Source organism: Bacillus sp. DNRA2, assembly GCF_012843265.1.
GTDB lineage: Bacteria > Bacillota > Bacilli > Bacillales > Cytobacillaceae > Bacillus_BU.
On record NZ_JABAIT010000022.1, the window covers coordinates 1 to 57,671 of the forward strand.

General features: G+C 37.9%; 62 protein-coding genes. 38 read left to right on the forward strand and 24 right to left on the reverse strand.

Annotation, left to right across the window (positions count from 1 at the left end):
- Positions 1-194 precede the first annotated feature (194 nt).
- From HHO41_RS16910 to HHO41_RS16975, 14 genes are all read left to right on the forward strand, one after another.
- Positions 195-659 (forward strand): MarR family winged helix-turn-helix transcriptional regulator, encoded by a 465-nt coding sequence (locus HHO41_RS16910; protein WP_211171203.1) that lies wholly within the window; start codon positions 195-197, stop codon positions 657-659.
- A gap of 3 nt (positions 660-662) precedes the next feature.
- Entirely contained in the window at positions 663-3,773 is a 3,111-nt protein-coding gene (locus HHO41_RS16915) for an MMPL family transporter (RefSeq protein WP_169100834.1), read from the forward strand.
- A gap of 276 nt (positions 3,774-4,049) precedes the next feature.
- A complete protein-coding gene (locus HHO41_RS16920) occupies positions 4,050-5,090 on the forward strand; it encodes a hypothetical protein (RefSeq protein ID WP_169100963.1) in 1,041 nt (346 codons plus the stop codon).
- Positions 5,077-7,245: a molybdopterin oxidoreductase family protein gene (locus HHO41_RS16925; RefSeq protein WP_169100836.1), complete on the forward strand. Its 2,169-nt coding sequence runs from the start codon at positions 5,077-5,079 to the stop codon at positions 7,243-7,245. The genes HHO41_RS16920 and HHO41_RS16925 overlap by 14 nt, the downstream gene beginning before the upstream one ends.
- On the forward strand, positions 7,246-7,806 hold the full coding sequence (locus HHO41_RS16930; RefSeq protein WP_169100839.1) for a 4Fe-4S dicluster domain-containing protein: 561 nt from the start codon (positions 7,246-7,248) through the stop codon (positions 7,804-7,806).
- Between the two features lie 12 nt (positions 7,807-7,818).
- A complete protein-coding gene (locus HHO41_RS16935; RefSeq protein WP_169100841.1) occupies positions 7,819-8,343 on the forward strand; it encodes a Rieske (2Fe-2S) protein in 525 nt (174 codons plus the stop codon).
- A complete protein-coding gene (locus tag HHO41_RS16940) occupies positions 8,333-8,524 on the forward strand; it encodes a hypothetical protein (protein ID WP_169100843.1) in 192 nt (63 codons plus the stop codon). The genes HHO41_RS16935 and HHO41_RS16940 overlap by 11 nt, the downstream gene beginning before the upstream one ends.
- Positions 8,525-8,529: 5 nt before the next feature.
- On the forward strand, positions 8,530-8,844 hold the full coding sequence (locus HHO41_RS16945; protein ID WP_169100845.1) for a hypothetical protein: 315 nt from the start codon (positions 8,530-8,532) through the stop codon (positions 8,842-8,844).
- Positions 8,831-9,103, forward strand: coding sequence for a hypothetical protein (locus HHO41_RS16950; RefSeq protein ID WP_169100847.1), 273 nt, complete (start codon positions 8,831-8,833; stop codon positions 9,101-9,103). Before HHO41_RS16945 ends, HHO41_RS16950 begins: the two co-directional genes overlap by 14 nt.
- A gap of 5 nt (positions 9,104-9,108) precedes the next feature.
- On the forward strand, positions 9,109-10,410 hold the full coding sequence (locus tag HHO41_RS16955; protein ID WP_169100849.1) for a NarK family nitrate/nitrite MFS transporter: 1,302 nt from the start codon (positions 9,109-9,111) through the stop codon (positions 10,408-10,410).
- A 29-nt stretch (positions 10,411-10,439) separates the two neighbouring features.
- Complete coding sequence (locus HHO41_RS16960; protein ID WP_169100851.1) at positions 10,440-11,108, forward strand: sensor histidine kinase; 669 nt, start codon at positions 10,440-10,442, stop codon at positions 11,106-11,108.
- A 1-nt stretch (position 11,109) separates the two neighbouring features.
- Positions 11,110-11,766, forward strand: coding sequence for a response regulator (locus tag HHO41_RS16965; protein WP_169100853.1), 657 nt, complete (start codon positions 11,110-11,112; stop codon positions 11,764-11,766).
- Between the two features lie 12 nt (positions 11,767-11,778).
- Positions 11,779-12,252: a GAF domain-containing protein gene (locus tag HHO41_RS16970; protein WP_169100855.1), complete on the forward strand. Its 474-nt coding sequence runs from the start codon at positions 11,779-11,781 to the stop codon at positions 12,250-12,252.
- A 22-nt stretch (positions 12,253-12,274) separates the two neighbouring features.
- A complete protein-coding gene (locus HHO41_RS16975; protein WP_169100857.1) occupies positions 12,275-12,913 on the forward strand; it encodes a sensor histidine kinase in 639 nt (212 codons plus the stop codon).
- A 50-nt stretch (positions 12,914-12,963) separates the two neighbouring features.
- Here HHO41_RS16975 and HHO41_RS16980 read toward each other — a convergent pair whose 3' ends face one another.
- On the reverse strand, positions 12,964-14,820 hold the full coding sequence (locus HHO41_RS16980) for an MASE3 domain-containing protein (RefSeq protein WP_169100859.1): 1,857 nt from the start codon (positions 14,818-14,820) through the stop codon (positions 12,964-12,966).
- Between the two features lie 322 nt (positions 14,821-15,142).
- On the opposite strand from HHO41_RS16980, the gene ytvI reads away from it, so the two are divergent.
- Positions 15,143-16,174 carry a sporulation integral membrane protein YtvI gene (ytvI, locus tag HHO41_RS16985; protein ID WP_169100861.1) on the forward strand — a complete coding sequence of 344 codons (1,032 nt, stop codon included), beginning with the start codon at positions 15,143-15,145 and terminating at the stop codon, positions 16,172-16,174.
- Between the two features lie 44 nt (positions 16,175-16,218).
- On the opposite strand, the gene HHO41_RS16990 is transcribed toward ytvI, so the two are convergent.
- A complete protein-coding gene (locus tag HHO41_RS16990) occupies positions 16,219-16,803 on the reverse strand; it encodes a YitT family protein (RefSeq protein ID WP_169100863.1) in 585 nt (194 codons plus the stop codon).
- 159 nt (positions 16,804-16,962) lie between these two features.
- Between HHO41_RS16990 and HHO41_RS16995 the strand changes: the two genes are divergently transcribed.
- Positions 16,963-17,523 (forward strand): FAD-dependent oxidoreductase, encoded by a 561-nt coding sequence (locus tag HHO41_RS16995; protein WP_169100965.1) that lies wholly within the window; start codon positions 16,963-16,965, stop codon positions 17,521-17,523.
- 246 nt (positions 17,524-17,769) lie between these two features.
- Here the strand turns inward: HHO41_RS16995 and HHO41_RS17000 are convergent, their stop codons facing one another.
- The 3 genes from HHO41_RS17000 to HHO41_RS17010 form a co-directional block, all read right to left on the reverse strand.
- Positions 17,770-18,768, reverse strand: coding sequence for an inorganic phosphate transporter (locus HHO41_RS17000; RefSeq protein WP_169100865.1), 999 nt, complete (start codon positions 18,766-18,768; stop codon positions 17,770-17,772).
- Between the two features lie 13 nt (positions 18,769-18,781).
- Complete coding sequence (locus tag HHO41_RS17005) at positions 18,782-19,399, reverse strand: DUF47 domain-containing protein (protein WP_169100867.1); 618 nt, start codon at positions 19,397-19,399, stop codon at positions 18,782-18,784.
- A gap of 198 nt (positions 19,400-19,597) precedes the next feature.
- Positions 19,598-20,539 (reverse strand): RluA family pseudouridine synthase, encoded by a 942-nt coding sequence (locus HHO41_RS17010; protein ID WP_169100869.1) that lies wholly within the window; start codon positions 20,537-20,539, stop codon positions 19,598-19,600.
- A 146-nt stretch (positions 20,540-20,685) separates the two neighbouring features.
- Here HHO41_RS17010 and HHO41_RS17015 point away from each other — a divergent pair, with 146 nt between their 5' ends.
- Positions 20,686-21,081 carry a YhcU family protein gene (locus HHO41_RS17015; protein ID WP_348981310.1) on the forward strand — a complete coding sequence of 132 codons (396 nt, stop codon included), beginning with the start codon at positions 20,686-20,688 and terminating at the stop codon, positions 21,079-21,081.
- Positions 21,082-21,161: 80 nt separating this feature from the next.
- On the opposite strand, the gene HHO41_RS17020 is transcribed toward HHO41_RS17015, so the two are convergent.
- Together HHO41_RS17020 and HHO41_RS17025 are read right to left on the reverse strand one after the other, a co-directional pair.
- Positions 21,162-21,632 carry a thioredoxin family protein gene (locus HHO41_RS17020; protein ID WP_169100873.1) on the reverse strand — a complete coding sequence of 157 codons (471 nt, stop codon included), beginning with the start codon at positions 21,630-21,632 and terminating at the stop codon, positions 21,162-21,164.
- 2 nt (positions 21,633-21,634) lie between these two features.
- Positions 21,635-22,072 (reverse strand): disulfide oxidoreductase, encoded by a 438-nt coding sequence (locus HHO41_RS17025; RefSeq protein ID WP_169100875.1) that lies wholly within the window; start codon positions 22,070-22,072, stop codon positions 21,635-21,637.
- A 268-nt stretch (positions 22,073-22,340) separates the two neighbouring features.
- Here HHO41_RS17025 and HHO41_RS17030 point away from each other — a divergent pair, with 268 nt between their 5' ends.
- Positions 22,341-24,086, forward strand: coding sequence for a phospho-sugar mutase (locus tag HHO41_RS17030; RefSeq protein ID WP_169100877.1), 1,746 nt, complete (start codon positions 22,341-22,343; stop codon positions 24,084-24,086).
- Between the two features lie 47 nt (positions 24,087-24,133).
- Here HHO41_RS17030 and HHO41_RS17035 read toward each other — a convergent pair whose 3' ends face one another.
- The gene (locus HHO41_RS17035) at positions 24,134-24,388 is read right to left on the reverse strand and encodes a YhdB family protein (RefSeq protein WP_169100879.1); all 255 of its coding nucleotides are present in this window, start codon (positions 24,386-24,388) and stop codon (positions 24,134-24,136) included.
- A 345-nt stretch (positions 24,389-24,733) separates the two neighbouring features.
- Between HHO41_RS17035 and HHO41_RS17040 the strand changes: the two genes are divergently transcribed.
- Together HHO41_RS17040 and HHO41_RS17045 are read left to right on the forward strand one after the other, a co-directional pair.
- Positions 24,734-25,732 carry a M14 family zinc carboxypeptidase gene (locus HHO41_RS17040; protein ID WP_169100881.1) on the forward strand — a complete coding sequence of 333 codons (999 nt, stop codon included), beginning with the start codon at positions 24,734-24,736 and terminating at the stop codon, positions 25,730-25,732.
- A 142-nt stretch (positions 25,733-25,874) separates the two neighbouring features.
- Positions 25,875-27,287, forward strand: coding sequence for a SpoVR family protein (locus tag HHO41_RS17045; protein WP_169100883.1), 1,413 nt, complete (start codon positions 25,875-25,877; stop codon positions 27,285-27,287).
- Between the two features lie 53 nt (positions 27,288-27,340).
- On the opposite strand, the gene HHO41_RS17050 is transcribed toward HHO41_RS17045, so the two are convergent.
- Positions 27,341-29,161 carry an APC family permease gene (locus HHO41_RS17050; protein WP_169100885.1) on the reverse strand — a complete coding sequence of 607 codons (1,821 nt, stop codon included), beginning with the start codon at positions 29,159-29,161 and terminating at the stop codon, positions 27,341-27,343.
- A gap of 305 nt (positions 29,162-29,466) precedes the next feature.
- On the opposite strand from HHO41_RS17050, the gene uptA reads away from it, so the two are divergent.
- Positions 29,467-30,066: an undecaprenyl phosphate transporter UptA gene (gene uptA / locus HHO41_RS17055; RefSeq protein WP_169100887.1), complete on the forward strand. Its 600-nt coding sequence runs from the start codon at positions 29,467-29,469 to the stop codon at positions 30,064-30,066.
- Positions 30,067-30,112: 46 nt separating this feature from the next.
- Here the strand turns inward: uptA and HHO41_RS17060 are convergent, their stop codons facing one another.
- The 5 genes from HHO41_RS17060 to HHO41_RS17085 form a co-directional block, all read right to left on the reverse strand.
- Complete coding sequence (locus tag HHO41_RS17060) at positions 30,113-30,658, reverse strand: ATP-binding protein (protein WP_169100889.1); 546 nt, start codon at positions 30,656-30,658, stop codon at positions 30,113-30,115.
- Between the two features lie 157 nt (positions 30,659-30,815).
- Complete coding sequence (locus tag HHO41_RS17065; protein WP_169100891.1) at positions 30,816-32,171, reverse strand: hemolysin family protein; 1,356 nt, start codon at positions 32,169-32,171, stop codon at positions 30,816-30,818.
- Between the two features lie 60 nt (positions 32,172-32,231).
- The gene (locus HHO41_RS17070; RefSeq protein ID WP_169100967.1) at positions 32,232-32,633 is read right to left on the reverse strand and encodes a MerR family transcriptional regulator; all 402 of its coding nucleotides are present in this window, start codon (positions 32,631-32,633) and stop codon (positions 32,232-32,234) included.
- 389 nt (positions 32,634-33,022) lie between these two features.
- Positions 33,023-33,571: a GNAT family N-acetyltransferase gene (locus HHO41_RS17080; protein ID WP_169100893.1), complete on the reverse strand. Its 549-nt coding sequence runs from the start codon at positions 33,569-33,571 to the stop codon at positions 33,023-33,025.
- Positions 33,572-33,595: 24 nt separating this feature from the next.
- Positions 33,596-34,738: a histidine kinase N-terminal domain-containing protein gene (locus HHO41_RS17085; RefSeq protein WP_169100895.1), complete on the reverse strand. Its 1,143-nt coding sequence runs from the start codon at positions 34,736-34,738 to the stop codon at positions 33,596-33,598.
- Between the two features lie 272 nt (positions 34,739-35,010).
- Between HHO41_RS17085 and HHO41_RS17090 the strand changes: the two genes are divergently transcribed.
- From HHO41_RS17090 to HHO41_RS17105, 4 genes are all read left to right on the forward strand, one after another.
- Positions 35,011-35,238: a FeoA family protein gene (locus HHO41_RS17090; protein WP_169100897.1), complete on the forward strand. Its 228-nt coding sequence runs from the start codon at positions 35,011-35,013 to the stop codon at positions 35,236-35,238.
- A complete protein-coding gene (gene feoB / locus HHO41_RS17095; RefSeq protein ID WP_169100899.1) occupies positions 35,239-37,230 on the forward strand; it encodes a ferrous iron transport protein B in 1,992 nt (663 codons plus the stop codon). It begins immediately after the preceding gene.
- A 54-nt stretch (positions 37,231-37,284) separates the two neighbouring features.
- On the forward strand, positions 37,285-37,446 hold the full coding sequence (locus HHO41_RS17100) for a FeoB-associated Cys-rich membrane protein (protein WP_169100901.1): 162 nt from the start codon (positions 37,285-37,287) through the stop codon (positions 37,444-37,446).
- 95 nt (positions 37,447-37,541) lie between these two features.
- Entirely contained in the window at positions 37,542-38,000 is a 459-nt protein-coding gene (locus HHO41_RS17105) for a transcriptional regulator (RefSeq protein ID WP_169100903.1), read from the forward strand.
- Between the two features lie 32 nt (positions 38,001-38,032).
- On the opposite strand, the gene HHO41_RS17110 is transcribed toward HHO41_RS17105, so the two are convergent.
- Positions 38,033-38,653, reverse strand: a complete 621-nt coding sequence (locus HHO41_RS17110; RefSeq protein WP_169100905.1) for an NAD(P)H-binding protein — start codon at positions 38,651-38,653, stop codon at positions 38,033-38,035.
- A 341-nt stretch (positions 38,654-38,994) separates the two neighbouring features.
- Entirely contained in the window at positions 38,995-39,201 is a 207-nt protein-coding gene (locus HHO41_RS17115) for an alpha/beta-type small acid-soluble spore protein (protein WP_169100908.1), read from the reverse strand.
- A 340-nt stretch (positions 39,202-39,541) separates the two neighbouring features.
- Here HHO41_RS17115 and HHO41_RS17120 point away from each other — a divergent pair, with 340 nt between their 5' ends.
- Positions 39,542-39,715, forward strand: coding sequence for a hypothetical protein (locus HHO41_RS17120; RefSeq protein WP_348981311.1), 174 nt, complete (start codon positions 39,542-39,544; stop codon positions 39,713-39,715).
- 45 nt (positions 39,716-39,760) lie between these two features.
- Here HHO41_RS17120 and HHO41_RS17125 read toward each other — a convergent pair whose 3' ends face one another.
- Positions 39,761-40,858 (reverse strand): ABC transporter ATP-binding protein, encoded by a 1,098-nt coding sequence (locus HHO41_RS17125; RefSeq protein WP_169100912.1) that lies wholly within the window; start codon positions 40,856-40,858, stop codon positions 39,761-39,763.
- 130 nt (positions 40,859-40,988) lie between these two features.
- Positions 40,989-41,201 (reverse strand): YheE family protein, encoded by a 213-nt coding sequence (locus HHO41_RS17130; RefSeq protein ID WP_169100914.1) that lies wholly within the window; start codon positions 41,199-41,201, stop codon positions 40,989-40,991.
- Between the two features lie 157 nt (positions 41,202-41,358).
- Here HHO41_RS17130 and HHO41_RS17135 point away from each other — a divergent pair, with 157 nt between their 5' ends.
- The 4 genes from HHO41_RS17135 to HHO41_RS17155 all read left to right on the forward strand — a co-directional run bounded on the left by HHO41_RS17135 (position 41,359) and on the right by HHO41_RS17155 (position 45,409).
- A complete protein-coding gene (locus HHO41_RS17135; protein WP_169100916.1) occupies positions 41,359-41,709 on the forward strand; it encodes a YlbF/YmcA family competence regulator in 351 nt (116 codons plus the stop codon).
- Positions 41,710-41,814: 105 nt separating this feature from the next.
- Complete coding sequence (locus HHO41_RS17140) at positions 41,815-42,681, forward strand: Cof-type HAD-IIB family hydrolase (protein ID WP_169100918.1); 867 nt, start codon at positions 41,815-41,817, stop codon at positions 42,679-42,681.
- A gap of 308 nt (positions 42,682-42,989) precedes the next feature.
- Positions 42,990-44,504, forward strand: coding sequence for a coproporphyrinogen III oxidase (locus HHO41_RS17150; protein ID WP_481747102.1), 1,515 nt, complete (start codon positions 42,990-42,992; stop codon positions 44,502-44,504).
- A 113-nt stretch (positions 44,505-44,617) separates the two neighbouring features.
- Positions 44,618-45,409 carry an enoyl-CoA hydratase gene (locus HHO41_RS17155; RefSeq protein WP_169100922.1) on the forward strand — a complete coding sequence of 264 codons (792 nt, stop codon included), beginning with the start codon at positions 44,618-44,620 and terminating at the stop codon, positions 45,407-45,409.
- 45 nt (positions 45,410-45,454) lie between these two features.
- Here HHO41_RS17155 and HHO41_RS17160 read toward each other — a convergent pair whose 3' ends face one another.
- Positions 45,455-45,640 carry a YhzD family protein gene (locus tag HHO41_RS17160; protein ID WP_169100924.1) on the reverse strand — a complete coding sequence of 62 codons (186 nt, stop codon included), beginning with the start codon at positions 45,638-45,640 and terminating at the stop codon, positions 45,455-45,457.
- Positions 45,641-45,784: 144 nt separating this feature from the next.
- Here HHO41_RS17160 and HHO41_RS17165 point away from each other — a divergent pair, with 144 nt between their 5' ends.
- The 5 genes from HHO41_RS17165 (at position 45,785) to HHO41_RS17185 (ending at position 52,600) form a co-directional block, all read left to right on the forward strand.
- Positions 45,785-46,684, forward strand: coding sequence for an ATP-binding cassette domain-containing protein (locus HHO41_RS17165; protein ID WP_169100926.1), 900 nt, complete (start codon positions 45,785-45,787; stop codon positions 46,682-46,684).
- Entirely contained in the window at positions 46,677-47,930 is a 1,254-nt protein-coding gene (locus HHO41_RS17170) for an ABC transporter permease (RefSeq protein ID WP_169100928.1), read from the forward strand. The genes HHO41_RS17165 and HHO41_RS17170 overlap by 8 nt, the downstream gene beginning before the upstream one ends.
- A 151-nt stretch (positions 47,931-48,081) precedes the next feature.
- Entirely contained in the window at positions 48,082-49,308 is a 1,227-nt protein-coding gene (locus HHO41_RS17175; RefSeq protein WP_169100930.1) for a metallophosphoesterase family protein, read from the forward strand.
- Positions 49,309-49,341: 33 nt separating this feature from the next.
- On the forward strand, positions 49,342-52,335 hold the full coding sequence (locus HHO41_RS17180) for an ATP-binding protein (protein WP_348981312.1): 2,994 nt from the start codon (positions 49,342-49,344) through the stop codon (positions 52,333-52,335).
- 73 nt (positions 52,336-52,408) lie between these two features.
- Entirely contained in the window at positions 52,409-52,600 is a 192-nt protein-coding gene (locus HHO41_RS17185) for a sporulation YhaL family protein (RefSeq protein ID WP_169100932.1), read from the forward strand.
- Positions 52,601-52,637: 37 nt separating this feature from the next.
- Here the strand turns inward: HHO41_RS17185 and HHO41_RS17190 are convergent, their stop codons facing one another.
- A complete protein-coding gene (locus tag HHO41_RS17190) occupies positions 52,638-53,504 on the reverse strand; it encodes a peptidylprolyl isomerase (RefSeq protein ID WP_169100934.1) in 867 nt (288 codons plus the stop codon).
- A gap of 339 nt (positions 53,505-53,843) precedes the next feature.
- Between HHO41_RS17190 and HHO41_RS17195 the strand changes: the two genes are divergently transcribed.
- Together HHO41_RS17195 and HHO41_RS17200 are read left to right on the forward strand one after the other, a co-directional pair.
- Positions 53,844-53,927, forward strand: coding sequence for a YjcZ family sporulation protein (locus HHO41_RS17195; RefSeq protein WP_064503397.1), 84 nt, complete (start codon positions 53,844-53,846; stop codon positions 53,925-53,927).
- A 59-nt stretch (positions 53,928-53,986) separates the two neighbouring features.
- A complete protein-coding gene (locus HHO41_RS17200; protein ID WP_147533113.1) occupies positions 53,987-54,082 on the forward strand; it encodes a YjcZ family sporulation protein in 96 nt (31 codons plus the stop codon).
- A 61-nt stretch (positions 54,083-54,143) separates the two neighbouring features.
- Here HHO41_RS17200 and HHO41_RS17205 read toward each other — a convergent pair whose 3' ends face one another.
- Positions 54,144-54,323, reverse strand: coding sequence for a hypothetical protein (locus HHO41_RS17205; protein WP_147533354.1), 180 nt, complete (start codon positions 54,321-54,323; stop codon positions 54,144-54,146).
- Positions 54,324-54,475: 152 nt separating this feature from the next.
- Between HHO41_RS17205 and HHO41_RS17210 the strand changes: the two genes are divergently transcribed.
- Positions 54,476-54,901: a DUF1878 family protein gene (locus tag HHO41_RS17210; RefSeq protein ID WP_248278519.1), complete on the forward strand. Its 426-nt coding sequence runs from the start codon at positions 54,476-54,478 to the stop codon at positions 54,899-54,901.
- On the opposite strand, the gene HHO41_RS17215 is transcribed toward HHO41_RS17210, so the two are convergent.
- The 3 genes from HHO41_RS17215 to serC all read right to left on the reverse strand — a co-directional run bounded on the left by HHO41_RS17215 (position 54,902) and on the right by serC (position 57,618).
- Entirely contained in the window at positions 54,902-55,534 is a 633-nt protein-coding gene (locus tag HHO41_RS17215) for an HTH-type transcriptional regulator Hpr (protein ID WP_248278520.1), read from the reverse strand.
- 275 nt (positions 55,535-55,809) lie between these two features.
- Entirely contained in the window at positions 55,810-56,337 is a 528-nt protein-coding gene (locus HHO41_RS17220) for a tryptophan transporter (protein ID WP_169100936.1), read from the reverse strand.
- 198 nt (positions 56,338-56,535) lie between these two features.
- A complete protein-coding gene (serC, locus tag HHO41_RS17225; RefSeq protein WP_169100938.1) occupies positions 56,536-57,618 on the reverse strand; it encodes a 3-phosphoserine/phosphohydroxythreonine transaminase in 1,083 nt (360 codons plus the stop codon).
- Between the last annotated feature and the right edge of the window lie 53 nt (positions 57,619-57,671).

Below are 57,671 nucleotides of genomic sequence, written 5' to 3' on the forward strand. Positions count from 1 at the left end.
TGATAAACATTGTAACATTTGGTAAGCCGTATGCCTTAATAGGGCACGTACGGTTTGATAAGGGGGAAGCCTCGAGAGAGGTTTCCCTACTTTATTATTGTCGTTGTAGGGAATACTATTGACTAAATCTAAGAATTGTCATATAGTTTAACACGTTAATAGTTCAGTTGTTTAACTAAATTTAAGGATGTGATATGGTGGATAATTCAAGAATCCAAGAACTAATCAACAGATACATTCGAGTGTCTTTTTCGGTGACAAAAAAGGCTGAATTTCTCATTAAGGATCAAATTGGATCGGACCTTACTTATGACCAGCACTATACACTTCGATATATTCGGAATAAACACTTTTGCACATCAACCGAATTGGCTGATGTCTTTGCAGTAAATAAAAGTGCTGTCACAGCTATCATTGCAAGACTTGCAGATAAAGGGCTAATCGAAAGAACACGTGATGAACGAGACCGACGTGTCGTTTATTTATCGCTAACAGATAAAGGAAATGCCCTGTTTAATGAATGTGAAAAACGTGTTCATAATCTCGTTGAAAATATCATGACGCAATTTAACGATGAGGAAGTGAATGCGTTTATTCAAACTTATGAAAAGCTTGAACAATTATTAGATGTCGCTAAAGAAAGCATACAAGGAGAATAAACGATGAGAGCGATTGTCAAGGGTAAATGGCTTGTATTATTTACGTGGATTGCGGTTGTGACAGTGCTGTTAATGACCGCACCTAATATGGCTAATCTTGTTCGCGACAAAGGTGATTTGGTTGTACCTGAGGGGTACTCCTCATCACTAGCGAACGAAATTCTTAATGAGATAAAGGATGGAAATGAATCAACTGTCGCTCTGGTTTTTCATGGGAAAGATAAGCTTACGAAGTCAGAATTGGCAGAAGCAAAAGCAGCAATTGGTTTATTGGAGAAAAATAAAACTAAACTAGGCATTACCGAAATATTGTCTCATTTCAATAACGAAGAACTTAAGGATCAGCTTGTATCTGATGATGGGACAACGATTCTTACAAGGCTAACAGTTGATATGGGCAATCGTGAAGATAAGGAGGTATCTAAAGCGCTATATGATACGCTTAAAGATACTAAATTAAAACACTATTATACTAGCAATTGGCTTGTGAATGAGGATCTAAATACGAATGCACAGGAAGGTCTAAAGAAAACAGAGGGCATCACAGTGGTTTTCATTTTAGTTGTTCTTTTGCTTGTTTTCCGTTCCTTCATCGCGCCATTTGTCCCACTAGTAACAGTTGGTTTTTCTTATTTGGCAGCGCAGTCAATTGTTGCATTTTTAGTTGATAAAGTAAATTTTCCAATTTCTTCATACACCCAAATATTTTTGGTGGCTGTGTTATTTGGAATCGGTACAGATTACACGATTTTACTTTTAAGTAGATTTAAAGAAGAGATGGCTAATCATGATAGTATTACCGATGCCATTGTTGAAACCTATCGCACTGCCGGAAAGACAGTTTACTTTAGCGGTTTTGCTGTAATGGTTGGTTTCTCGGCGATTGGTTTTTCAACATTTAAACTTTATCAATCAGCTGCAGCAGTGGCAGTTGGTGTTGCGCTTTTGTTAGTGGCGTTATCAACAATTGTGCCTTTTTTCATGGCAGTACTTGGACGCAAGCTTTTTTGGCCAGCCAAAGGACAACTTGAACATAAAGATAGTAAATTGTGGGAGATTGTCGGTAAATTTGCTTTAGCTAAGCCGGTTATTTCGTTATTAATTGTTGCCGCAGTAACCGTTCCATTTTTGATAACATATGATGGCACTCTTTCCTACAATTCGTTAACTGAGGTTGGCGACAAGGCAGATTCAATCAAGGCCTTTAATATGATTGCTGATGGGTTCGGCGAAGGCCAAGCGATGCCAACGCAAATTGTCATTAAAAATGATGAAAAAATGGATTCAAGTGAGTACATCGGATTGGCTGAAAAAATCAGTCAGGATCTGCAAAAGATTGATGGTGTGGACACGATTCGCTCGGTTACGAGACCTATGGGCGAGCCACTTGCGGATTTATTTGTTGCTAAGCAAGCAGGTACGCTCTCGGGAGGAATTTCCCAAGGAAATGATGGGATTAAGCAAATTAGTGATGGCTTGAATGAGGCGGAAACTGAGCTTACGAAGTCCCAGCCGCAATTGGAGCAGGCTACTGCAGGAATAGGAGAGCTTGTTACGGGAACATCAAAGCTTGCTGATGGTGTGGGACAGCTTCATAGCGGTCTGACTCAAATTGAGGATGGCATGAAACAGGGGTCTATGGGGACGGCTGATATTAAGAAAAGTCTCCAGGGTATTAAAACCAATGCAGAAAAACTCGCGGCAGGTAGTGAACAATTGTTAAAAGGGTATCAGGATGCAAGTGCAGGGCTGTCTTTCTTTTTAACAAAATATCAAGCTATCGAAACTAGTTTAAATGACATTTATGGTAAATTGGATACCGCAGATGAGCATTTTGCCAATCTTGAACAGAAATATCCGCAATTAAGTACAGATGAAGAAGATTATCAAGCGTTAAAGAAGGATGTTTTTTCTTCTCATGCAGATACTGCCGAATTAATGAGTAGCTTGAAGGATTTAAATACGAATTTTGCTGGGGCTATTTCGGGCGTTCAAGAAGCAAATAAGCAATTTGCTGAAGTCGTTTCTGGTCAACAGCAGTTAAATATTTATATGGGAGAGTTGATTGTTGGGATTGATCAACTACAAGCAGGACTCGTGGCTGCAGCGGATGGGCAGGGGCAAGTGATTGGGAACCTGTCACAGTTTTCAAATGGCTTAACGACTATTAATGGTGGCCAACAGCAGCTCTTGGATGGTTTTTCAGGTCTTGGCGGACAAATGACCCAATTAACCGATGGTCTTGGGCAAAGCGTGACTGGTTTAACACAAATTCATGATGGATTGAATTCCGCTAATGATTATTTAGCTAATCTAGCGAAGTCAGACCAAAGCGTGACCGGGATGTATATTCCTGATGAGGTGCTATCAAGTAAGGATTTTGCACAAGTGCTTGATACTTATATGTCCAAGGATCGTAAAGTGATGATGATGGATGTTGTCTTCAAATATAATCCTTATTCAAATGAAGCAATGGCGCAAATTAACGATATTAAAGATGCAGTAAATAAAGCAACAAAGGATACAAAGCTTGAAAATGCCAAAGTAGCCGTGGGCGGCATTACAAGCACTAATACAGATTTAAGTGCAATGTCCAATGCGGATTATTCTCGTACTGTAGTGTTAATGATGATCGGAATTGCGATTATCTTGGTCGTAATGCTCCGTTCCATTGTGATGCCGATTTATTTGATTGCTTCCTTAATCATTACTTATTACACGTCAATGGGGATTACCGAGGCGATTTATGTGAATCTATTAGGCTATGAGGGTATTAGCTGGGCAGTACCGTTCTTCGCCTTTGTTATTTTAGTGGCATTAGGTATAGATTATAGTATTTTCTTAATGGATCGCTTTAAGGAATATCGTGAATTAAGTGTAGGTGAAGCGATGCTGTTATCGATGAAGAAAATGGGAACTGTTATTATTTCTGCGGCTGTCATCCTTGGTGGTACATTTGCAGCGATGATGCCAGCTGGTGTTATGTCGCTATTGCAAATTGCCACACTTGTGTTAATTGGCTTGTTCCTTTATGCCTTAGTGATTTTGCCATTGTTTGTTCCGGTGATGGCAAAGTTGTTTGGCAAAGCTAATTGGTGGCCATTTATAAAATAAACTGTGAATATCAAATTGACTCGAAACCAGGCTATGCATTTTAGTGCATAGCCTGGTTTTTTATTTTTGTGATAAAAATCACTTGTGTCAAAAAGTTGAACAATTGGGACATAAATAAGGGAGTTTTACCCCGACTATAGGGAAGTTCCCTGATGCCTTGTGATAGTCCCTGACAAGTAAAATTAACGATATGTTACCGGTCTAATTTTACAAGGAGGACTAACAATGCAGGCAAATTTAACATCAAATACCGCAACTGAAACTAACAAGAATTCTATTAACAATGCATTTGCATCTCACTATGCTAAATCGATGTTTTTATCGATTACAGCACTAATAATTCTAGTATTTATCGGAACCAGAATGTTTACCCATATTGATCTCAACTTATATGGATACATGGTCGGAACGCTTGTATTTATTGGCGGGTTCTTCTATCGCTTCATTGCATGGGGAGAAAGACCACCAACTAAAATCATCATCAAAAAAGGACTTAAATTGCTGGCCAGAAAGTCCACTCCGAAAACGTCTGTGGAGCATTTGGCTACCTATAATTTTATCTGGAATCGGGGAATTTACCGATGGACTCAGCACGTATTGATTGGCTGGGGCTGTGTTCTTTCCTGTTTTGTAACATTCCCGCTTGTATTTGGTTGGATGTACTTCACAATGGGTGAGAACGGCTATTACACGATTGTCGCAATGGGCATGGACGTTATGACGATTAAAGCAGATGGAATTATCGGTTTTTTATCTTATAACGCATTAAATATTACGGCAATGATGGTGATTGCTGGGGTAGCGATGGCGCTTTTCCGCCGCTTAAAAAATATGCAAGCCCGTGCTGAGCAAAATTTTGTATATGATTTTTTACCGCTTTACCTTTTACTTTTTATTTCGATAACAGGCTTGCTTTTAACCGTTATGAACGTATTTTTACATGGTTGGGGTCAACCGGTAATGTCGTTAATTCACCAGTTTTCAGTGATCATTACCCTCATCTATTTACCATTTGGCAAGCTTGCTCATATCCCGTTCCGCCCAATGAGCGTCCTCGCTCGGAATTATCGTGAGCACTACGGAGAGCAAGCGATGAAGGAATGTAAGGTTTGTGGCGATAAATTTGTCTCAACTGAGCAATCACAAGACGTAATCCAAGTTTTAGGTATGAATGAAATAGAATTTAAGTCGACTGAAGGGACACATTTAGCGGAGCTTTGCTTACCTTGTCGCAGAAAATATCGAATCGCTCAATTTTCAGGGTTTCCTACCCATCAGGTAAAGGTTAAGGAGGCAAACCAAAATGCAAAGGGATAAGTTTTATAAAGAGATTGAAAATGTGATTCATCCAGGTGAAAAATTAGTCAAAACACATTGCAGTTACTGTGGGATGCAATGCGGGATGAATTTACGTGTCGATATCGCATCAAACAAGATCATCGGTGTTGAGCCACGCTATGAATGGCCGGTAAATGTTGGAAAGATGTGTCCAAAAGGTGTAACTGCTTATCAGCAAACAAATCACCAGGATCGCTTATTAAAACCGTTAATTCGTGACAATCCTGCGTTAAAAGGAACGAAAGATGGATTCCGAGAAGCTACTTGGGAAGAGGCATACGATCTTATCGCCAAGAGATTCCAAGAGTTGCAACGTGACTATGGCAAAGATTCTTTGAGTGTATACAGTGGCGTTTCAATGACGAATGAAAAATGTTACTTAACAGGAAAGTTTGCCCGAGTTGGATTACAAACAAGATACATTGATTATAATGGTCGTTTTTGTATGTCGAGTGCGGCAGGTGGATTTTTAAGAAGCTTTGGGGTAGACCGTGGTTCCACATTACCTTGGACAGACATTCATGAAACGGATTGCTTATTTATTGCTGGCAGCAATACCGCTGAGTGTCATCCAACTTCGATGTTTCGCGTTTGGGCTGTTCAGGAACGCGGGGGCTATTTAATCGTAGCTGACCCTCGAGAAACACCAATTGCCAGACGTGCTGATATTCATTTGGACTTAAAACCAGGAACTGACCTAGCATTGGCTAACGGAATTCTTAATCTGTTAATTCAAAACGGTTATGCTGATGAAGTATTTGTGAAAAATCACACAAACGGATTTGAAGAAACGAAAGAGCTGGTTAAACAATTTACCCCTGAATATACAAGTGAAATAACTGGAGTTGCACCAGAAAAAATTATCAAAGCAGCAGAAATCTATGGGAAAGCACCAAATGCTGTGGTGATGTTTGCCCGCGGTGTTGAGCAGCAACATAAAGGTGTTGATAATGTTTCTGCCTATACAAATATGGCACTTGTTACTGGGAAGATTGGTCGGCCAAAGTCAGGTGTGGCTACGTTTACGGGACAAGGGAACGGTCAAGGTGGCCGTGAACATGGTCAAAAATCAGACCTTCTTCCAGGTTATCGTAAACTCACTAATCCTAAACATGTTGAAGAAGTAGCGAAAATTTGGGGAATTGACCCAGAGGAAATGCCACAACCGGGCGTTTCCGCATACGAGATGTTTGGATTAATGGAACAGAAAACCATTCGCGGTTTGTACCTATTATGCTCTAACCCTGCAGTATCAGCACCAAATTTAAATTATGTACGGGAACAAATGAAAAATCTTGATTTCATGGTTTGTGTTGATTTCTACCTATCGGAATCAGCTGAGTTCGCTGACGTTGTTCTACCTACAACGACTTGGTCTGAAGATGAAGGGACCGTTACAAACATTGAAGGGCGGATTATTAAGATCAATAAGGCACAGGAGCCTGTTGGTGAATCAAAACCAGACTGGCAAATCCAAGTCGAGTTGTCAGAACGACTTGGCCGAGGCAAGTACTTCTCTCACTTAAAAACAGCTAAAGATGTTGCAGATGAATTCCGCTTGGCTTCAAGGGGCGGCTATGCCGATTACTATGGGGCAACCTGGGAGAAGATCGAAAAGCAGGATGGCGTATTCTGGCCTTGTAAGGATGAAAAAGATGAAGGAACACCACACATGTTCCTTGATAAAGTATTCTATCATCCAGATGGGAAGGCCAAAATTTGTGCGTTACCTTATCGTCCACCAGCAGAAGAGCCGGATGAACAATATCCAATTCGTCTAACGACTGGACGTGTTGTATATCATTATCTGTCTGGTAATCAAACACGCAGAATTCCCTTCTTAAAGGATATGTGTCCTGAGCCATATGTTGAAGTGCATCCTACACTTGCTGCACAATACGGAATTGAACACGAAGAAATCGTTCGTCTCTATACGCGCCGCGGTGAAGCATTTTATAAGGTGAAAATCACTGAAGCGATTCGTAAGGATACTGTCTTTGTACCGTACCATTTTGGTCATGAACAATCGATTAATCTTTTAACAATACCTGCACTTGATCCGATGTCAAGAATGCCAGAATTCAAAGCATGTGCAGCCCAGATTGAAAAATTAGATTTAAAGAAGGTGCAGTAAATGAAAAAGAGGCTCTATATTGAACTGGATAATTGCATCGGTTGCCGCTCATGCTTAGCCGCCTGTACACAATGTGGCGGCCATGAAGAGCGCAATCGCAACTATGTTTACGACGTTAACCCGCTTGTGAACCGGCAGACAATGCCTCTTATGTGCCTACACTGTGTAAATCCGGCATGTGCGCGCAGCTGTCCGGCTCAAGCAATTCAAATTCATGAAACTGGTGCGGTACTTTCAGCATTGGTAGAAAAATGTATTGGCTGTCAGAACTGTACAATTGCCTGTCCGTACGGTATTCCCAAATTTGATACTGAACAAAATTTAATGTACAAATGTGATCTTTGTATTGACCGTAGTAAAGATGGAATTCCGCCAATGTGTGCGAGTGTTTGTCCAACAAACACATTACAGTGGTTAACTGATGAAGAAATTGAAGCAAAGCGAGAAGCTTATAATCTTGATAACGGTAAATGGGTTACAAGTACTCCTTATTTGGAAAATGAAACGAATGTCCGTGTAAATCTTCCTGGTATTTTACAGGGAATATCAAAGTTGTTTTAGGAGGGATTACTGATGAACGATAAAAATAATAAAATCCCATTTAATGAAGATAACTATACCCACAACATTAATCGAAATAATGAACGCAAACTTGATCGGCGCGGTTTTATGAAAACTTTGGTAGGTGCAGCAGGAGTATTTGCTGTATCTTCCCTCCCTTGGGGTGCGATTGCTGCCAAAGAATTAACTGGATTATCTGAAAAGGAATATCAACATAAGAAAATAACGGATGTAAATGAGATTGCGATAGGAGATGCTGTTGATTTTAAATTTCCTGGTGAGCATGATGATGCGATTTTAATTCGCCTTTCTGAAGATAAGTACGTTGCTTACCAAAATGCGTGTACACATCTACGTTGCCCAGTTTTTTGGGTAAAAGAAGAGGGCGAAATGGTTTGTCCATGCCACCATGGGAAATTTGATGTAAACACAGGTTCTCCAACTGCAGGGCCACCTAGACGACCACTGCCTGAGATTCTAGTGAAAGTTGAGAAGGGTGCGGTATACGCAGTGAAGGTGAAACGTTATGAAGCATAATTTAGTTGGAATAGCGTTATTATGTGGAATTTTGCTCGTGAACATTATTTTTACACAATACATGGTCCATCAATTCTTTTATGAAAATTATACTAATGCGCTGCTGTTTGGGTTAGGGAATGTGCTGTTATTCCCGGTGGCATTATACGTATATAAATGGGATCAAAAACGAAAGGCGTGATGGTGATGAATAATGAAACCTATCTCGATTTTTGTTTTATAAGGGAGTCAGTTGGAAATTTTTCCATTGAAATAAATGATATGTTAAAGCAACTGTTTTCTGGTGTGAAGCTGGATTGGTACTTAGAGGAGAAAACAATCGACAATGCCGAAATGGTAGTGGTTGAAGTGAAGGGCATGAGTAATTGGCGCTCTGAGGAAGAAACACTTCAGTTCCTAGAACAGCATGGCACAACTGAGTTTTGGCAATATTTACAGGGCTATAAAATGTTCATTTATCCAGCAACAATGAGAGGATGTAACAGCTGTGGGACACATTAAGATTGAAGAACTGCGAGCTTTCGTTTCCGTCCCTGTTGAAGTGGCAATAACCGATGAGAAGGGAAGCGAGAATGCTCCATTTGTTAAGAAAATCATAAAACAAGTGAAGCTCTGTCCCGACCAAACACATATAAGGATTTATTTTGATTCGATAAAATTTTTGGCAATCCCAATTACGGCTGAAGTCACGCAAAACGAGGATGACTGGTCTGCCTATGATTTGGAGAGTGCACTGAGATATACTATAAGAAAGGTGTGAAAAAAATGAGTAAGCGAATTAGTACTTGGGATCCAGAAAATGAACAATACTGGAAATCAGAAGGAAAAAAACACGCCACAAGAAACTTATGGATTTCTGTTCCAGCATTGATGATGGCCTTTATTGTTTGGCAAATTTGGTCAGTAGTCGCTAGCAGATTGAATGATATCGGCTTTACATTTACGGAAAATCAATTGTTTACGCTAGCTGCCATCCCTGGTTTAGTTGGGGCAACCATGCGCTTTTTCTATACATTTGGCGTAGGTAAATTTGGTGGTCGAAACTGGACAGTCTTTTCAACGATTATCTTATTAATTCCAGCGATTGGTATCGGCTTGGCAGTTCAAAATCCTGATACACCATATTCAATGATGCTCCTATTAGCTGGTTTATGTGGGTTAGGAGGCGGAAGCTTCTCGTCTTCATCTGCAAACATTTCTTTCTTTTTTCCGAAAAAAGAGAAGGGTACAGCGCTTGGAATTAATGGGGGATTAGGAAACATGGGGGTATCTGTTGTTCAATTTGTTACCCCACTAATAATCACAGCTAGTACATTTTCATTTCTTGGTGATGCACAGATGTTAGCGAATGGTGACCAGGTATGGCTTCATAATGCTGCATTCATATGGGTTGTACCGATTGTGATTATTTCCTTAGCAGCTTACTTCGGAATGGATAATTTACCAGGTACAAAACAGTCTGCAAAGGAACAATTTGTGATTGTAAAGCGCAAGCATACGTGGATCATGACTTGGTTATACATTGCGACTTTTGGCTCGTTTATTGGATATTCAGCAGCTTTTCCATTGTTGCTAAAATCACAATTTCCGGAATATGCTTCATTAGCATTTTTAGGCGCATTTCTTGCTGCCGCTGCACGTCCTGTTGGCGGCTGGATTTCTGACAAAATAGGAGGGGCTAAGGTTACTGCAGTGGTTCTAGTTGTCATGACCTTTGGTGCCCTTGGGGTTATACACTTCCTGAATGAAAAGCAATTTGCCGGGTTTTTAATTTCGATATTAATATTATTCTTAGCAAGTGGAATTGGGTCTGGCTCTACTTTCCAAATGATTCCTGGATTATTTCCTGCGAAGGAAGCGGCGGCGGTTATTGGATTCTCAGCAGCATTCGCTGCGTATGGTTCATTCCTTATTCCGAAGCTGTTCGGGTGGTCAGTAAATACGACGGGATCTTATGTTACAGCTTTTTATTTCTTTATCGGTTTCTACATTATTTCAATTGGTTTGAATTGGTTTTATTATCAAAGAAATGCTGAAAAGCAGGAGGTACTTGCAAAAGTATCTTAAGTGATTGTGCTGGTTAGGAGGAGATGAAAATGGAGATTATCCCAGTAAATTCGGTATCTTCTTACATTATTAAATCACAGGAAGAAGAAATGAAACGGGTTTCCCAGGAATTGCATGAGGGAGTTGGCCAAACATTATATAGTATTTTTACTGGTTTGCAGTTCATTGAAACGAGTTTACAGGATATAGAGACAAAACGTTACGTTCATAATATGGCAGAACTTCTTGAGAAAACGATTCAGGAAATTCGTTTGTTTTCTGTTGAATTATATCCTCCTACCCTAACTAGCTTTGGTTTATTTGCTGCTATGAAACATTATGCACAGCTTTATATGACTACATTCGGGATTGAAGTTGAAGTGAATAGCTCAGGAGTAGAGAAACAGATTCCAGAGGAGCGGAATATTGCTTTATTTAGAGTTTGCCAGGAGGCAATGGCCAATATTGCCAAATATGCTGATACAGCAAAAGCAAGTATTTCTTTTACTTGGACAAGTCAATATTTATATATTACTATTACTGATTATGGTAAGGGCTTCTCTGAAACAGATGTTAAACAAGGGCATTCGTACGGTTTAGCGGCTATGAAGGAAAGAATGCAACTAATCGGTGGGACTTGCCAAATTAGCTCTTCAACCGGGTCAGGTACTATAGTAGAAATTAGCATAGCCATATCCGAGACAACGGGGAGAGAGTAAAATGATCAAAATTTTATTAGTTGATGATCACGCGGTTGTAAGAATGGGTCTAACAATGCTCCTGAATCATCATCCGGAAATGCAAGTCGTTGGTGAAGCGTCAGAGGGAAATGAAGGAATTAAAAAAGCACTTTCACTAAAACCTGATGTCGTGATTATGGATTTAAGCATGCCTCACGGTAAAGACGGGTTATCGGCAACGAAAGAGTTGATAAAGCTATTGCCAGAGGTAGCTATCTTGATTTTGACGATGCATGATGATGAAGAATATTTATTTAAAGCAATACAGGCTGGTGCCTCTGGTTGCATTTTAAAAAGTGCACCTCAAGATGAATTGATTGCTGCCATACAATCGGTAGCGGCTGGGAATGCTTACCTTCATCCTGTGGCAACGAAGAAATTAATTATTGAATATATGGAAGCTGTTAAACATGGAAATTCGACAGAAGCAATTAGCATACTGTCAGAGCGCGAGAAAGAAGTGCTCACGTTGATTGCCAAAGGCTTTTCTAATAAAGAAATCGCTGAACAATTAACAATTAGTGTTAAAACAGTTGAAACTCATAAGGGCAACTTAATGGAGAAGCTACAAATGAAGACAAGGCCTGAATTGGTCCAATATGCTTTGAAGAAGGGGTTGCTTGGTTATGGAATGTAGATGTGATGCTTCATGATGATTGGAAATGAACAAAGAGAGCAGCAATTTATTCAAGATTGTAATAACTTATTAAAGTTAATTGATTGTGATTTTGTCGGTATGGCAATTCAAAATCAAAAAGGTCCAGATATTAAATGGCATTATGCTGCTGGTAACGAAAATGAAAAGTACAAGCGGATTACGGTGCGCTACGGTAAAGGCATTGCTGGAAAGGTTTTGTTAACCGGATCATCAATGAGCATTCAGCATTTCCCGGAACAAGTCCAAGGGAGAGCGACCGACTACCCAATCATGCTCGCCGAAAAATTAATCCATTCCTACGCTGCTCCGATTTGGTGCAAGGGGACAGCAAAGGGAGTTCTTCTTGTTGGTAGAAGGCATGGTTTACCATTTGGTGATGCTGAACAGCAAATTGTCCAGCAGGTAGCTGCAAATATGGAAGGGCTATTAAACCGCGTTTTTATTTGCTACTGCGAAAGTAATTAACTGTCAGGAGGTTAGGGGAATAATGGCTGAAGATGCACTCAAGAAAGAGATACAAAAACTGGCAGCAAAGGTAATTGAAGTTCAAGAGGAAGAACGAAAACGAATCTCAAGAAACCTACATGATGACTTAGGACAGAATTTATATGGTCACTTGATTACAATTAATCTACTTCAAACAGAAATGGACCATCCGCTAATAGAACAAATCAAAGATGAAGCCACCCATTTAATCGAACAAGTTAGAGAGATAGCTTGGGAGCTTCGCCCTGCCGTACTCGATGACCTTGGTCTTGTTCCGGCGATTCGTTCTTTCATTTCTCGTTTCAAGGATTTTTATCAAATCGACATACATTTTAACTGTAAGTTGAAGCGCCGTTTACCGCTAATCATTGACCTGACGATTTATCGAATCATTCAGGAAGCATTAACGAATATTCGAAAATATGCAAATGTGAAAGAATCCTGGATTTTAATCGAAGAATTTCCCAATAAAATTCTTGTCGTGATTGAGGACCAAGGCAGTGGCTTTCACCCAGAACATGTTACAAAGGGAGTTGGCATGTTTAGCATGGAAGAAAGGACACGTGCTGTCGACGGTCATTTCCAGTTTCAATCATCCCTTGGAAAGGGTACTAAAATCATTGTGGAAATCCCCATATAAAAGTCAGTCTTTGTGCATCATTTAGATGTTAGAGGCTGACTTTTTTCTTGTTAATCTTTATAAATTGGTAGAGTAATTTTAAAGGTGGTTCCTTTGTTAATCTCACTTATCGCAGTAATTTCACCTTGATGCTGTTGGATAATCTTCTTACACATCATCAAACCCAATCCGTTACCATTCTCTTTCATCGTAAAGAAAGGCTCTCCTAATTTTTGTAGTGCTTCCTCGGGAATTCCACAACCAGTATCAGCAAATTCAATCATAATGGAATCTTGACCATTAATCTTTGCAGAAATTGCTAAGCTACCCCCATTAGGCATCGCTTCAAAGGCATTTTTCATGAGGTTGATAAAAACTTGTTTTAAATGATTCTTCTCGCAAAAAATGGTAACTGGTTCACAATCTTCATCAAGTTGGATATCTACTCCATGCAAAAGTGCCTGTGGTTGGAGTAAGGATACAACCTGATAAATAATATCTGAAATATTTTCTGGTTTATACAAAAGTGCCTGTGGCTTGGCAACAGCCATGAATTCATTGGTGATTTGTTCAATCCGATCCACTTCTTCAAGCATAAGCTTAATGTATATCTGATTCTGACTGCCCGAATCATTCCGAATCAATTGTAAAAAACCTTTTAATGTTGTTAATGGATTTCGCACTTCATGAGCAATTCCGGCAGCTAGCTCGCCGAGTACACCAAGCTTTTCGGAACTGCGAATCATTTCCTCCATATGCTTTAATTTTGAGATGTCTGTCGCAGAACCAATAATATGATTAACTTTGCCGCTAATGATGATGGGCTTTAATGTAATAAATAATGAAAATCCATTACTGTCCATTTCGAAGGTTACTTTCTGACCAGTATCCCAAGCATGATGATATTGCTCAAGAAGGATAGTAGCCTCCCCAGGAATCATTTCCATTTCCTTAATGGTTTTATTTTTTATATTTCTCGGATCCAGTCCCATTTCATGAAGTAGTTCACCGTCACATAGGACGTGGATGAAATCATCGTTATGTTTAATAATTTTATAAATAACACCTTGTTGTTCGCGAATAATTTCGTCCAATTCTTGTCTGGCCTTAATTATTCTTTCTTCTGCGAGCTTATCCTCGCTAATGGTTGAAAAATAAAAGCCCTTCATGATAAAGAAAAAACCTATGACTTTGAAGCAATGTCCTAAGATATTTTCAAAATCATAAACACTAACATACATCGTAAATATTATTTCAGAGATAAACAGGAAATAAAAAGATAACAGTATGGATAAGGCCGCTTCTTTTTTCGTTTCTTTATAGTGCTTAAAGTTTAAAAATATACCGACTAAATATAAAAATCCAACAAAATACTCCAGTCCTTTTTTAATTGGGGTTGTACCGACCCCTTCGATCACAACGTAAGGTAAATTCCCCTCATATTGGAAAATAAATAGTGCTATAAAGAAAATACCTATTCCGGAAATCAGTAAAAGGGTTGTGCGAGGATCATTTTCCATTCTTCGATCTGGTTTTATTAAAATAATCATGATGAGAATAGTTCCGATTAATCTGCTGATAAGCCAAAACCATATGGACTTACTAATTGAACCTTCACTTATAAAAAATGGCATTCCTTCAAATGTTAGGGTATGGAATAAGTCTAAAATAGCAACGGTTAAGAACACAAACGATAAATAGATTAATCTTTGTGATCTGGAAAAAGTAAAGGCTTTCCAGCCATATGTAAAAATTGCAATAGATATTGAAATGCTTACAAATTCAAGGATAATATGTAAACTCGTGTAATTTTTGGACTGATACATTGGGAGAAGGTCTTGATGAAAAAAATGAAAAAGAGCAAAAATAATTGTCCCAATTAAGGCATATGAAATTATTTTTCTTTCAAAAATTTTAAGACCTATCAATACGATCAACTCTTTCATCTATATTCAGGCAGCACAGTCAAGAGTAATTTTTGTACAAATAATGAATTTTAAATTGTTACAATTTTTATAATATATTTGTAAAACATATCGGTCAATAATATTTCTCCAAAAAGCCAATTTAATTGGAAATTGTCGAACGAAATCAGCTTAAATCGTAAATTTTCCCAATCAAAATGGGCAAACATCAGCGAAATATAGTAAAATAAAACTTATATGAATTAGGGAAAAAGTTCATTTCTTCCTGGACAACGAGAATCGAGTAACCTCTAGTGAGGGACAAATAAGGAGCGGCTTGCGATAAATGTGGAAAAAATGGATTTTCATTATCATCGTTGCAGTCATCGCTGCAATTATCTTGCCATATAGTTTACCGTTAATCTTTGCGCTTGTAACCGCCGTTTTACTTGAAGGTTTGGTCAAATGGCTCATGGACAAGTTGCGTTTAAAACGATTGCAATCAGTCATAGCGGTGTTTACAGGTTATGTACTGATGCTGATGGTAATCGGTTATAATATGATAGCCATTATCACTACTCAAACAATTGCTTTATCAGAAAAAACGCCGACCTTTGTGAAGGATTTTTACCGTACTGGAATCCGACCATTAATTAAAAAGTGGCAATTCTATTCACAAAGTCTACCTGTTGAGGTTATTTCATCAATTGAAAAAACGGTTGAAAATTCAATCACGTCATTGGATTCATTTCTGCAAAGCATATTGCAATCCACGATTAATTTTCTAACAGTCATTCCTGGATTTCTAATTGAAGTGTTAATTTATTTGGTTGCGCTATTTATGATAAGTTTAGAACTGCCAAGATTGAAAAATAAACTAGAGCATTACCTAACAGAACAAACGAAACTGAAAGTGTTCGTGGTAACATCTGAGCTAAGTAAGGCTGGAGTAGGTTTTATTAAAGCCCAGATTATCTTAAGTTTTATGACGTTTATTATGGCGTTCATTGGTTTAACAATCCTTCAAGTATCCTATACGGCATTATTGTCATTGTTAATTGTTGTAGTCGATATTTTGCCAATCTTAGGTACCGGTTCGGTATTAGTACCGTGGGCCATCGTCGCAATTCTGCAAGGTAATACATTTTTAGGAATAGGGCTTATCATTTTATTTTTTGTGATCACTATTGTCAGGAGAATTGTTGAGCCAAAGGTATATTCAAGTAGTCTCGGTATCTCGCCGTTAGCTGCTCTAATCAGCTTGTATATTGGTTTTAAGCTTTTGGGGATTGTCGGGGTGTTTTTGGGGCCAGCGATGGTAATTGTTTATGATACGTTGAAAAAGGCAAATGTTATAAAATTGAACTTTAAATTTTAATAATCCTTCGGCTACCTTCTATACTATGAGTGAAGGTAGCCTTATTAATTTGTATCAATTGGAGTAGCTGATTTCATTAATGTTAGCGTGGTCATAATGCCCACAAAAATAATTGTAATAAACGAATAGCAAAATTTTTCGAAACCAACTATTTTTAAGCCGCTAAAGATGACAATTCCATCGATGATGAAAATTAGGATTCCCACGTTTACTGTCGTGATTTTGCCGAGTAATTGCGCCAGTAAATCAGTCCCTCCTGTACTGGTTTTATATCTTAGCATCAGACCAATACCACAACCAACTAATATTCCACCGAGTACTGAACTCCAAAACATGCTGAGCTGAAAAACATCATGAAAACTATCTAATACATCGATAAAGAGGGAAGAAACAATTAATCCGAGCAGACTGTTATAGAAAAAGTTTCGATCATAATGCCAAGCCAGAAGATAAAGCGGAATACTCAAAAGAATCATGCTTAAACCGGTTGGCCACCCAAAATAATAATGAATAATTAAGCCGATTCCGATAATTCCGCCATCCAAAAGGTGATGAGGGACTAAAAAGCCATTGATACCAAGTCCGATTAATAAACTTCCAAAAAAGACTGCCATTGTTTTTTCAAACATAATCATCACCCCAACAACCTGTCCTCTATTAAAAAGTATGTATAAACGAGTAAATTAGAAGCAATAATTGAAGAGCAGATAGTTTTACAATACAAGTTGTTTATTTTATAATAATTATAATAAAATATTAATTTGAATCAGGAAAGTGGAGGAATAATGATGTACGATATCGCGATTATTGGAGCTGGTCCAGCAGGGGCAAGTGCAGCTTTATTTGCAGCAAAAGCAGGGAAAAAGACGCTATTACTTGATCATGGAAAAAGCATGACAGCTAGAGCTTGGATGGAAAATCATTACGGAGTTGAAGCAATTTCTGGTCCGGATTTACTTGAAGTCGGTAAAAAACAAGCAACTAAATTTGGTGCGGAGCTAAAACAAGAACAAGTTGTAGATGTAAAGGAAGACAATGGCAATTTAGTTATTGCAACTGAACAAGGTACATATCAAGCACAGCATGTGATTTTAGCAACAGGTGCATTAACTGACCTGGCTGAGAAAATTGGTATTACTACAAAGCCGGGAACTGAACCAAGAATTAAAACAGTTGCAGCAGTAGATCATGCTGGTAAAACTAATGTTAATGGCGTTTGGGCAGCTGGAACGATTGCTGGCGTAAGTGTGCATACGATTATTACTGCTGGCGATGGCGCGCGTGTAGCAATTAACGTTATCAGTGAAATCAATGGCGAACGCTACGTTGACCACGATGTATTAAAATAAGGATTTAATCAAGCAAAAAACAGGTTCATCAATTTGATGGAACCTGTTTTTTTATTTAGGCTGTGTTAAAGCTTAGTGTTGATTTTTCTCAAGTTGATTGGAGCGGAAGGCACGAAGACTCCTGCGGGAGTAGCTTGTATGGGAGACCCCGCAGGCGCGAACGCGCCGAGGAGGCTCCCAACTAGCCCCGCGGAAAGCGAAGTGCCTGCAGCGGAAATCAACATTCATGTTTAAAACAGCCTTTATTTAAAAGAATAAATTTAAAATAAAGTAAACTAACGCAGCACATAGTGCGGAGATTGGTAATGTGATAACCCAAGTGATAAGCATCCGCTGCGCTGTACCCCACTTAACTCCTTTTAAACGGTGCGATGCACCCACACCAAGAATAGAAGATGAGATAACATGTGTTGTACTTACAGGTAGGTGAATATAAGTTGCTCCAAAAATGATCATCGCCCCAGTTAAGTCTGCTGCAACTCCGTTAACCGGACGGATTTTCATAATCTTTCCACCAACCGTTTTGATGATTTTCCATCCACCAATAGAAGTTCCGAGGCCCATTGCGACCGCACAGGATACTTGTACCCAAAATTGAATATCATCCCCAGTTTGATATCCATTGGCAATTAGCGCCATCGTAATAATCCCCATTGCCTTTTGGGCATCATTCGTTCCGTGTGTGTACGCCTGCAAAGCTGCAGTACCAATTTGGAAGTAACGGAAGTTTCGATTGGTTTTGGTTAAGTTTAAGTTTTTAAACAGAACTTTAAAAATACTATATACAAGATAGCCTGCTGCAAATGCTAAAATTGGCGAGAAGATTAGTGCTTGAATAATTTTCAGGAAGCCGTTGTAATTCAGTGATGTAAAACCAGCAGATGCGATTGCAGCACCTGCAATTGAACCAATAATCGCATGAGAGGAACTACTAGGAATTCCATAATACCATGTTAATAAGTTCCATAAAATTGCGGCAACCAAGGCTGCCAAAATAACCAATTCCCCATTTTGTAATGTAAAGGGATCAACAATATCCTTTGAAATCGTTTTTGCAACGCCAGTAAATGATATGGCACCTATAAAGTTCATGATGGCTGCCAATACAATGGCATGCCGCGGCTTCAAAGCCTTAGTTGAAACACTGGTTGCGATGGCATTAGCTGTATCATGGAACCCGTTAATAAAGTCAAATGCAAGGGCACCTATAACAATTAACACTGTTATGAGAAACATTGAATCCATAGTTTAAGGCTCCTTATGCATTTTTCATAATAATTGTTTCGAGTGTATTAGCAACAGATTGACAATAGTCAGCGATATCCTCAAGGTTTTCGTATATCTCTTTATATTGAATAATGCGGATTGGATCCTTTTCTGTTGTGAATAAATGCTTGATGGATTGACGTAAGATGCCATCGCATTTTGATTCATAATCTTTAATTTTGATTGCGTGGTCACGAATGTTAAGAAGTTTTTTTGATGATAGTAAGTCAACAGCTTTATCAATTTCGATTGCAGCGCCGCGAATGGCATCCACAAATTTCACCATAAACTCATCTGCTTGGGTGATGGAGTACATTTCAAATAAAGCTGCGCAAGCTTCAATTCCATCAAGAACGTCATCCATACTCATTGCCAAATGAAGAATATCTTCACGTTCAATTGGAGTAATGAAGGCATTATTTAAGTCTACAGTAACCTCGTGAATGAATGAATCACCTTTGTTTTCGTATTCCTTCATTTTCTCAGAGAAAATTTTTAAATCACTCACATTTTTAAGTTTATAGTCAGCAAAGAAATCTGCGCTTTCTTTTAAGTTTGCTGAAATGTTACTTAAAATGACTGCGAATTTGTCCTTCTTTTTAAAAGCCATGGTTGAACCCCCATTATTTTTTAACGAAATTTAGAAAAACCTCAACCGAAATATTGTATCCGAAAATTGTCGAAATTGAAAAGATACTCTTAATAAAATTTACAAAATCTTAATATTGACCGACTTATGTTAAGGAATTGTAAAGATTTTAGCTGTAATTCTGTATGAATATGTAAAAAGAATTATCGTTATGTTTTCCTAATACGTGTCGTCTTTATGCACATTGATTAGTTCAAAAGCTTCACTTGGAAAAATCCCAGGCTCATCAATAAATGGAGCAAAACATTCAATTTTTTCTCCTGTTAATGGATGGATAAAAGCCAGTCTGATTGCGTGTAGGGCCTGTCTAGGGAACGAAGCTTCACTACCGTATAAAACATCACCAAGAAGGGGATGCCCAATACTACTAAGATGAACCCGGATTTGATGAGTTCTCCCTGTGTCCAAACGACATTGAATTAATGTGCACTTCTTACTTTTATATTCTTTTAACACCTTATAATGAGTAATTGCTGTTTGTCCTGTTTGTGAGATTCTCCGTCGGGTTGGGTGGTGACGGTCTTTTCCGATTGGTTGATTGATGGTTGCCTTTCTTCTAGCGATATGTCCCTCTACAAGCGCCACGTAGGTCCTTTTAATTTGACGTTCCTCGAGCATGCGGTCAAGAATTGCACCGATAAAGGAGTGTTTGGCGAACAAGATAGCTCCAGTTGTGTCTTTATCTAGTCGATGGATGTGTAATACACGACGATATTCTCCTTTTGCTTGTAAATAAAAGGCAACTGCATTGGCCAAGGTATTGGTTTGCGACGGCTCATTTGGATGTGTATCCATACCTTGTGGCTTATTGACAATTAATAGATGGTCATCCTCATATAACACATCAATATCAAAATAAGCTGGAATAACTCCAAATTCCTCTTCAGAAAAAAATTTGAGCTCGAAACGGTCACCGCTATTAAGTGGTTTATGCCAATTAATCTGTTCTCCGTTTACGGTGACAAGCTTTTCCATCTTTAACTGGTGGATTAATTTTTTGGGACCATGCCATACCTCTCTTAAGATATGATCAATTGTAAACTGATTCCAGTCTTTGGGGATGATGAGTTGGAACCACTCCCCTTTTTTTGCTGTTTTCATAAGAATTCCTCCTTTTTTGTGGTTTAATCATCTTTCATTTATTACATATGTAATGAATCGTGGTTATAATTACCACCATAAACATGTAGAGTTGTATGCTATTCTTATTTTATCTGAAGAAAAGGAATGTTAAAGGTGGTTATACTGTGAAAATTGTGTTTGCTTCAACTCCCGGACAAGAAAATAAGGTAGAGGAGCTAGTTCAATATTTTTACTCCACAATCTTTCCTAATTTTTTTCATGATGATCGGATTAAACAATTTGAGCGAGAAAAAGTATTACGGCCGACTGGGAATTTTGACGGCTTTGAGACGTTGAGGGATGCGTACCAGGTGATTGCTTGCCTACAGACCATTATTTCGATTCTGGAAGCAGCAGAAACGCAATATGAGTATAAAGCAATCTTTGATAAAAATGCTAGCATGCTAACCGAAATGGGTCTCCATTTTCCATTCACGTTTAGTCAATTTCATCATGCGCGAGGAATAAAGGTTGAAATGATAAGTATCTATAGTCAACCAGCCAATCAATACCTTATATAAAAAAGGATGACAGCTGTGAACCCTACCCCAAAAGTTAGCATGAAATATTACTTTTGGGGCTAGCACTCTGTCATCCTTTTTTACTTGAGAGTATTTTGAGTAAACCATTGTTTAAAAACTTCAGGTTCATTATATCCGACAATTCTTGCTACTTCTTTCCCATTTTTATATTGGACAATGGTTGGAGTAGACTCGATTTTGTAATCATCCCAGCCCGCTTCAAACTCAAGCAGATTGTATTTTTCTAAATTAACATCCAGTTCTTCCGTTAAGGGAACCAATTCAGGTGTTGTTCGTTGACAGTGAGTACAGGCAGGGCTATAAAAATAAACGGTAACATCTTCACCTTTATCAAGCTTGTCTGCTAATTTATCAGGTAAAATTTGGTTTTGGTAGTTTGGATCTTCAAGCTGGTTAATGGTTTGGGGGTCTAATGTTTCCTTTTGATATGGATTGTCAGCTGACTTTTCTTCATTTTTGGCATTTGTTAAATATGATATTGCGCCAAAAATAACGATAACCACTCCTAAAAATATTAAAACCTTCTTCATTTTTATTTCTCCCCTTTGTTAATTTTCCATAAAAGCAAACTACAAATAAAAATCACCACAAAAGCAGTTAGTGCTAAAAATGGAATGGTTACAAAGCCAAACCAATTAATGTATTGGCCAGTACAAGGAATTCGGCCGCAGCTAACGGCATTGTCCGCCATAAACGGGATCTTTTGAATCGAATAGTGGTAAAGTGAAATAAGTGCACCCAATCCCGAAAGAATCATGGTATAGAGTGTAATGTGATAATCCTTCTTAATGATGGCAATCACTTGAATTATTACTAAAGGATACATAAGGATGCGCTGGTACCAACATAATTCACATGGCTCAAATTTTTGAATTTCTGAAAAATATAAACTGCCGAACATGGCGATAACAGAGGCTGCCCAAGCAATGAATAGCAACGTTTCCCGCTGTTGTGTTTTATCTTTATTCATTGAAAATAATCTCCTATCGTAATCTTTTTACACCTGATTATATGGTCAAATAAACAGAAAAGTAAAATAAGTTGTCTCGAATTAAAACAATTTTTACTTCGCGATATATAGCTTAACCATGATAAGGTTGTTTCAAATCGTAATGGTTATTATAATTATATTGGTTCTTTTCCGAGATTTGTCATATTTACTCGGAAGGTATTTAGAGGACTATGCCAAAATAAAGCGAACATTATTATTTGGAAATACATAAAATGGAGGTTGGGTAATGGATTGGAGAATAAAAGCAGCAAATTGGTTAAATCATCAAAACTTGGATTCTGAATTAAGAGCACAGCTTGAGGAATTGCAGCAAGATGAAAAGCTTCTCGAGGATGCCTTTTATAAGGATTTAGAATTTGGAACCGGGGGAATGCGAGGCGTAATCGGAGCTGGAACGAACCGCATCAATCTATACACAGTTCGGAAAGCGTCGGCAGGTTTGGCGGCATATATTGAAACAAATGGTGCCAGCGCAATGGAACGTGGGGTTGTAATTGCTTATGATTCACGTCATAAATCTCCAGAGTTTTCGATGGAAGCGGCAAAAACGCTTGCATCACGTGGTATTAAAACATACATATTCACTGAATTAAGACCAACTCCGGAATTATCATTTGCAGTTCGGCACTTAAATGCATTTGGTGGTATCGTCGTTACAGCGAGCCATAATCCTCCGGAATATAACGGTTATAAAGTATATGGGCCAGACGGAGGACAACTTCCTCCTGCAGAAGCAGATGAGGTAATTGCGAAGGTAAATGAAATTGAAAATGAATTGGCAATTGAGGTAGAAGATGAAAAGAGCTTGATTGAAAAAGGTTTAATTGTCCTCATCAATGAAGATGTTGACCGAGCTTACATTGAGAAGCTAGTTACTATTTCAGAAAAACCCAATATTGCTAGTGAATCAGATGTGAAAATCGTTTTTACACCACTTCACGGAACAGCGAATATCCCGGCTCGGAATGCCCTTAAAGCAATGGGATTTAAAAACGTTACGGTAGTTAAGGAACAGGAGCTACCCGATCCAAATTTTTCAACGGTTAAAAGTCCAAATCCAGAAGAGCATGCAGCATTCGAGCTAGCCATTAAAGAAGGCGAAAAAATCGGTGCTGATTTGTTAATTGCAACGGATCCTGATGCAGACCGTCTTGGTATTGCTGTGAAAAATCCTGAAGGTGATTATGTTGTATTAACAGGAAATCAAACGGGTGCGTTATTACTTGACTATATTTTATCCCAGAAACAAGCCAAAGGAACACTGCCAGACAATGGGGTTGTCCTTAAAACGATTGTTACTTCTGAAATTGGTAAGACAATTGCTGCATCGTATGGTATCGATACAATTGATGTGTTGACAGGCTTTAAATTTATAGCTGAAAAAATTAAAGAATACGAAGCAACAGGTCAATATAGCTTCTTATTTGGCTATGAAGAAAGTTACGGTTATTTAATCAGTGATTTTGCCCGTGATAAAGATGCCATTCAGGCTGTTGTACTTGCAGCAGAGGTTTGCGCTTATTATAAGCAAAATGGCATGTCACTATATGAGGCATTAATGTCAGTATTTGAACGCTATGGCTATTATCGTGAAGGTCTTCGTTCCCTAACACTAAAAGGGAAAGAAGGAACAGAAAAAATTCAACAAACATTGGCTGCTTTCCGAGCTAATCCGCTTAAGCAAATTGGTGATTTAAAGGTATCCGTTAGTGAGGATTATCAAGTTGGGGTTAGACAAACAGTTGCTGGAGCAACTGAAAAAATTGATTTGCCTAAATCAAATGTTATCAAGTATCAGTTCGAAGATGGTTCGTGGGTATGCCTTCGTCCATCAGGAACTGAACCGAAAATTAAGTTTTATTTTGGTGTAAATGATAAATCTCTTCAAGCGAGCATTGAGAAATTAGCTTTAATCGAGCAAGGCTTTATGGAGCAAGTAGAAAAGAAAATGAACGAAGCTACAGTAAAATAACATGAATGAACACGGCATCAACATCGATGCCGTGTTTTTTTGTTTTGTCAGGTTAACTGATAAGCTGGACTATCCAATACATTGGCAGCAGCTGTTTCGTTCGCATGATCGATATAGCGAAGCAATGAGTATAATTTTTGCTCGATTGCGGCATAATCATGTTCAAAATGGTAAGCATGCAGAAAATGTTCAATTTTCTTTGAAAGGAATTGATCTTTTGTGCGAACCATCAAGATCAACAAATTATCCCATTGAGACCGGTGCGTGTAATAAAGCGCCCGATCATAATCCACTTTATTCATTTTTTCTCCTCCTTATAAGGAGTTAATATTAGTGTGTGATTTTCTGACGATAAATTGCTCTGTAAATGTTGGAGTAGTTGGTATTAGCTTTATTGTGTTAAAACAGTATAAATCGTCATTTCGGTGGGATTTTATAAACAAAAACGCTTTGTTAAACAAGAATGTTGATTTCCGCTGCAGGCACTTCGCTTTCCGTGGGGCTAGTTGGGAGCTTCCTCGGCGCATTCGCGCCTGCGGGGTCTCCCATACCAGCTACTCCCACAGGAGTCTTCGTGCCTTCCGCTCCAATCAACTCGCGAAAAATCACCTTTCCGATTTAACACAGCCTAAAAAAGGAGTTTTCTTATGAGAGAGAAGCTCTTGTTATTGCTAATTGGCTTCATAACCTTAAATATCATTTTGGCTGAAACTTGTTTTGCTAAAATTGTTAATCCGAATGTAGTTTATACATATGCGCAAATGGATCAGGATTTGAAAACAATGGAGCGGAAGTATGGAAACAGCCTTCAAGTTACTAGCATCGGTAAATCTCATCTAGGAAAAGAAATCTGGGCAGCGAAGCTCGGAAAAGGAAATCGAAATATCCTATTGATTGGGGCGCATCATGGTCGCGAGTGGCTGACGACTTCATTGTTAATGGTCATGCTTGAAAATTATGTGCGCTCCTATGATAAAGGTGAACAAATTGGTTGTTTCTCCACCAACTTATTTGATGAAGTAGCGATTTGGTTTATACCAATGTTAAATCCTGATGGAGTAACGATCCAGCAAAAGGGTTTAACTGCTGTGCCCAAATATATGGCAGATGATATTTTTGAAATGAATGCATTGTCTCCGGATTTTTCAAGATGGAAAGCAAACGGAATCGGGATCGATTTAAATCGTCAATATCCTGCAGGATGGTCGGCGCTGAAAGAGGTTTCTGTTCCATGGTACCAATTTCATAAAGGACCGGCACCGATGGTAGCAAAGGAAATCGTAACGATTACAGCATTTACGAAAAATATTAATCCGAGTGTAGCCCTATCCTATCACTCTTCAGGTCGTGAGATATTTTGGAACTACAAGAATGGAAGTTATTTAGAGCGGGATAAATATCTGGCAAATAAAGTGTCTTTATTAACAGGCTATACATTAAGTAAGCCGATTAAAGAAGCGACTGGTGGGGGTTTTACGGATTGGTTTATCACGACCTTTCATAAGCCGGGGATGACGATTGAAATTTGTCCGCTAATTGATGAGATTAGTCCGCCATTATCAATCTTTAAAGAGGAATGGAAACGAAATGAATTAGTTGGAATTATGCTAGCTGATGAAGTCCAAAAAATGAAGCTATCCAACTAACGGTTGTCTAGCGCAAGATGCCGTTGGCTTGTGCTTTTTACCAAAAAAACTAAGCGCCTTTTGCTTTTCGTTTAAAAACAATTTCATTTTTCTCTTTTTTTCTTCATACATTGTTTTAAGGAGGAGGAAGGGAGAGAGAGGATTGAACGAGACAGAACGCAGAGCGCTGGAATATTCAATAGGTGAAATAACTGAGATTGCCAAAGGTTTCGGCTTGGATTTTTATCCGATGCGCTATGAGATTTGCCCTTCAGAAATTATTTATACATTTGGGGCCTATGGGATGCCGACAAGATTTTCCCATTGGAGTTTCGGTAAGCAATTTTATAAAATGAAGCTTCATTATGATTTTGGCTTGTCGAAAATTTACGAGCTTGTTATAAATTCAGATCCATGTTATGCATTTTTGTTAGATTCTAATAGCTTAATCCAAAATAAATTAATTGTTGCTCATGTATTAGCTCATTGCGATTTCTTTAAAAACAATATTCGATTTCAGAATACAAAACGGGATATGGTTGAAAGCATGGCTGCAACGGCCGATCGTATTCGAAAATATGAAATTCAGTACGGTAAGCATGAAGTTGAAACCTTCTTGGATGCCGTCCTAGCAATTGAGGAGCATATTGATCCATCATTAATGCGGCCAAAGCTTGCATGGTCAGTTGATGGAGAAGCTGAGGAGTCAAGTGATGGTGTGCAGTCAAGTCCATATGATGATTTATGGAATTTGGATAGAAAAGGTGAGAAAAAAACAGAGCCGAAAAAAGCCCGGAAATTTCCGCCACGTCCAGAAAAGGACTTGCTGCTCTTTATTGAAAGTCATAGCAGAGAGTTAACAGACTGGCAACGTGATATTTTAACAATGATGCGTGAGGAAATGCTTTATTTTTGGCCGCAACTTGAAACAAAAATTATGAATGAAGGTTGGGCATCGTATTGGCATCAGCGTATTCTTCGCGAAATGGAATTGACGCCAGGTGAGGCAATTGAATTTGCGAAGCTTAACGCCGGGGTCGTGCAGCCCTCACGTACCGGAATTAATCCTTACTATTTAGGCTTAAAGGTGTTAGAGGATATTGAAGAACGCTACAATAATCCCACAAAAGAAATGCAACGTCGTGGGGTGAAGCCAGGTTCGGGTCGTGAAAAGCTGTTTGAAGTTAGGGAAATTGAGTCGGATATTTCCTTTCTTCGAAATTATTTAACGAAGGATCTTGTAACACGCGAAGATATGTATTTATTTCAAAAGCAAGGTAAGGATTATAAAATTGTTGATAAACAATGGGAGCATGTTCGCGACCAGCTTGTCAGCATGAGGGTGAATGGGGGATTTCCGTATATTACGGTGAATGATGGAGATTATTCCAGGAATGGAGAGCTATACCTAAAGCATTGGTATGAGGATATCGAACTGGATGTTAAATATTTGGAGAAAGTACTCCCCTATGTTCATCAGTTGTGGGGAAGGCCTGTCCATATAGAAACTGTGATTGAAGGAAGAACAATGCTGTATTCCTATGACGGTAAAGGAATTCATCGAAAATATTTATAATTAAATAAGAGGCTTCCTAAAATGAGAAGCCTCTTGTTTATCATTTTATAAAATCATTCTTTTAAATGAAATGGCAGTGTTGCCACGACAATATCCTTTTTCCAAATTAAATAAAAACGTAAGAAGACCGCTGTTTGGTTATGTAACAATACATGCCACCATTTTTTAGTGATAAACTGCGGCATAAGAATGGTAATAAACGTTCCTTTTGGATGGTTCTCAGGTTTATTTAAGTAACTTAATAGTGGTTCTAAAATAGTTCGATACGGAGAATAGATAACATCTAACTTAATTTCCGGATACCATTTCTCCCAGTGTTCTCTTAAGATTTGTTCCTGTTCACGGTTAAAGACGACAGTAAAGGCTGTAATATCAGTCGCAATCGCTTTGGCATAAACAATAGAGTGGTCAACTGTTTTACTAATTCCAGAAATCGGGATTATGACCCGGGTTGGTGGCAAGCCTGTTTCCAATCTTTTATCGAGCTGTAATTGTTCGCCCAGATTAAGGTAATGTTCGTTAATTTTTTTATAAACACAAACGAGTATTGGGATGGTAATAATCACCAGCCATGCTCCTGAAGTAAATTTTGCTACTGCAGTAATAATCGTTACCAATGCTGTAGTAAATGTGCCTAGAGCAATCGCTGCAATTTCCCAAAAGCGGTGTTTCTCTGCCCATAGTTTTTTGACTAATCCATATTGGCCAATTGTAAAAGAAAGAAATACCCCAACTGCATATAAAGGAATTAAAGCATGGGTATCTCCTGAAAAGATGATCACCAACAGGGATGCTAGTAAGCTTAACAGGATGATTCCATTGGAAAAAACAAGCCGGTCACCACGCGCCGCTAAACTGCGGGGCAAATAACCATCCTTGGCAATGATTGATACAAGTTGTGGAAATCCAGCAAAGCTAGTATTCGCAGCTAACACTAAAATTAGCATCGTTACAATTTGAAAGAAAAAATAGACAAGCCCGTTTCCGAATACACTTGATGCAATTTGTGATATAACAGTTTTGTTTTCAATCGGCGCAATTCCTAATCCAGCTGACAGAAAAGTGATTCCTAGAAACATTGTCCCTAGTAATAGCGACATCCAAATCAAGGTGGTGGCAGCGTTTTTGGGGCTGTTTGGTCGAAAGGAGGGGACACCGTTACTGATTGCTTCGACACCTGTCATTGCCGAGCATCCTGATGAAAATGCCCTTGCTAAAATATAAATAAGTCCGGCAGTTGACGTTTGTTTTAGGGTGGTTGGATCTGAATTTTGGACATACCCCAACCAACCATTGGTCAGTAAATGAATTCCACCGAATACAAGCAAAATCAGTACTGAAAAAATAAATACATAAGTAGGGTATGCAAAGACTGTCGCTGACTCTCTTATTCCCCTCAAATTTAAAATCATTAAAATGAGAATAAAGGTGATCGCAAGTTCAACCCTCCATTGAAGTAGAACTGGAAAGGCCGATACTAGGGCAGCCACCCCAGAGGAAATACTAACAGCAACGGTAAGGACATAATCAATCATTAACGCTGAGCCAGCTATTAAACTAATATTGGTTCCAACATATTCACGGGCAACGATATAAGCCCCTCCTCCAGCTGGGAAGGAGAAAATAATATGGCGATAACTGATTGTCACTATCAGCAATAGCCCTAAAATTGTTAGTGAAATTGGGATGGAGTAAAAAAATGCACTAACACTTAATAATGACAGCACGATAAGGATTTCCTCCGTTGCATAGGCAACAGAAGAGAGAGCATCAGACGAAAAAACTGCTAAAGCCTTCCATTTTGGCAGTTTTTCTTCTGAAAGCTTTGCGGTCTCCATAGGTTGGCCAATCAAAATTCGTTTTAGCATTGCCATGGCAAATAGCCCCCTAAGTTTTAGTAAGGGAGCGAATTCTTATGTTTTGATGTCGATACAATGTAATTCCCTGTTAATCTGGGAGCGGATAATATTCTGGGAATTTGGATTCTAGTCATGAGAAGAATCGCCCCAAATATCCTGTTTATTTTTATATTTTAATATAATATTACTCCCGAATAGTCATAATGTAAATGAAGAAAAAACTCGTTTTTACAGTCAATTTTCTCGGAAAGGTTGCAGTAATAAATATCCACATGTAAACTGAACATATTGGGCTTAAAAATAAACTTATAGGTGATAGAATGAAGGATTTTATTTTAACAATCTTGATGGCGTTGACAGATTTGGGGTACCTTGGCATCGCACTTGGCTTAATGATTGAAATAATTCCAAGTGAAATCGTGCTTGGCTATGGTGGATATATGATTTCACTTGGTAAAATATCGTGGTTTGGAGCAGTGCTTGCTGGAACAATTGGTGGTACTCTGGCGCAACTGTTTTTATACTGGCTAGGTTATTATGGTGGAAGACCAGTTTTGGAGAAATACGGTAAATATATATTAATAAATAAAAAACACATTGATATAGCTGAGAAATGGTTTGAGAAATACGGAACAGGGGTCATTTTTTCTGCAAGATTTATTCCGGTTGTTCGGCATGCCATTTCGATTCCAGCCGGTATTGCCAAGATGTCTCCAGTTAAATTTACTACTTTTACAGTTGCGGCAATTATTCCTTGGACGATTTTGTTTTTGTATTTAGGGACTGTCTTAGGAAGCAACTGGGCAGATATTAAGGAGTTTGCACAGCCGTATGTTATGCCTGCAATTATTGGTGCAGTCGTACTGGGAGTAATCTATTTCCTTGTCAAAAGAAAAGTCAATGTTAATCCAATTCAATAATAAGAAAGAGGCTGTCTCATGATGAGACAGCCTCTTTCTTATTATGCTAGACAATGTTTGCTTTAAAACCAGATGCTTTAGGGATAATGACTGATAACATTGTTCCTTTGTCTTGTTGGCTGACAATCTCGATTTTGCCTTTCATAGAATCAATGATATCAGAGGTTGGTAATACACTCTTTAACTTTTTAACTTGTTCATTATTCATGATTTTCCCGTTATGTTCAATGACAATTAAAATCGATGAAAGCATTTCATGGACTGCGATTTCAACACTTCCGTTTTGAGAAGCATCGAGACCACTTTTTACCAGATTGAGCAGGGCAAGATGGAACTTGTTCCGGTTACCTTTAATGAAGGTAATGTTTTCTAGAGTCGAGTAAAACTTAATATGAATATCTGAATGAGTAGACGTTGAGTGAACAGATTTGATTACTGTACCTAGCTCTTCGTTAATATCAAGAAGACTTTGATCATTCATTGATGTTTTAGCATAAAGCCGTTTTTTTCTTTTTATAATAAAAAATGTTATGAACATAAAAAATGCTAGAAATAACCATAATTCAATGATAATCTGCGTTAATACATTCAATTATGATGACCTCCTTAAAAAATTGATTACAATTAAGACCATTATAATTGTAATCAGCAAAGATTTCTGTCAACAAAGTCACATTCTTGTAAAAAAATATACGAATAATGTTCAAAAAATACCGACAAAAAAACGGATGACTCATAAAAGTCAACCGTTAAAGAATTACTTCAGATTCAGTTATTTTAATTGGTTGGGAGGATTCAGTTTCCTTTACTGTGGGAAGCTTAGAAATCTCAACATATTTAATATGGTGCTCTTCCATTTCCTTTATCTTAAAGGAGTATTGTTCGAATTTTACGCTATCGCCTTCTTTGGCTTCGTAATTCTCGGTAAGAATCCAGCCTCCGATTGTGTCGACATCTTCGTCATCAATATCGAGTCCCAACAAATCATTCACTTCGCTTACTAACACTTTGGCATCGACGACATAATGGTCGTCGTTTAGCTTTTGAACCATTGGAACCTCATCCATATCGAATTCATCACGAATTTCGCCAACGATTTCCTCTAATATATCTTCAACCGTAACTAATCCTGAAGTGCCACCATATTCATCCATTAAGATTGCCAAATGAATCCGATCCTTTTGCATTTTTACAAGTAAATCATGAATTGGTATCGAATCAATCACACGGATAATCGGTCGAATATAAGAAGCAAGAGTTCGATTAGCAATGCTTTGATTGGTAATGATATCGGTCATAATTTCTTTTATATTTACCATCCCGATAATATGGTCTTTATCCCCGTCGATAATAGGGTAGCGGGTGAATTTTTCAATTTGCGCAATCTTAAGGAAGGTCTCTAACGTATCATCCTTGGATAGTGAGATAATCTCTGTCCGAGGGACCATAATTTCCTTGGCGATGCGATTATCAAATTCAAAAATTTTATTTACATACTTAAACTCTGATTGGTTAATTTCACCACTTTTATAGCTTTCTGACAAAATGATACGAAGTTCTTCTTCGGTATGGGCCAATTCATGCTCAGATACTTGTTTTAAGCCAAACATTCTGGTGGTAACCCGAGCTGCACCATTAAGTGCCCAAATAAATGGATACATCACCTTATAGAACAAGATTAATGGTCTTGCCGCAGCCAGACTGACAAATTCGGCTTTTTGAATGGCTAAAGTTTTCGGTGCCAGTTCTCCTACTACAACATGCAAGAAAGTTACAACTGAAAAAGCAATGACAAGTGCAACCACGTGTGTAATGGAGTTCGGAATATTGATGCCTTGAAGCAACGGACTGATTAAATGCTCTACAGTAGGTTCACCTAGCCAACCTAATCCAAGCGCTGTCACAGTAATTCCTAATTGACATGCCGATAAATACTCATCCAAATTCGTGATGATTTTTTTGGTAACAATAGCATTCTTGTTTCCTTCTTCAATTAATTGGTCAATTCGAGAACTTCGAATTCTGATTATGGCAAATTCACTTGCCACAAAAAATGCCGTTAAAGCAATTAAAATGGCTATTAAAACCAAGTTTAATATGTCCAAATAATTTCCCTTAGCTCGCAACTTTTACGAGTAAGGAGTCACCTCCCAGTAAGTAAAAAATTAACTTGTAAAACTTAAGACAGATTGCATTAAAGCTGAGCTTTCCTTTGTGAGCTTTTTGGATAAGTCGTTTTTTTGCTGCTCTTCAAGTTGGTCCAATAAGGGTAAAATCGCAGAAATTTCCGAACGGAGCTGTTGAATTTGCTTAGTTACCTCATCAACATGTTTTTCAACTTCAGAGCTTTTGAGCTCCTGAGATTTATTGAGGTCTAGCTTTCTCTTAATCTCATCCAGCGGTAAGTGTATTTTTTTGCACTCATCAATAAACTTCAAGTCGTAAATAGCTTGTTCGCTGTACATTCGGTAATTTGATTTAGACCGTTCAGCTTTTAATATTCCCAAGCTAGTGTAATAGTCAATGGTTCTTTTGGAAACGTTCGCAAGAAGTGCTAGTTCACCGATACGATAGAATGCCCCATCATATCACCCCTAAATTATAAATTATTAATATTATAGATGAAATGAAACTGTACAGTCAAACGTTCCACTTTTCAAAGGATGTTATTCATAGTTTATGATAAAAAAAGATTAATATGATGAAGGACTAGCAAAATTTTAAATAAAATTGTTTTAAGCATGCATGTTGCTTTCCGCTGCAGGTACTTCGCTTTCCGCGGGGCTAGTTGGGAGCCTCCTCGGCGCATTCGCGCCTGTGGGGTCTCCCATACCAGCTACTCCCGCAGGAGTCTTCGTGCCTTCCGCTCCAATCAACATTCAAAAAACAACACTAATCATTAACATAGCATTAAAAAAAGCATCGGTTAGTGATTCCGATGCTTTAGGCTTGTTGATTAATTTAATTTGGACCATTCTTTGCGGAGCATGCTGTAGACGATTAAATTATGGTAGTTGTAATGCAACCTTTCACCATCTCTGATGATGCCTTCCTTTGTAAACCCTAGTCTTTCGGGGATTGCGCGACTTTTAATATTTTGTTGGCCGCAGCGAATTTCAATCCGATTTAAACCAAGTTCAAAAAAAGCATAATAGAGGAGAGCCTGAACGGATCTTGACATGATCCCGTATCCTTGTGCACTCTCGGCAAGGAAATACCCCATACTTGTTTGTGAGTTATACCAATCAATTTGATGTAAGCCGATTGAGCCAACCAAAGCACCTTTAAAGCGAATTCCAGCTTGAAAGCCACTGTTATCAGCAAATTGCTTTAACCAATTAGGAATAATGGAATGATATTGAATGGGAGATGACATATTGTCCACCCAAGGTAGCCATCTCCGCAAGTGCTCGCGATTTCGATCAACAAGTAAATACAATTCTTCGGCATGATGGATTTGAAATAATTGGAGTTCAATCTCATGATCTACTTTTAAAGTAAACATCTTTAACTCCTTTATTACAGAATTTCACGATTCTTTTTTTACTGCAGCAATTGGCAGTGTAATGATAAAGTTTGTTTGTTCAGGTATGGACTGACACGTTAATGTGCCCTTGTGTTTTTCAATAATTTCACGGCAAACAAATAAACCGAGTCCGGTACCAAGTTTTTTGGTTGTCACAAACGGTTCGAATATAGTGTTTAATTGTTGTTCTGGGATCATAGGACCATTATTTGAAATGAGAACTTTTATACAATTGTTTTCAATTCGATAACATTTGATTTGGATGGTTGGGTCATCTCGATATTGACTCAAAACATCAAGAGCATTAAAGATAATATTAATAAATACTTGACGGATTTCATCAGCATAACCAAAAAGGTATATAACCCCTGCTAAATTTAGGTTATTTAAAACCTTTACCTTACTATCCAATATACTTGGATAAAGGAAGGATATTACTTCCTCAACCAGTTCATTCAAAGAAAAAATAACCTTTTCTTTGCCAATTACTTCTTTTTTTGAAAGTAGTAAGAATTGCGATATTCTAAAATTGAGCTGTTCAAGCTCGTTTGAAATGATGTCCAAATATTTCATTTCGTCATGTTCAGCTTTTAATAATTGAATAAATCCCTGAATCGATGTAAGCGGATTCCTAAATTCGTGCACAAAACTAGAAGTCATTTGACCTAGTAAGGTTAGGCGATCTTGGTGAGTTGAATCAATAAAATTATTTTTTTCCTCAATTATTCTATCCTTGGCTTCAGTGTAATACGTTACTGCGTAGTAAGTGAATTTATCAAAGTAATTATTAATTTCGTTTATGAGGTTTTTAAGTACGCCCCATTCAATTTGCAGATTCATTAAATATTGGGAAAGTACGGAACGACCAACATTGACGTTATAAACAAAATCGCCGATATTACTGTTGGCCTGAACTCGTTCTTTTCCTACATTTATGGCAATTACCTTCATATATGAGTCCAATTCATCGACGGACATGGTTAGCATTTTAAGAATTGTATTGTAAATTAATTCGCGATTCTGTCTTACCTTTTCCTTAAAAGGGTCCTCTGCTGAAGCATGTAGTCTGTTTTCCCATTCGACAAAAATGTTATCTTTTTGATCTATTAAAAAATCAAGGAGTCTATTTTTTGGAGTAGCAATCATTGTTCAAGTATCACCATTCTTCCTTCATAAATCCACATTAAAGAAGTATTCGATTCAAAAAGACAAAATCCTTTGAATTTTTTAAAAAATATAAAAATATTTCTCTATATTCATTATTTTTATGATAACAGAGTAAGTTTGAATAATAGGTGAACTTTGCTCAGCAAATTTAGAAAATCGTGAAGATTATCATTCTCAATAAAATTCATTTGCGTTATAATGAGAACAGTTATCAACAAATACGCTTTTTTCATATAGATGAGGTGGATAATATGCTTGGACAGTTAAAGGCCGGTGAAAAGGGAAAAATTATGGATCTAGGTGGTGCAGACCGTTTAGTAAGACGCCGTTTAATGGATTTAGGTATTACAAATGGATCTGAAATTTGTATTAAATGTATTATGCCATTTGGTGGTCCTGTAATGGTCGAATCTTGTGGCCAATGTGTTGGCATTCGCAGGAAAGAGGCCTTTCAAATTAAAATAGAGAGGGTCATATAAATGGAAATTGCACTGTTAGGAAACCCAAATACCGGGAAAACCTCATTGTTTAACAACTTGACTGGCTCTTATGAGTATGTTGGGAACTGGAGCGGTGTAACTGTCGAAAAAAAGGTAGGGCAGTTTAAGAATAATCTTGCAAAATTAATCGATTTACCTGGAATCTATACTTTAAGTCCACTATCACGAGACGAGGGTGTTGTAACGGACTTTTTGTTAAATGATGAAAGCGATAAATTATTAAACATATTGGATGCATCACAGCTTGAACGAAATTTACATTTAACTATTCAACTACTTGAGTATGGTAAACCGGTTGCAATAGGTTTAAACATGGGCGATGTCGCTAAAGGTCGAGGAATCTTAGTTGATTCTGACGCTTTATCTCGGCTACTAGGTGTTCCTGTAGTTCCGGTAATCGCTCGAAATGGAGAAGGCTGCGACCAATTGGCGCAAATTATCACCGATTTAGAGCACTCAGAGATAAATATTCATATCGTAAATTATGGTAAAGCCTTTGAAGGTTTGATTGCTGAATTTGTTACTGCTATTGAAGCAAGGACAAGCCATTCACCGCGCTGGCTAACCCTGCAGTTACTTGAAGGAAATTCATATGTGAAAAAGTATCTTCATGAAGCAATCGGAAAAGAAGAAGTCGAAACGTTGATTACATCAGCGCAACAACTTTTAAAAGATGAATCACTCGAACAATATATTTATCGAAAAAGACGAACTGCAATTGAAAAAATTGTTGCTTCCTCTACGAAACGAGAGGATAAAGCGATAACCCCGCTTAGTGAGCGAGTAGATAAAATTGTCACCAATAAATTTTTAGGTATCCCAATCTTCTTAGTAGTGATGTATGTGCTGTTTATGCTTACCTTTGATTGGTTGGGTTCTCCGCTATCAGATGCTTTGGATGGAATTATTTCTGGACCAATTGCCTCTGGGATTGAATCGATGTTACAAGCAGTTGGTGCATCAAGTTTTATTCAAGCACTTGTGCTAGATGGAATTGTTGCCGGTGTTGGTGGCGTATTAGTATTTGTGCCACAAATCTTTATTTTATTCTTGTTTATTTCAATTTTAGAAGACTCAGGTTACATGGCACGGGTTGCTCTTGTTATGGACCGCTTGATGGAAATGGTCGGTTTGAATGGAAAGGCATTTATTCCAATGATGATTGGATTTGGTTGTAACGTTCCGGGAATTATGGCTGCAAGAACAATTGAAACACCAAAGGAACGTTTGTTAACAATATTGCTAACTCCGTTAATGTCTTGCTCAGCCCGCTTACCGGTATATGCATTATTTGTTGGTGCATTTTTCGTTAACAACAAAGCATCTGTCGTATTATCTTTATATGTGTTAGGAATTTTCATTTCATTATTATTGGCGACACTTTTTTCGAAAACCATATTAAAGGGAGAAACCTCACTGTTTGTGATTGAACTGCCACCTTATCGTCGTCCTCAGGCGCAGGCTTTGTGGAGAAGTACATGGGAAAAAGGGAAGGGCTTCGTTAGAAAGGCCGGCACGTTTATTTTTGCAGGTTCAGTGGTAATCTGGTTACTTGCTTATGCAGGACCTGGTGGTTTTGATGTTGCGATGGATGACAGCTTCCTAGCTGCAATCGGTGGTGTGATTGCTCCTATCTTTGATCCAATTGGGTTTGGAACATGGCAAGCGAGTGCATCATTGATTACAGGCTTTTTAGCAAAAGAAGCTATTATATCTACGATGAATATTATATATTTTGTTCCGGATGAAGCGGGACTTCAGGGGCTTTTGGCATCATATTATACACCGCTTTCCGCATATAGCTTTATGGCATTTATTTTGCTTTATATTCCTTGTCTTGCGACGGTGGCAACTATATATAAAGAGACAGGTTCCAAAAAGTGGACGGCCTTTTCAATGGTTTATGCTTTAATCATTGCATATATTGTCTGTTTAGTCATTTATCAAGGTGGCAAATTAATGGGCTTTTAATCATAGACAAGCGTCGGTTTAGACGCTTATCTTTTTAACTAAGGAGTGAGTCATATGCTTGTTAACCTATTAATTGGTGGAGCAATATTTGGATATGCAGCCTGGGCACTGGTTCGGTTTATAAAGAAATCAAAACAGGGTAAGTGCGCGACCTGCCATGCGCAGAAATCTTGCACAAGTCAAGCTAATTGTCCATCAACATTAATAAAAAAGTAAATCTAAGTTTTACCCCTTTGAAAGTAGTTGTACTTTATTTACTGAGTTCATTGGTGTAAAATTACACTAAAAGTGTGGTAAAGGATGACTTTGCTGTGACGAAGGTAGAGATTATTCAATTAGTTTCAAAACATATGCGTGAAATACGGTCAGAAGTAGGTTATTCTCAGGATAAAATGGCAGAAATTATTGGCCTTTCCAAAAAAACGCTCGTTCAAATTGAGAAGGAACGGGCATTGGCTGGGTGGTCAACAGTTGTTACTGTGTGTGCATTGTTTCGGGATACACTCGCTGTACGCTCAATAATTGGAAGTGACCCGTTGGAGGTATTAGAAGTAATTGCCCTTGATGGAATAGACCTCCGGAAGCAAAAAACGTTTGGTGGAAAAGTCTGGTGGCGGGAAATCGCTAGACAAAATGGTTATATATTGCAGCAGAATATCCTTAGCTTGCATTATCGTATCCTTGACAATGAGCATTTCCGAATTTTTAGCAGTTTCGATGAACACGCAGCATTAAAATGCTTCAATGATTTAGCTCCAAATAAAAATTAGAATCCAATCCTCTTTGTTGAGGATTGGATTTTTTAATATGCTAGTCCAACGCGGCAGTAAAGAAAGTCGTTTGAAGTAAGTTGTTGATATGCAAACTCGGCTGTGTCACAAGGTGATATAAAACGTCCGTTATCGGGCAGATAATCCCTCTCAAATCGGAAATGTCCGGCACATTCTCCATCCGGCAAATAGGTTGGACATATAATTGTCCAATCGAGACCCGATTGTTTTAATAACAAATAGGCATGTAGATGGTCTTCTGTTGCTTTTGTTGAGCGGTTTCGAGATTCACTTGATTGGAAGCGGTACAGCTCGGGCTCAATTCGCGATTGTAATATTCCTGCAGTACCAATTGTCACAATTCGCTTAATCTGATGTTGTTTCATTGATTCAATAATCATTGGCATACATTTTGATAAAGTTGACAAACCACCACTACTAATCGCACAAAAAACAACATCTGTACCTGATAGGACCTTGAGGACATCTTCTTTAATCAAGACATCTCCAATAGTCCAATTAACACTATTTTCACTATGGAAAGTTTTATTACTATAACGTACGAGCGCTTGGACCTGATCTCCATTTTTAAGAGCTTTTTTTAGTAAAAAAGAGCCAACACGTCCTGTTGCTCCTAATATTCCTACGTTCACAAAATGTTCACATCCATGTCAAAATTTTTAGAAAATAGCCCTGTGATATTCATCTCTATATGATATATTTAAATTGTATTTTTGTCAGTAAAATGTTAGGGGGGCTTAAAGTGGAGGAATATTCAATTACACTTGTGATCGCTAGTATTATGGTACTTTGTTATTTTATTGGAACTGCACTTATTAAAAAACCATCCTAAGCTGTTTGCGAAAAGCAGCAGTCTTTTTTGAATCGAATCAGTTCATTACTGTTATTGGTTCTGAATCATTTGAAAGCCCCATTCATTGCTGAATGGGGCTTTAGCCATATTTATTCATTTTTTTGTTTAGCTAGGTTTAGTTTAGAATTGGCCGCCACCAAGTTGTTGCTGAGCCATTGAAACTAAACGCTTTGTAATTTCTCCACCAACTGAACCATTCGCACGTGAAGTAGTGTCTCCACCTAATTGAACACCAAATTCAGATGCAATTTCATACTTCATTTGGTCTAGGGCTTGCTCGGCACCAGGGACAAGCAGATTATTTGAGGAATTGCTACGGTTACTCATAATATCATCTCCTCATCAATTTTTTGATGTTAATGGTTGGGCTAAGCCGGAATTGCACCAGCAGCAGATTGTTTACTGCGCCACTATGGTTAACCCGTAATTATAATTTCTTAATCGCTGTGTAATCTTATTATGGATTTATTTAATGTGAATATGCGATTATCTAAGTGGTAATTAATGGATGGATCTTTAGTGCAGAAGTTTTTCATACATACGCTCTCTCAAATAGACAAAGACTATTCATAAAATTTGAATGAGAGAAGGCGGGGGAATGGGGATTTGTCCTAATTGCAATGGGTTGTACCAAGTGATCTTTCAATGTCCATCCTGTGGGGAAAATATGGAGGATAGTGGAAAGATTATGGATTTCTATGATGATTATAGTCCATATATGGAAATAGACGATTTAAAGCTAGAAGACGGCTATCCTAATACTTTAGCCAAACAACAATGCCCTCATCTAATGTCGTGCATGGTTTGCAGCAGAAATGAGATTGTGTTTATTCAGGAATAAAAAAAAGGCTCGTCTTAACTTGCGAGCCTGATAATTATGGAGCGATTACCGAATTCTGATTTCTGTTGTTGCATCAAAGAAATGTGATTTGTTCATATCAATTGCTAGTTCAATTTTTTCACCAGGTTTCAAATCGGTTTTGGAATTCAGGCGTGCCACAAAATCCTGACCTTCAATATTAGAATAGACAATTGAATCTGCACCAGTAAATTCAGCAACGTCGATGATTACTGTAATTTTACTGTCGGTTAAGGCATCTATTAAGACGGTTTCATTGTGTATATTTTCCGGACGTGTCCCTAAGATTATCTGTTTACCGACATACCCTTGTTCACGGAGCATGATCATTTTACTTTCAGGAATGGCAAGTTTGATATTGCCGCTGACAAAAAAGTCATCTTCAACCTTGCCGTAGAAGAAATTCATTGCAGGAGAACCAATGAATCCCCCGACAAAAACATTTTCAGGTAGTTGGTAAACTTCTTTTGGAACACCAACTTGTTGAATAATCCCATCCTTCATAACAACCAAGCGAGTTGCCATCGTCATTGCTTCTGTCTGGTCGTGAGTGACATAAATAATGGTTGTTTGAAGACGTTGATGTAGTTTAGCTATTTCGGCACGCATTTGGACACGGAGTTTAGCATCCAGATTCGATAACGGCTCGTCCATCAAGTATACTTTGGCATCACGAACTACTGCACGACCTAAAGCCACTCGTTGTTGCTGGCCGCCTGATAATGCGTTTGGTTTTCGCTTTAAGTATTCGCTGAGGCCGAGAATTTTTGCGGCTTCTTTTACACGTTGATCAATTTTCTCTTTTGGAACCTTCCGAAGCTTAAGACCAAAAGCCATATTATCATACACAGACATATGCGGATACAAAGCATAGTTTTGGAAGACCATCGCAATATCTCGGTCTTTTGCAGGTATATGATTTACCCGTTTTCCATCAATGTAAACATCACCTTTGGATATTTCTTCAAGACCGGCAATCATCCTTAGTGTAGTCGATTTACCACATCCAGATGGTCCAACAAAAACAATAAATTCCCTATCTTGGATATGAAGATTGAAATTAGTGACTGCCGTTGCGTTGTGATCATAAATTTTGTAAACATGCTCTAATTTTAGTTCGGCCAATATTTATTTCCTCCACTCATTTTAAAAAGGAGGGAAGCTGTCGAGTAACCTACAGGCTTTCACCTACATAAAAATAACGTATTAATAAAAAATCACTTTCAATCAATGCTATTAAAACAAATGATACTTATTAATTTTCATAGACGTGGAACAGCATTAATTCATGGATTTGGGCTGTAAGTTTTTCTTCATCTTGGTTTTCGGGTTGTCTGCCTGTCCATTCAATTTTCCCCGCTTGATGATAGATCCCGGTAAAATGCTGTTTCTTGAAATAAAATGAAAATTTCCAACCTGGCAATTGGCTGTTTTGATAAAGTGGTTGAAATTGAAAATGGCTAATCATGTTATCTCCTCCTCATTTTATTATAGGGAGAAGGGTAGGGACAAAGCAAACGGATTGAATTGTCACATTTAAGCGAGAACTACATAGAATTTCTCGCTTTGACCACCATATTTTGTTATAGTGAAAGGGATTGCAATCGACAAAAGGAGAGATTGAAATGGCAGTGAATATTTATGATGCAGCTTATGATTTGGAAAAGGCCATTCGTCAAAGTGATGAATATGCTCGATTACAAAATATGTACCAAGCAGTTTATGCTGATGAGGGAGCGCGTAAAATGTTCGAAGGTTTTCGCGATCTTCAATTAAAACTGCAAGAAAAACAAATGATGGGTCAAGAAATTACTCAACAAGAGATGGATGAAGCTCAAAAGACAGTGGGGTTAGTTCAACAAAATTTAAAAATTGCTCAGCTTATGGAAGCAGAGCAGCAAATGAGCCGAGTGATTGCTGAATTAAATCAAGTGATTATGAAACCTTTAGAAGAACTTTATAGCTCACACCAATAAGAATTGTGTGTCGATAAAAATCAACAGGATCCTAACGTTCTATTTGCCCTTCCCTATTCATACAACTTTATAAGAGCATACATCTATGAATAGGGGGACCAATCAATGATCTACCGCTTACTTGCTTTAAATATTGATGGGACACTTCTACAGTCAAATGGAAAACTACATCGTTCCACTAAGGATGCCATTGGATACGTTTTAGATAAAGGAATTTATGTTACCCTCGTCACATCTCGAAGCTTTCCTTCTGCAAGTAAGGTCGCCAAGGCTTTAAAAATTCCATCGATGCTTGTAACACATCGGGGTGCCTACATCGGAAATACAGTTGATAAGCAGCTTCAAGTCAAAAGGATTTCTGAGGACGTCACGTACGACCTTGTCCGCTTACTGGAAGGATTTGAGTGTCAAATTCGGGTACAGCATGAACGGTTCTCTTTAATTAATAAGACCAAAACCAATCATAATTTGTTGGCCAAGACTGTCTTTAGTTCGGGTGAACCAGTTCTATATGCTCATCAATTTGTTGATAGCATAAGTGAATCACTTGCCAAGCAAAGAATTGCCCCACCAAAAATTGAGGTGAAATTTGAGCATCCTGAAGATTTAAAGGATGCAACTGAAGCGATTTCAAGAATGTTTACCGAAATTGAGATGTTTGTCGCAGGTCCATTAGGCTTGGAATTTGTTCCAACTGGAGCATCGAAGGTAAATGGTTTAATTTACTTAGGTGAATGCCTCGGGATTTCCAGAAAAGAAATGGTTGTAATTGGTGCGGATATTGATGATATTCCGATGATTGAAGCAGCAGGGTTAGGCGTGGCAATGGGAAATGCACCTGTTGCGGTAAAGCAGGCGGCAGATTGGATAACAAGGTCGCAAAATGAACAAGGTGTTGCTTATATGGTAAAGGAACATTTCCGCAAGCAGCATCCAATCTCATTTCTTCGCAAAATGAACATTATTAAATAATTAACGGGCTTTCCGAAAACCATAATGGTCGAGGGAAGCCCTGTTTTTATTTTGGCTGTGTTAAAGCTTAGTGTTAATTTCTTGCAAGTTGATTGGAGTGGAAGGCACGAAGATTCCTGCAGGAGTAGCTGGTATGGGAGACCCCGCAGGCGCGAATGCGCCGAGGAGGCTCCCAACTAGCCCTGCGGAAAGCGAAGTGCCTGCAGCGGAAATCAACATATACGTTTAACACAGCCATTTTATGAATAGTAAGATTTGACCTGTTCATTTTGTCTTTAGTACACTAGAAGTTAGCTTAAGATTGAAAGGTGATTTTTTTGAAACTATCGATACAGGGTGTGAATGATGCAAAACTTCACCGCCCGATTCAATTAATTGCAAATTTATTTTTTGAGGAAGCAGAGTTAAACTTTCAACCTGATTCCAAGCAAGGTTTGAACCTTGTATTTCAAATCAATATAGAAGAAAAACTTGCTGCCTCAGTTGTACTGACAGATGAGACTGGTGCAAACTATTCAAGAACCTATACATCTGAATTGGTTTCAGGTAGTGAGAAGGAACAACTGAAGCAGATTAAGCAAGCCGTATCTAAAGTGCTTTTGACGGTTCTGCAAGATTATACAGGAATTGTCCAAAAATGGGGTATTCTTACAGGGGTACGACCTACGAAGTTAATCCATCGTAAAAATGTCGATGGATTATCAATGGAATTGGCTCATCAGCAATTGAAGCATGAATATTTAATAACTGATGAAAAAATTGACCTGATGGAACGAATCGTTGAACGCCAGCTTGCCGTTGTACCTGATTTATACGAACTGAAAAGTGAGGTAAGCATCTATATTGGCATTCCGTTTTGCCCAACAAAATGTGCATATTGCACGTTTCCAGCATATGCAATTAATGGACGGCAGGGATCAGTCCATTCCTTTTTAGGTGGATTGCATTACGAAATAGATAAGATTGGTCACTGGCTCAAAGAAAATGATGTAAAAATTACCACGGTATATTTTGGTGGAGGAACACCGACAAGTATTTCAGCTGAGGAAATGGATTTACTTTATGAGGAAATGTACCGTTCCTTTCCGGATGTAGAAAAAATCCGGGAAATTACAGTGGAAGCAGGTCGTCCTGATACGATTACTCCGGAAAAAATCAATGTCTTAAAAAAATGGAACATTGATCGGATTAGTATTAATCCGCAATCTTATACGCAGGAAACACTTAAAGCAATCGGACGCCATCACACGGTTGACGAAACGATTGACAAGTTTAAGCTGGCTAGAAACATGGGTATGTCCAATATCAATATGGATTTAATCATCGGTCTCCCTGGGGAGGGTATAGAGCAGTTTATCCATTCTTTGGATCAAACGAAAGAACTAAAGCCGGAATCTGTAACTGTTCATACCCTATCATTCAAGCGAGCCTCTGAAATGACACAAAACAAGCAAAAGTATAAGGTGGCAGATCGTACGGAAGTAGAGGCAATGATGAGCTTAGCTGAACAATGGACTAACATAAATGGCTATGAACCATATTATCTATATCGGCAAAAAAATATTCTCGGCAATTTAGAAAATGTCGGTTACTCCGTTCCAGGGAAAGAGAGTATTTACAACATTATGATTATGGAAGAAATGCAGACGATTATTGGCTTGGGTTGTGGAGCATCCAGTAAATTTGTTGATCCAGTCAGTGGAAAAATAACCCAACTTGCAAATCCAAAGGATCCAAAATCATACAATGAAAGCTTTACTGAATATACTGATAAAAAAATAAACATTTTAAATGAGCTATTTCATAAAAACAGAACCCATTGATTACGGGTTCTGTTTTTTGCAATAATTAGATCTTTTAAGTTTTTCGGAAAATTCTTATCATTTTCGACATTTCCCTTTATAATGGTAGTGGAGAATAAAGGGGGAGAAAAATTATGAGGGAAAATCAAGTTGCTGAAACGGTCAACGTGAACGTTGAAGGTCGTGTTGCCACGATTGAACTGAACAGACCGGAAGCTTTAAATGCCTTGAATAAGGACATTTTAAAAACATTAGCCTGTAAACTGAAAGAAATTAGTATATCAGATGATATCGACATTGTGGTTTTAACTGGAAGCGGAAATGTATTCTCGGCTGGTGGCGATATTAAATCAATGCTAAAGGACATAAATGAAAGTGAATTAACCTCAGTAATGGAAATAATAAGCGAGCTTGTGCTTACTTTATATTGCTTACCTAAGGTGACGATTACGGCAATTAAGGGGGCTGCTGCAGGTCTTGGAATGAGCTTGGCTCTTGCAACAGATTATGTAATGGCAGAAAAATCAAGTAAAGTTGCCATGAACTTTATAAATTTAGGATTAATTCCAGATGGAGGAGCACATTTCTTCCTTGAAAAGCTAGTAGGCGAAGCAAAAGCAAAGCAGATTATTTGGAAAGGTGAAACCATGTCTGCGGAAAAAGCATGGGAACTGGGCCTTATTAACGAAATCGTCGCGGAAGATATAACTGCTGCATTACAAAATAAAATTGACGAATGGCTAGGACAACCACTTCAAGCGATGATAAAAACAAAGAAGATCTTTGCTGACATCAATCGTCCGCACTTATTAAAAGTATTAGAATTTGAGAAGATTGCACAGGTGAAAATGTGGGAAACTGATGACCATAAAGAAGGAATTCAAGCTTTCCTTGATAAACGTCAACCACAATTTACTGGAAAATAATAAAAAAGCAAAGGGCCACTTAACTGAGCTCTTTGCTTTTTCACATTACGGGTGGAATAATAATAATTTCCCTTGTGGTGAAGTACAACGATGCGTTTTATCTAATAGATCTTTTTCTATTAGCAACTGTTCGCCTTGAACTTTTGCCTCTTCGTCACTGTTTGCTTGGAAGGCTTCGTCAATTAGTTTATGACCGTTTGGTTCAAAAGCTGTTAATTTGTAAACTCCCATGAATAGCACTCCTTTACAGACATAGAAATCCGTTTTTTTTATTATTTTTACATATTTCTGAATATTTAGCAAATGTTAAAAATAAAAATGAAACATTTTCACAATCTATTCCGTATAATAGAAGTAAAAAGGAGGGAGAATTTCGTGGACTTACTGTTGAAAAATGTAATAAAACGATTTGGTGAATTTACGGCAGTTGATAATCTATCTTTAAAAATTCCAGGTGGAGAAATGTTCGGTTTCCTTGGTGCCAATGGTGCAGGAAAAACTACGACCTTCAGAATGATATTGGGTCTCCTCGATCCAAATGGTGGTGAAATTATTTGGGGCGGACAACCTATCACATATTCAACTAGTAGTATGATTGGCTATTTGCCCGAAGAAAGGGGTTTATATCCAAAGCTAAAAGTTCGTGAGCAGCTTGTCTATCTTGCTCGATTAAAAGGGATGGACAAACATGAAGCAGGAAAAGAACTAACCAGTTGGCTTGAACGTTTCAAAATACCTGACTACGCAGAAAAGAAAGTAGAAGAGCTCTCAAAGGGTAATCAGCAAAAGATTCAGTTTATTGCTGCAGTTTTACATAAACCGAAATTATTGATTTTGGACGAACCGTTTAGTGGGCTTGACCCAGTGAATGTTGAATTATTAAAATCTGCCGTTCTTAAATTGCGAGATGAAGGGACAACCATTGTTTTCTCAAGTCATCGCATGGAGCATGTAGAGGAAATGTGTGAGCATTTGTGTATATTACAGCGGGGCAAGCCTGTCGTCTCGGGTAATTTGACAGAAATTAAGCGGGCATTTGGAAAGAAGAACATTATTATTCATACTGATGCCACTTTAGATTTTTTAGCTTCCTCACCAGGTGTTACAAAATTCACGCCAACAGCTGAAGGAGTAAGACTACAAGTCGAAGGGGAAATGGTTGCTGATCAAATATTAAAGGAAATTGTCGGCAAAGGCTTTATCCGTAAATTTGAACTAGAAGAACCTTCTTTAAATGATATTTTTATTGAGAAAGTAGGTGCTTCGTATGAATAACTTCTTTATTATTTTGATGCATACATATTTATCGAAGCTTAAAACTAAATCATTTATTGTCACTTCACTTATTACTGTTGCTATCATTGTCGCTTTAACCAATCTGCCCAATATTATTGAATACTTTAATAAGAATGATGTAGAAAAAATTGCTGTAGTCGACGAAACAGACGGTCAGTTGTTTGCGACACTCAAAGCGCAGGTAAAAGCCGTCAATAGTGAATTGAAATTAAATGAATTTGATGGAACACTTTCCGAGGCGGAAAAGGCAGTTGAAAAAGGGACTTACAAAGGTGTGCTTCAGTTAAAGTTGAATGATGGGATGCTTCCAGAGGCAACTTATAAAGCGATGAGCATCACTGATTCGACAACCTCAACTGAGCTGCAAAGCTATGTTCAACAAATTAAAGTATCGATGGCCGCGTCGCAAATTAACCTGAGTCCTGATCAGCTTGCCAAACTTTATGAACCAGTTTCCTTTAAGCAGGTTGCCTTAGAAGAAAATGCGAAAACGGAAAAAGAGCTTACCCAGGCACGTGGCTTAGTCTATGCGTTATTGTTCATCATTTATTTTGCTGTTATCATGTATGCGAATATGATTGCAATGGAGGTTGCAACCGAGAAATCGTCACGGGTAATGGAGATTCTCATCTCCAGTGTCTCTCCAATTAAGCAAATGTTTGCGAAAATATTAGGTGTAGGATTACTAAGTCTAACACAATTGGCATTAATGCTTGTCGTTGGATATTATTCAATTAAGCAAAATAGTGACACATTGCAAGGAGCGTCGTTTGACTTTTTAGGTTTTGGGGATATTCCAATTGCTACGATTGTTTATGGTGTCATCTTCTTTATTTTGGGTTATTTCCTTTATGCAACCTTGGCAGCATTTTTAGGATCCTTGGTTAGCAGAATTGAAGATGTCCAACAAATGATCACACCGATGACACTTCTCGTTGCAGCGGGCTTCATGATGGCAATGTTTGGTTTGGGTCAGCCAGATGCAACGTTTATTAAGGTCACATCGTTTATTCCGTTTTTTGCACCGATGCTGATGTTTCTTCGGGTTGGTATGTTGAATATCCCGATTTGGGAGGCAGGAATTTCGATTGGTATCCTGATATTAACGATTATTGTGTTAGCGATATTTGGGGCAAGAGTATATCGAGGTGGAGTGTTGATGTACGGTAAATCCAATTCCTTTAAAGATATTAAAAAGGCGTTACAGTTGACGAAAAATAAATAGGAAAAAGAACGCTCGCTGTCAATGCCGATTGAACAGCGAGTTTTTTATTTGGAGACAATGTTAGTGAATGATAATCGAACGTGCATTCTGTTTTTGAGGGTGTTAAAATAGAAACAGATACATTTGTGGGAAATGAAATTTGGAGGAATATATGAAGAAAATAACGTTTATCCATGCCGCTGATCTTCATTTAGACAGCCCAATGTCAGGGTTACGGCATTTACCTCAACCTATTTTCAAACGGATTCAAGAAAGCAGCTTTACCGCACTTTCGAAATTAATTGATACAGCCATTGCCGAGCAAGTTGATTTTGTCATCTTTGCCGGGGATATATTTGATGGTGAAAATCGGAGTATTCGGGCCCAATCGCGTTTCCGCAAACAAATAGAAAGACTCGCTTATCATCATATTCCTGTCTTCATTGTTCATGGAAACCATGACCATTTGGACGGTAAGTGGGCGCAAATCCCGCTTCCGCCAAATGCATATATCTTCCCAGGTGAGGTCGAAGTCAAGAATGTACAGTGTAATAATCATACGACAGTTTCTTTATACGGCTTTAGTTATCCCCAACGCCACGTATTTGAAAAAAAAATCGATGAATATGCCAAAACTGGTTCGGCAGACTTTCATATTGGGATTTTACATGGGCACTATGAAGGAAGTAGCGATCATGGGAAGTATGCACCATTTCAATTATCTGATTTACTTGAAAAACAATTTGACTATTGGGCTTTAGGGCATATCCATAAACGTGCCCAGCTTTCTGTAGAGCCCCCTGTTATTTATCCTGGTAATATCCAAGGCCGCCACCCTAAGGAGTCAGGTGAAAAAGGTTGCTATATCGTAACATTGACAGAATATGACAAAAGCTTAGAATTCATCTCTTTGAGCGATATCCTCTGGGGTGAAATTGAGCTTGACGCTTCTAACGCTACAACGATTGCCGACCTTGATCAGTTATGTCGTAATAGCCTTGATTTAACTAGGAAAGAGGGGAAGGGGACGTTGCTGACACTTAAGTTATCAGGTGTCAGTTTAAAAAACGACCAAATTCACTATCTTAAATCAGGTGAGTTATTAGAATCCCTGCAGGATGAGGATCAAGATGATGAATACTCATTCGTTTGGCCAGTTGCAATCGAATTTGAAGAAAAAACAGAATATGTTCGCACCTTGCTTATAAATGAAGCGGATTTTTTTGATGAATTATTTCAAGCAGTTGATACATATGAAAATTGGGATGAAAGTTTATCCTCGCTTTATCAGCATAGTGCAGCGCGCAAGTTTATGACGAGCCTAACAGAGACAGATAAGGAACAGTTAATCATGGAGGTTGAGAAACTGTTGGTTAAATCATTAAAGCAACAAGTTTAGAGAGAGGAGGGAGTAACACTGATTATTCATGAAATTCATATTTATGGTTATGGAAAATTAGAAAATTTCATCGTAAAGGATTTGGATTCATTTACGATTTTTTATGGCGAGAATGAGGCAGGAAAATCGACGATGATGTCATTTATCCATAGTATTCTGTTTGGATTTCCAACCAAAAACCAAACAGAATTGCGTTATGAGCCAAAGCGATTTTCTAAATTTGGCGGGCAATTGGTTGTTACCTTTCCGAGCGGCAAAGCTGTAATCGAACGGGTCAAAGGCAAGGCCACCGGTGATGTCAGCGTCATCTTGGAGGATGGATCTCGAGGTGGTGAAGAATTACTGCAACAGTTGTTGTCGCATATAGACAAAGGACTCTACCAAGCCATTTTTTCTTTTAATCTTCATGGTTTGCAGCATATGCAAGGGTTGAAGAATGAAGACCTGGGCAAATTTCTCTTTTCAACCGGTGCACTAGGAACAGATCGTTTGTTAGCAACAGAGAATGCATTGCAACGTGAACTGGACACCTTATATAAACCGAGTGGAAAAAAACCGTTTCTTAATGAAAAAATTGCTGAAATTAAACAATTACATAAAGAATTGAAACAGGCTGAGCAAGCACAAGATCAATATTGGGGCTATTTGGAGGAAAAAGAGCTACTTGAAAATAAAATCAATACATTCCAGCTCGAACTTGCTAATAAACAGAGCCGCTTAGTGAAGCTTATGGAATGGCGAAGAATACTGCCACTAGTAATTGAGGCAGATGACTTATCGAAGGAAGCCTTGTCGACAGTAGATATTGAATTTCCTGATGGTGGTATTCAAAAGTTGGATGAATTGCAGTGGAGAAGAATCACGATTCACAATAAACTGAATCAGCTTACTACTAAAATAGCTGAATTGAAACTGGAAATCGATCAAACTAAGCCTCAGGATGATATGTTAAAAAGTGAACTAGACATTAACACTGCTGTAGAAAATTTACCACTGTACGAGCAGCTTATACAGGAAGAGAAGCAACTAAACATGCAGCAGAATCAAAAGGAGCAGCAAATTGTTGAAATACAAAATACGCTGCATATGAAAATTGAAGAAGAAGTGGTTTTGAAATGCAATACTAGTTTGTTTATGAAAGAAAGAACATTACAAGCACAGCGGGTGCAGCTCCAGTTAAAAGAGAAGAAGCATCAATTGGATGAACAATTTTATGAAGCCCAAAAAGAGCTGGAACAGATTGAGGATGCTAAGAGTAAAATGAACGCCAAGCTACTTTCAGAACAGGAACGCAGCGAATTATTAGTACAAACAAAACATGTAGAACAGCATGAGATAATCAAACAGGAGCTACTTTCTGTTCAAAATCAACTCAACATGCTAAACCGTTTAGCACAAACTGATTCAAGACAAGCAAAATCAAACGACCAGCAGCAACTTATTGGGAAATGGATATTTATGTTGCTTTTTTTCGGCTTAGCTATTTGGAGCATCTTTTCCGGGCTTTGGTTTGTTACTGCACTTTCTGTGGCGTTACTTTTATATGTATTTATTTTTCAAGGAAGAAAGGTCAAACAGGCTACCAATCAGTTTGAAACTGAAATTGCCAATCTTACTGAAAAACAGACAGCGCTTGAAGCAAAATTGGCCAAGGGTAGGTTCCCGAATTCTGAGGTTGCAAAGCATCAGCTTGAGCTTGATAATGAAACCCGCGAACAGCTTCGCATTCTTAACATCAGATGGGAGCAAAAAAATGATCAATATGAGAAGGTGCTGAATGCATATGAAAAATGGGAGCAGGATGTTCGGAAATCAACGATTAGCCTTGAGGAATTAGGGAGAGAACTTGGTATCCCAAAAGAAATCGCCCATCACTTTATTCATGATGCATTTCTCCTCATTGAAAAATTAAAAAACGTGCTCATTGAAAGAGAAAAGCTCAAGTCCAGGCAGGTATTTATTGCGCAAGAGCTTAGACGAATTGAGGCGAGATTTTCAACGTTGATTCAAAAATTTATTGGTTCTGAGCCAATTCCAATTCATAATGGAGCCTATTTATTAAAGCAAGCGCTAAAGCGTGAACAGGAGAAAGCGATTTTGCACCAGGAGAAGCAGCTGAAGCATAGAGAGTTAGAAGCAGAGATTCAACTGTGTCAGGATGAAAAAATCGGGCTTGATCAAGCGTTTCAACATTTATTTTCGCTTGCAAAAGCCGACAATGAAGCTGATTATCGAAAAAATGCTCAATTGCATAAACGAAAACAAAATGTGGCCGTTAGGCTTGCTGAAATATCTCGACAATTGACCGACTCAGGCATAGACAATGAAGAAAGCTTAACAAGTGACTTTGGCGTTGATGCTGATGAAGTTGCTCAGCAAATTAACATATTAAAGAGCGAACAAGCAACAGCTCAGGATGAAGTATTAGAGATACAGAAACGACTTGCAGAAATTAAGTATCAGATTTCCTTAATTGAGGAAGGAGGTACCTATGCTGAGCTCTTGCATCTCTTTAAGCTCAAGCAAGCTGAATTAAATGAGGAGTCCAAAACTTGGGCAAAGTATGCAATCGCTAAAGATATCCTTAACAATGCAGTCGAACGATACAAAAATGATCGTTTACCGAAGTTGATGGAGCGTGCTCAAAGCTATTTACAAGAATTAACGGGTCAGCAATACATGAAAATTCATGTGCAAAAAGATGGGAGTAGCTTTTTAATTGAAAGCTATGACCATATCTTATTTGAACCGAAAGAACTTAGTCAGGCTACCTCAGAACAAGTATATGTAGCGTTAAGATTAGCTCTAGCAACAACATTGTATGAAAAATACCAATTCCCAATTATCATTGATGATAGCTTTGTGAATTTTGATCATCAACGAACGAAGAAGGTGGTCGATTTACTTTGTGGCCTTAAAGATCATCAAATTCTATTTTTCACTTGCCATCAGCACTTGCTTTCCCATTTTCAAACAGGAAAATTAATCAAGCTGGGAGAAAGAGACCAGAGTTTCATCATAAAATAAATGCATACTTTACACATGTCTAACATATATTGTAGAAAACATTGGACAACCATTTGTTAGAGAGGTGAAGAGTATGACAATTCCAATTTGGGTATATTTTGTAGTTGCAGGGATTATGATTAGTGCATTTATGGCCGTCAAAACAGGAAGAGAAGAGCGGAAGTTCGAGCAGGAAATGATCGAGCGCGAAGGTGATATTTATATGCAGCGTCTTGAGATGGAAAAGGAACAACGTAAAGAAGACGTTCACACAGCGGGATACTAATAAAAAGAAAGGACCTGAAAGCTTCAGGTCCTTTAACTTATTTTGTAGTTGTTGTAGTCCCGTGGGAGATAACACCTTCAAGATCTTTATCTTTAATCTTCACATTAGCTGCTTTAATTTCTTTATCGATTACCTTTTGAATTGTCTCAGAATCTAATTTGGAGACTTTAACCTGGTATTCAACTTCTTTTTTCATATCATTGTAGGATTTCTTTTCTTTCTTATCAGTTAACTGAATAATGTGCCAGCCATTGTCAGTTTTTACCGGTCCGCTGATTTCATCCTTTTTAAGGGCATAGGCAGCTTCTTCAAATTCAGGAACCATTGCTCCAGCTCCAAACCAGCCTAAATCTCCGCCTTTATCCTTTGAGCCAGGATCTGTTGAGTATTCTTTTGCTAAATCTTCAAACTTGGCTCCACCATCAAGCTTAGCCTTCACCTCTTTGGCTTTCTCTTCGCTGTCAACTAAAATATGACGTGCCTTGATTTCTGGTTTTAGTTTTTCATAGTATTCTTTCATTTCTTTTTCGCTTGCCTTTACTTCTTTTAATCCAGCTTTTTCAATTAATAACTGTGGCTTTAATAATTCCTTTAATTCTTTTTCGTCTTTTAAACCATTTTGAGCAAGCAACATTTCAAAATTTGCACCTGCTTGGTCTTTGATTTCATTAACCTTTTTATTTAATTCTTCATCCGTCACTTTATAGTTTTTAGAAAGAACCTTTGTATAAAGCAATTCCTGAAGAGCTGTTTCACCGTATTGATCCTTCATTGCTTCATATAGCTCGTCCTTCGTAATATCTCCCGCATCTGTTTTAACGATAGCCTCTGAACCGCCGCCACTGCAGGCTGATAATCCAATAACCCCAGCCGCTAAGGAAAGGGATAGAATCCATTTTTTCATGTTGAACACTCCTAAATAGTAAATTCTGTGATTTTTTGACCACAGTTTTTACTATAACACAAATTAAAATTAGATAAAAATTATTATCGTAAATCTCTGTGAAAAATCGGAAAAAAATAGGTTTTTTGCTTACCCAAACCTACCCGTTCTACATAGTATAAAGGGAATAGATAATTGGCTGCTTCATCCTTAGGGCATCCCAATTATTTCAAAATGGCATTACCCTCAGGTGTTCATTAAGTGCTATATAGAAAATTAGACATTTTCGGGACACTTGCCTAAACGAAATCGTCCCAACTTGAATAGTATAGGGTAGAAAACCTAAAAGGGGGTGTTAAAATGGGTGCAGGTTACGGTGGCGGCTTTGCGTTAATCGTTGTGTTGTTCATTTTATTAATCATTGTTGGCGCAGCTTGGCTATAATAAAAATTTAATTAACATGGGAACTGCCTATGTTGTAATTTTAAAAGGAGGAATTTAATATGTCCGGAGGTCACGGCGGATTTTACGGCGGAGGGTTTGCCCTTCTTGTGGTTCTTTTCATTCTTTTGATTATCATTGGCGCAGCTTGGCTATAAGCTTTACCATTGAATAAACGAAACGAGCGAGAGGCTGACATTAGGTTAGCCTCTTTATTTATTAGGCAAATAAAATTTCAATATATGAGGTAATCAATAAAATCGTTACTAAAATATTGATGGTTCGGAAAATGGATGGTTGGCGTTCGATGGGTATTTCACGTTGTAAACAAAGTGAATTTGTAAGGGTATTAATATAGAATAGTATAAACACTGCAAGTAAAATAAAAATGGAGATCAACAATGATTCCCTCCCCAGTAAAGATTATCTGATCATTTTTCGGCGGTCAGTTTCCATTATATTTTACATGAATAAATCAAAAAAAGATAGTGTAAATGGTGCCATTCAAACCTACTAGGTAGAGATTACCATTTTCAAGAAATAGGTTGTTAATGAAAAAAATGGGTATTTTATGTTATAACTATAGTGTTGATAGTTTTTTTAAAGATAGAATGTTATTTGCGGGAAATGAGGTATTGTTAATGAACCATGAGGTATTAGTTGAAAGGCTATTGAGGCTTGAATATCATCAAAAGCTCTTATTAAATATGCTTGGAAAGACAAATCAGCAATTCGATATGCTGGTGGTTGAAAAATCATTGAGTGAGGTGGATGTGAAGGCCTTCTTTGAACATTGTGAAAATCTGAGCATTGAACTTAATGAACAAAAAGCGGAAGGATTTGTTCATTTCACTCCGCTTTTTATCAAATTCAAAGATGGCCTTCATCCTAACCTCCGGGCAAGTGATGTCATTCAAGCGTGTCTAACTCAACAATTGTATACCCCTTTGATGGCAGAACTTAGCAAATACTTGTAACTAAACGAACTCTTTTTCTGTAGATGGATCTGATAAAGTATTTGTTGAGTTTTCTGTTTCATTACTAATCTTTGATTCTCGTTTTTTAAGTTTACCGTCTTCCTCTATATAATCCTTCTCAACATTATTAAATGAGCGTTCAAAAATATCCATGAAATCATCGCCATAAATATTCCGTACAATTGCCATCATTTCGATGATGTCTGGAAACTTTCCGTATAGTTCTTTTAATGGCATTGCTCCTGTAAACGTTGCATTTTGAGAAGGATCGTAGTGTTCCATCAATTGAAGAAACATTGCCTCTCCTTCGGGTGTTAACTCAATATACGTGTTTCGTTTATCAGTTTCCTTTTTTGAAAATTTCAAAAGGCCCCTTTCTTCTAATTTTTTTGAAAAATTAAACGCTGTTGATACATGCATCACTCCGAATTTCGCTACATCTGAAATTGAAGCACCATGTAAATGGTAAGCAATCCATAAAATATGGTGCTCATTGATGTTTAAGTCAAAAGGCTTAATCCATTGCTGCCAATCCTTTTCAACTGACTTCCACAGCGCCTTGCTAAGCTGTGCAATCCTTTGACTAAAAAGCATCGCTTCTTTCATTGAATATTGTTTTTCCGCCATCCCCATTTTCACCTACTTTTTATTTCTCTACTGTTATTATGCCAATAAAACAAAAATTAATAAAGTAAATTTGCACAATTTTTTGAAATATTATTCTGCATTTTTTACCTTTATAATCCAATTTTATCGTATGGCTAATAATTTAAATTTTCACACTATATTAAACTTCGTTCTTTATAAAGAAATTCCTGCTTTTTAGATAAAGATTTTCAAGAATGTGGTAATAACTTTGCCCTGCACAAAAAAAGAACTCGTTTGAGAACGAGTTCTTAACATGAGCGTTATACATTTAGTGCTGGATTCGCTATTTTTGTTCGTTTTACGATAGATTTTGCAATCGGGTACAGAATGACCATCGCTATAGTATTAAAAGCTGCGGCTGGAAGGACAACTGCGGCAAATAAACCAACAAAAGGACCAGGCAAACCGACGATGAAATAAGCTGAACCTAAAAAGACAAGGCCGCTAATAAGTGTACCGATTACAGTTAATACCCCGATACCTACGATTGTATGTCTAAATTTCCCGAAAGCAAGCAGTAATCCAAATACTGCAAAGGATGTCACTGCCTTATCAATAATGTTGGGGAATAACCCGCCTGGGAATGTTGTTGTAAGACCTGAAATAATTCCAGTCACAAGTCCTAATAATAATACGCTCTTTTTCTCAGGAAAAAGGATAATGCCTAGAAACATCATCGTTAGCATCATATCAGGTTTCATTCCAAGGAAAAATCCAGGAATGACCGTATGAAGTACAGCTCCCATCCCCACCAATAATGACAGTGCAACAAGGTTTTTCGTATTCAATTCTCATCTCTCCTCAACTATTCTAAACTATTATTTTAAAGTCTCTCCTACAGTGCACTCATTGCCTGCAGCGAAAAACTTTAAATTATTATAGCATACTATGATAATAAAATGAAAGAGAAAATGCCCCTTATTGACTGACAATAATCAATAAAGGGGCATACAAAGATTTAAGTGTAAACTTAAATACGTTTGATATTAATAATTTTGCTGAAATGATTTCATGAATTCAACAAGTGCTTGAACATGCTCTAATGGTACTGCGTTGTAGATAGATGCGCGGCAACCACCGACTGAACGGTGACCAGCAAGACCAACAAAGCCTTGTTCTTTAGCTTGAGCTAAGAATGCTTTTGTAGCTTCTTCTGATGGTAATGTGAATGTAACGTTCATAGTTGAACGGCTGTCTGGTGTTGCATGACCTTTATAAAAACCATTGCTACCGTCAATGACATCATATAGCAGTTTTGCTTTTTCGGCATTGATTTTTTCAATTGCTTCGATACCACCATGTGAATCAACATGTTCTAACACTAAAGATAGAAGGTAGATAGCTAATGTTGGCGGTGTGTTATAAAGCGAATTGTTTCCTGCATGTGTTTTGTAGTCAAGCATAGTTGGTACGCTATCTGGTGCTTGTCCAATTAAATCTTTACGAATGATCACGACTGTAACACCAGAAGGACCAAGATTTTTCTGTGCTCCTGCATAGATTAAGCCGAATTTATTGACATCGATTGGTTTGCACAAAATATCACTAGACATATCTGCGATCAAAGGTGCGCCGACAACCTCAGGAAATGATTGCCATTGTGTCCCGAAAATTGTGTTGTTGCTAGTAATATGCAAGTAAGCAGCATCACTATCAAGTTCAATTTTGTCAGAAGTTGGAATGGTTGTGTAGTTTTGATCCTTACCAGTAGCTAATACAGCAGTTTGACCAACTTTTTTTGCCTCTTTTAAAGCTTTTTCCGACCATGCTCCAGTTAATACATATTGGCCGACTTTGCCTTCGGTTAGGAGGTTCATCGGAATCATTGAGAATTGGGTGCTTGCGCCACCTTGTAAAAATAAAATCTCGTATTCATCAGAAATGTTAAGCAACTTACGAAGCAGGGCAATTGCTTTGTTATGTACCATTTCATAATCTTTGCTGCGGTGACTAAGTTCCATCACATTCATACCGGTTCCGTTAAAATCAAACCATTCCTCTTGGGCTTTTTGCAAAACCTCTAGAGGTAAAGTAGCAGGGCCCGCATTAAAATTGTATGCGCGTTTCATATTTATTCCTCCTAAAATAATTGAATTTTTGACATTTTTCATGGTCTTATCGT

Coding starts and splice junctions, on each gene's coding strand:
- HHO41_RS16910 (WP_211171203.1), top strand. CDS start 195: ATGGTGGATAATTCAAGAATCCAAGAACTAATCAACAGATACATTCGA.
- HHO41_RS16915 (WP_169100834.1), top strand. CDS start 663: ATGAGAGCGATTGTCAAGGGTAAATGGCTTGTATTATTTACGTGGATT.
- HHO41_RS16925 (WP_169100836.1), top strand. CDS start 5,077: ATGCAAAGGGATAAGTTTTATAAAGAGATTGAAAATGTGATTCATCCA.
- HHO41_RS16930 (WP_169100839.1), top strand. CDS start 7,246: ATGAAAAAGAGGCTCTATATTGAACTGGATAATTGCATCGGTTGCCGC.
- HHO41_RS16935 (WP_169100841.1), top strand. CDS start 7,819: ATGAACGATAAAAATAATAAAATCCCATTTAATGAAGATAACTATACC.
- HHO41_RS16940 (WP_169100843.1), top strand. CDS start 8,333: ATGAAGCATAATTTAGTTGGAATAGCGTTATTATGTGGAATTTTGCTC.
- HHO41_RS16945 (WP_169100845.1), top strand. CDS start 8,530: ATGAATAATGAAACCTATCTCGATTTTTGTTTTATAAGGGAGTCAGTT.
- HHO41_RS16955 (WP_169100849.1), top strand. CDS start 9,109: ATGAGTAAGCGAATTAGTACTTGGGATCCAGAAAATGAACAATACTGG.
- HHO41_RS16960 (WP_169100851.1), top strand. CDS start 10,440: ATGGAGATTATCCCAGTAAATTCGGTATCTTCTTACATTATTAAATCA.
- HHO41_RS16965 (WP_169100853.1), top strand. CDS start 11,110: ATGATCAAAATTTTATTAGTTGATGATCACGCGGTTGTAAGAATGGGT.
- HHO41_RS16970 (WP_169100855.1), top strand. CDS start 11,779: ATGATGATTGGAAATGAACAAAGAGAGCAGCAATTTATTCAAGATTGT.
- HHO41_RS16975 (WP_169100857.1), top strand. CDS start 12,275: ATGGCTGAAGATGCACTCAAGAAAGAGATACAAAAACTGGCAGCAAAG.
- ytvI (WP_169100861.1), top strand. CDS start 15,143: ATGTGGAAAAAATGGATTTTCATTATCATCGTTGCAGTCATCGCTGCA.
- HHO41_RS16990 (WP_169100863.1), bottom strand. CDS start 16,803: ATGTTTGAAAAAACAATGGCAGTCTTTTTTGGAAGTTTATTAATCGGA.
- HHO41_RS16995 (WP_169100965.1), top strand. CDS start 16,963: ATGTACGATATCGCGATTATTGGAGCTGGTCCAGCAGGGGCAAGTGCA.
- HHO41_RS17000 (WP_169100865.1), bottom strand. CDS start 18,768: ATGGATTCAATGTTTCTCATAACAGTGTTAATTGTTATAGGTGCCCTT.
- HHO41_RS17005 (WP_169100867.1), bottom strand. CDS start 19,399: ATGGCTTTTAAAAAGAAGGACAAATTCGCAGTCATTTTAAGTAACATT.
- HHO41_RS17010 (WP_169100869.1), bottom strand. CDS start 20,539: ATGAAAACAGCAAAAAAAGGGGAGTGGTTCCAACTCATCATCCCCAAA.
- HHO41_RS17020 (WP_169100873.1), bottom strand. CDS start 21,632: ATGAAGAAGGTTTTAATATTTTTAGGAGTGGTTATCGTTATTTTTGGC.
- HHO41_RS17025 (WP_169100875.1), bottom strand. CDS start 22,072: ATGAATAAAGATAAAACACAACAGCGGGAAACGTTGCTATTCATTGCT.
- HHO41_RS17030 (WP_169100877.1), top strand. CDS start 22,341: ATGGATTGGAGAATAAAAGCAGCAAATTGGTTAAATCATCAAAACTTG.
- HHO41_RS17035 (WP_169100879.1), bottom strand. CDS start 24,388: ATGAATAAAGTGGATTATGATCGGGCGCTTTATTACACGCACCGGTCT.
- HHO41_RS17040 (WP_169100881.1), top strand. CDS start 24,734: ATGAGAGAGAAGCTCTTGTTATTGCTAATTGGCTTCATAACCTTAAAT.
- HHO41_RS17050 (WP_169100885.1), bottom strand. CDS start 29,161: ATGGCAATGCTAAAACGAATTTTGATTGGCCAACCTATGGAGACCGCA.
- uptA (WP_169100887.1), top strand. CDS start 29,467: ATGAAGGATTTTATTTTAACAATCTTGATGGCGTTGACAGATTTGGGG.
- HHO41_RS17080 (WP_169100893.1), bottom strand. CDS start 33,571: ATGTTTACTTTAAAAGTAGATCATGAGATTGAACTCCAATTATTTCAA.
- HHO41_RS17085 (WP_169100895.1), bottom strand. CDS start 34,738: ATGATTGCTACTCCAAAAAATAGACTCCTTGATTTTTTAATAGATCAA.
- HHO41_RS17090 (WP_169100897.1), top strand. CDS start 35,011: ATGCTTGGACAGTTAAAGGCCGGTGAAAAGGGAAAAATTATGGATCTA.
- feoB (WP_169100899.1), top strand. CDS start 35,239: ATGGAAATTGCACTGTTAGGAAACCCAAATACCGGGAAAACCTCATTG.
- HHO41_RS17100 (WP_169100901.1), top strand. CDS start 37,285: ATGCTTGTTAACCTATTAATTGGTGGAGCAATATTTGGATATGCAGCC.
- HHO41_RS17115 (WP_169100908.1), bottom strand. CDS start 39,201: ATGAGTAACCGTAGCAATTCCTCAAATAATCTGCTTGTCCCTGGTGCC.
- HHO41_RS17120 (WP_348981311.1), top strand. CDS start 39,542: ATGGAGGATAGTGGAAAGATTATGGATTTCTATGATGATTATAGTCCA.
- HHO41_RS17130 (WP_169100914.1), bottom strand. CDS start 41,201: ATGATTAGCCATTTTCAATTTCAACCACTTTATCAAAACAGCCAATTG.
- HHO41_RS17135 (WP_169100916.1), top strand. CDS start 41,359: ATGGCAGTGAATATTTATGATGCAGCTTATGATTTGGAAAAGGCCATT.
- HHO41_RS17140 (WP_169100918.1), top strand. CDS start 41,815: ATGATCTACCGCTTACTTGCTTTAAATATTGATGGGACACTTCTACAG.
- HHO41_RS17155 (WP_169100922.1), top strand. CDS start 44,618: ATGAGGGAAAATCAAGTTGCTGAAACGGTCAACGTGAACGTTGAAGGT.
- HHO41_RS17160 (WP_169100924.1), bottom strand. CDS start 45,640: ATGGGAGTTTACAAATTAACAGCTTTTGAACCAAACGGTCATAAACTA.
- HHO41_RS17170 (WP_169100928.1), top strand. CDS start 46,677: ATGAATAACTTCTTTATTATTTTGATGCATACATATTTATCGAAGCTT.
- HHO41_RS17175 (WP_169100930.1), top strand. CDS start 48,082: ATGAAGAAAATAACGTTTATCCATGCCGCTGATCTTCATTTAGACAGC.
- HHO41_RS17185 (WP_169100932.1), top strand. CDS start 52,409: ATGACAATTCCAATTTGGGTATATTTTGTAGTTGCAGGGATTATGATT.
- HHO41_RS17190 (WP_169100934.1), bottom strand. CDS start 53,504: ATGAAAAAATGGATTCTATCCCTTTCCTTAGCGGCTGGGGTTATTGGA.
- HHO41_RS17195 (WP_064503397.1), top strand. CDS start 53,844: ATGGGTGCAGGTTACGGTGGCGGCTTTGCGTTAATCGTTGTGTTGTTC.
- HHO41_RS17200 (WP_147533113.1), top strand. CDS start 53,987: ATGTCCGGAGGTCACGGCGGATTTTACGGCGGAGGGTTTGCCCTTCTT.
- HHO41_RS17210 (WP_248278519.1), top strand. CDS start 54,476: ATGAAAAAAATGGGTATTTTATGTTATAACTATAGTGTTGATAGTTTT.
- HHO41_RS17215 (WP_248278520.1), bottom strand. CDS start 55,534: ATGGGGATGGCGGAAAAACAATATTCAATGAAAGAAGCGATGCTTTTT.
- serC (WP_169100938.1), bottom strand. CDS start 57,618: ATGAAACGCGCATACAATTTTAATGCGGGCCCTGCTACTTTACCTCTA.